This window comes from Rhodococcus sp. C1 (assembly GCF_020809065.1).
In the GTDB taxonomy this organism is placed as follows: Bacteria; Actinomycetota; Actinomycetes; order Mycobacteriales; family Mycobacteriaceae; genus Rhodococcus_F; species Rhodococcus_F qingshengii.
Genome location: NZ_CP078080.1, coordinates 5916274 through 5973423 on the forward strand (window position 1 = coordinate 5916274; position 57150 = coordinate 5973423).

Annotated in this window: 54 protein-coding genes (1 of these 54 only partly in view); 26 read left to right on the forward strand and 28 right to left on the reverse strand. The window is 62.7% G+C overall.

Features of this window, described 5'->3' with window-relative positions; all coding sequences use genetic code 11:
- Positions 1–29: 29 nt before the first annotated feature.
- The 4 genes from KTR60_RS27350 (at position 30) to KTR60_RS27365 (ending at position 6698) form a co-directional block, all read left to right on the forward strand.
- The gene (locus KTR60_RS27350) at positions 30–1775 is read left to right on the forward strand and encodes an Ig-like domain-containing protein (RefSeq protein ID WP_228401465.1); all 1746 of its coding nucleotides are present in this window, start codon (positions 30–32) and stop codon (positions 1773–1775) included.
- Positions 1776–1879: 104 nt separating this feature from the next.
- Complete coding sequence (locus tag KTR60_RS27355; RefSeq protein WP_158170346.1) at positions 1880–4003, forward strand: phosphocholine-specific phospholipase C; 2124 nt, start codon at positions 1880–1882, stop codon at positions 4001–4003.
- A gap of 80 nt (positions 4004–4083) precedes the next feature.
- On the forward strand, positions 4084–5553 hold the full coding sequence (locus KTR60_RS27360; RefSeq protein ID WP_228401466.1) for a cellulase family glycosylhydrolase: 1470 nt from the start codon (positions 4084–4086) through the stop codon (positions 5551–5553).
- A gap of 83 nt (positions 5554–5636) precedes the next feature.
- Positions 5637–6698 carry an alpha/beta hydrolase gene (locus KTR60_RS27365; protein WP_007730276.1) on the forward strand — a complete coding sequence of 354 codons (1062 nt, stop codon included), beginning with the start codon at positions 5637–5639 and terminating at the stop codon, positions 6696–6698.
- Positions 6699–6706: 8 nt separating this feature from the next.
- Here KTR60_RS27365 and KTR60_RS27370 read toward each other — a convergent pair whose 3' ends face one another.
- Positions 6707–7033 (reverse strand): winged helix-turn-helix transcriptional regulator, encoded by a 327-nt coding sequence (locus KTR60_RS27370; RefSeq protein ID WP_228401467.1) that lies wholly within the window; start codon positions 7031–7033, stop codon positions 6707–6709.
- A 56-nt stretch (positions 7034–7089) separates the two neighbouring features.
- Here KTR60_RS27370 and KTR60_RS27375 point away from each other — a divergent pair, with 56 nt between their 5' ends.
- Positions 7090–7974, forward strand: coding sequence for an SDR family oxidoreductase (locus KTR60_RS27375; protein ID WP_228401468.1), 885 nt, complete (start codon positions 7090–7092; stop codon positions 7972–7974).
- 61 nt (positions 7975–8035) lie between these two features.
- On the opposite strand, the gene KTR60_RS29240 is transcribed toward KTR60_RS27375, so the two are convergent.
- Together KTR60_RS29240 and KTR60_RS27380 are read right to left on the reverse strand one after the other, a co-directional pair.
- Positions 8036–8164, reverse strand: coding sequence for a hypothetical protein (locus KTR60_RS29240; RefSeq protein ID WP_003943237.1), 129 nt, complete (start codon positions 8162–8164; stop codon positions 8036–8038).
- 179 nt (positions 8165–8343) lie between these two features.
- Positions 8344–8916 (reverse strand): TetR/AcrR family transcriptional regulator, encoded by a 573-nt coding sequence (locus tag KTR60_RS27380; RefSeq protein WP_050654987.1) that lies wholly within the window; start codon positions 8914–8916, stop codon positions 8344–8346.
- Between the two features lie 53 nt (positions 8917–8969).
- Between KTR60_RS27380 and KTR60_RS27385 the strand changes: the two genes are divergently transcribed.
- Positions 8970–9407: a DUF2867 domain-containing protein gene (locus KTR60_RS27385; protein ID WP_050654986.1), complete on the forward strand. Its 438-nt coding sequence runs from the start codon at positions 8970–8972 to the stop codon at positions 9405–9407.
- Here the strand turns inward: KTR60_RS27385 and KTR60_RS27390 are convergent, their stop codons facing one another.
- Genes KTR60_RS27390 through KTR60_RS27400 form a run of 3 tightly spaced genes read right to left on the reverse strand, consistent with a single transcriptional unit; the run spans position 9408 to position 13306 of the window.
- Positions 9408–11033, reverse strand: coding sequence for a cation:proton antiporter (locus KTR60_RS27390; protein ID WP_050654985.1), 1626 nt, complete (start codon positions 11031–11033; stop codon positions 9408–9410).
- 39 nt (positions 11034–11072) lie between these two features.
- Positions 11073–11738, reverse strand: a complete 666-nt coding sequence (locus tag KTR60_RS27395) for a YoaK family protein (RefSeq protein ID WP_003943143.1) — start codon at positions 11736–11738, stop codon at positions 11073–11075.
- Between the two features lie 14 nt (positions 11739–11752).
- On the reverse strand, positions 11753–13306 hold the full coding sequence (locus KTR60_RS27400; protein WP_003942885.1) for an MBL fold metallo-hydrolase: 1554 nt from the start codon (positions 13304–13306) through the stop codon (positions 11753–11755).
- Positions 13307–13550: 244 nt separating this feature from the next.
- Here KTR60_RS27400 and KTR60_RS27405 point away from each other — a divergent pair, with 244 nt between their 5' ends.
- Positions 13551–14528: an ABC transporter substrate-binding protein gene (locus KTR60_RS27405; protein WP_003942949.1), complete on the forward strand. Its 978-nt coding sequence runs from the start codon at positions 13551–13553 to the stop codon at positions 14526–14528.
- Positions 14529–14561: 33 nt separating this feature from the next.
- On the opposite strand, the gene KTR60_RS27410 is transcribed toward KTR60_RS27405, so the two are convergent.
- Positions 14562–15047 carry a hypothetical protein gene (locus KTR60_RS27410; protein WP_042922885.1) on the reverse strand — a complete coding sequence of 162 codons (486 nt, stop codon included), beginning with the start codon at positions 15045–15047 and terminating at the stop codon, positions 14562–14564.
- Positions 15048–15118: 71 nt separating this feature from the next.
- Positions 15119–15997: an alpha/beta fold hydrolase gene (locus KTR60_RS27415; RefSeq protein ID WP_003942926.1), complete on the reverse strand. Its 879-nt coding sequence runs from the start codon at positions 15995–15997 to the stop codon at positions 15119–15121.
- 98 nt (positions 15998–16095) lie between these two features.
- Here KTR60_RS27415 and KTR60_RS27420 point away from each other — a divergent pair, with 98 nt between their 5' ends.
- Positions 16096–18054 carry an AfsR/SARP family transcriptional regulator gene (locus KTR60_RS27420; protein WP_228401469.1) on the forward strand — a complete coding sequence of 653 codons (1959 nt, stop codon included), beginning with the start codon at positions 16096–16098 and terminating at the stop codon, positions 18052–18054.
- Positions 18055–18058: 4 nt separating this feature from the next.
- Here KTR60_RS27420 and KTR60_RS27425 read toward each other — a convergent pair whose 3' ends face one another.
- From KTR60_RS27425 to KTR60_RS27440, 4 genes are all read right to left on the reverse strand, one after another.
- Positions 18059–19633: a carboxylesterase/lipase family protein gene (locus tag KTR60_RS27425; protein ID WP_047272324.1), complete on the reverse strand. Its 1575-nt coding sequence runs from the start codon at positions 19631–19633 to the stop codon at positions 18059–18061.
- 25 nt (positions 19634–19658) lie between these two features.
- The gene (locus KTR60_RS27430) at positions 19659–20336 is read right to left on the reverse strand and encodes a GAP family protein (RefSeq protein ID WP_047272459.1); all 678 of its coding nucleotides are present in this window, start codon (positions 20334–20336) and stop codon (positions 19659–19661) included.
- A gap of 74 nt (positions 20337–20410) precedes the next feature.
- Positions 20411–22105 carry a two-component system sensor protein gene (locus KTR60_RS27435; RefSeq protein ID WP_047272326.1) on the reverse strand — a complete coding sequence of 565 codons (1695 nt, stop codon included), beginning with the start codon at positions 22103–22105 and terminating at the stop codon, positions 20411–20413.
- Positions 22106–22115: 10 nt separating this feature from the next.
- Positions 22116–22760: a response regulator gene (locus tag KTR60_RS27440; RefSeq protein WP_228401470.1), complete on the reverse strand. Its 645-nt coding sequence runs from the start codon at positions 22758–22760 to the stop codon at positions 22116–22118.
- 174 nt (positions 22761–22934) lie between these two features.
- Between KTR60_RS27440 and KTR60_RS27445 the strand changes: the two genes are divergently transcribed.
- From KTR60_RS27445 to KTR60_RS27455, 3 genes are all read left to right on the forward strand, one after another.
- On the forward strand, positions 22935–24380 hold the full coding sequence (locus KTR60_RS27445; protein ID WP_047272327.1) for an MFS transporter: 1446 nt from the start codon (positions 22935–22937) through the stop codon (positions 24378–24380).
- A 76-nt stretch (positions 24381–24456) separates the two neighbouring features.
- Positions 24457–27852, forward strand: a complete 3396-nt coding sequence (locus KTR60_RS27450) for a BTAD domain-containing putative transcriptional regulator (RefSeq protein WP_080961261.1) — start codon at positions 24457–24459, stop codon at positions 27850–27852.
- 118 nt (positions 27853–27970) lie between these two features.
- Positions 27971–29356 (forward strand): FAD-binding oxidoreductase, encoded by a 1386-nt coding sequence (locus KTR60_RS27455; RefSeq protein ID WP_042451654.1) that lies wholly within the window; start codon positions 27971–27973, stop codon positions 29354–29356.
- On the opposite strand, the gene KTR60_RS27460 is transcribed toward KTR60_RS27455, so the two are convergent.
- A complete protein-coding gene (locus tag KTR60_RS27460; RefSeq protein ID WP_042451656.1) occupies positions 29337–30665 on the reverse strand; it encodes a diacylglycerol/lipid kinase family protein in 1329 nt (442 codons plus the stop codon). The genes KTR60_RS27455 and KTR60_RS27460 overlap by 20 nt on opposite strands.
- Positions 30666–30805: 140 nt before the next feature.
- Here KTR60_RS27460 and KTR60_RS27465 point away from each other — a divergent pair, with 140 nt between their 5' ends.
- From KTR60_RS27465 to KTR60_RS27480, 4 genes are read left to right on the forward strand one after another with little or no spacing between them, the layout of a single operon-like run.
- The gene (locus KTR60_RS27465) at positions 30806–31240 is read left to right on the forward strand and encodes a hypothetical protein (RefSeq protein WP_228401471.1); all 435 of its coding nucleotides are present in this window, start codon (positions 30806–30808) and stop codon (positions 31238–31240) included.
- On the forward strand, positions 31237–31500 hold the full coding sequence (locus KTR60_RS27470) for a hypothetical protein (RefSeq protein WP_007730221.1): 264 nt from the start codon (positions 31237–31239) through the stop codon (positions 31498–31500). The genes KTR60_RS27465 and KTR60_RS27470 overlap by 4 nt, the downstream gene beginning before the upstream one ends.
- On the forward strand, positions 31488–32132 hold the full coding sequence (locus KTR60_RS27475) for a TetR/AcrR family transcriptional regulator (protein ID WP_228401472.1): 645 nt from the start codon (positions 31488–31490) through the stop codon (positions 32130–32132). Before KTR60_RS27470 ends, KTR60_RS27475 begins: the two co-directional genes overlap by 13 nt.
- A gap of 10 nt (positions 32133–32142) precedes the next feature.
- Positions 32143–32778 (forward strand): DUF5701 family protein, encoded by a 636-nt coding sequence (locus KTR60_RS27480; RefSeq protein ID WP_047272329.1) that lies wholly within the window; start codon positions 32143–32145, stop codon positions 32776–32778.
- Here KTR60_RS27480 and KTR60_RS27485 read toward each other — a convergent pair.
- A complete protein-coding gene (locus KTR60_RS27485) occupies positions 32775–34208 on the reverse strand; it encodes an amidase (RefSeq protein WP_042451664.1) in 1434 nt (477 codons plus the stop codon). The two genes, KTR60_RS27480 and KTR60_RS27485, sit on opposite strands and share 4 nt — an antisense overlap.
- Before the next feature lie 68 nt (positions 34209–34276).
- On the opposite strand from KTR60_RS27485, the gene KTR60_RS27490 reads away from it, so the two are divergent.
- The 3 genes from KTR60_RS27490 to KTR60_RS27500 are packed head-to-tail and all read left to right on the forward strand — an operon-like array spanning position 34277 to position 37124.
- On the forward strand, positions 34277–34909 hold the full coding sequence (locus KTR60_RS27490; protein WP_228401473.1) for a TetR/AcrR family transcriptional regulator: 633 nt from the start codon (positions 34277–34279) through the stop codon (positions 34907–34909).
- On the forward strand, positions 34906–35760 hold the full coding sequence (locus KTR60_RS27495) for an alpha/beta fold hydrolase (protein ID WP_042451668.1): 855 nt from the start codon (positions 34906–34908) through the stop codon (positions 35758–35760). Before KTR60_RS27490 ends, KTR60_RS27495 begins: the two co-directional genes overlap by 4 nt.
- A 59-nt stretch (positions 35761–35819) precedes the next feature.
- Positions 35820–37124 (forward strand): HNH endonuclease signature motif containing protein, encoded by a 1305-nt coding sequence (locus KTR60_RS27500; RefSeq protein ID WP_050654971.1) that lies wholly within the window; start codon positions 35820–35822, stop codon positions 37122–37124.
- An 81-nt stretch (positions 37125–37205) separates the two neighbouring features.
- Here KTR60_RS27500 and KTR60_RS27505 read toward each other — a convergent pair whose 3' ends face one another.
- The 4 genes from KTR60_RS27505 to KTR60_RS27520 all read right to left on the reverse strand — a co-directional run bounded on the left by KTR60_RS27505 (position 37206) and on the right by KTR60_RS27520 (position 40543).
- On the reverse strand, positions 37206–37904 hold the full coding sequence (locus tag KTR60_RS27505; RefSeq protein WP_030537402.1) for a type 1 glutamine amidotransferase domain-containing protein: 699 nt from the start codon (positions 37902–37904) through the stop codon (positions 37206–37208).
- A gap of 138 nt (positions 37905–38042) precedes the next feature.
- Complete coding sequence (locus KTR60_RS27510) at positions 38043–39476, reverse strand: lipase family protein (RefSeq protein ID WP_102999526.1); 1434 nt, start codon at positions 39474–39476, stop codon at positions 38043–38045.
- Between the two features lie 145 nt (positions 39477–39621).
- A complete protein-coding gene (locus KTR60_RS27515; protein WP_228401474.1) occupies positions 39622–40314 on the reverse strand; it encodes a TetR/AcrR family transcriptional regulator in 693 nt (230 codons plus the stop codon).
- A gap of 58 nt (positions 40315–40372) precedes the next feature.
- Positions 40373–40543, reverse strand: coding sequence for a hypothetical protein (locus KTR60_RS27520; RefSeq protein ID WP_167398225.1), 171 nt, complete (start codon positions 40541–40543; stop codon positions 40373–40375).
- A 154-nt stretch (positions 40544–40697) separates the two neighbouring features.
- Between KTR60_RS27520 and KTR60_RS27525 the strand changes: the two genes are divergently transcribed.
- Positions 40698–41111 carry a hypothetical protein gene (locus KTR60_RS27525; protein WP_042448201.1) on the forward strand — a complete coding sequence of 138 codons (414 nt, stop codon included), beginning with the start codon at positions 40698–40700 and terminating at the stop codon, positions 41109–41111.
- A 15-nt stretch (positions 41112–41126) separates the two neighbouring features.
- Here the strand turns inward: KTR60_RS27525 and KTR60_RS27530 are convergent, their stop codons facing one another.
- The 3 genes from KTR60_RS27530 to KTR60_RS27540 all read right to left on the reverse strand — a co-directional run bounded on the left by KTR60_RS27530 (position 41127) and on the right by KTR60_RS27540 (position 43588).
- Positions 41127–42401, reverse strand: coding sequence for an RNA polymerase sigma factor (locus tag KTR60_RS27530; RefSeq protein WP_042448200.1), 1275 nt, complete (start codon positions 42399–42401; stop codon positions 41127–41129).
- 3 nt (positions 42402–42404) lie between these two features.
- Positions 42405–42833 (reverse strand): YciI family protein, encoded by a 429-nt coding sequence (locus KTR60_RS27535; RefSeq protein WP_007735729.1) that lies wholly within the window; start codon positions 42831–42833, stop codon positions 42405–42407.
- A 161-nt stretch (positions 42834–42994) separates the two neighbouring features.
- The gene (locus KTR60_RS27540) at positions 42995–43588 is read right to left on the reverse strand and encodes a hypothetical protein (protein WP_042448198.1); all 594 of its coding nucleotides are present in this window, start codon (positions 43586–43588) and stop codon (positions 42995–42997) included.
- Positions 43589–43681: 93 nt separating this feature from the next.
- On the opposite strand from KTR60_RS27540, the gene KTR60_RS27545 reads away from it, so the two are divergent.
- Positions 43682–44653, forward strand: coding sequence for an alpha/beta hydrolase (locus KTR60_RS27545; protein WP_042448196.1), 972 nt, complete (start codon positions 43682–43684; stop codon positions 44651–44653).
- A gap of 9 nt (positions 44654–44662) precedes the next feature.
- Positions 44663–45742 carry a helix-turn-helix domain-containing protein gene (locus tag KTR60_RS27550; RefSeq protein WP_228401475.1) on the forward strand — a complete coding sequence of 360 codons (1080 nt, stop codon included), beginning with the start codon at positions 44663–44665 and terminating at the stop codon, positions 45740–45742.
- A 22-nt stretch (positions 45743–45764) separates the two neighbouring features.
- Here the strand turns inward: KTR60_RS27550 and KTR60_RS27555 are convergent, their stop codons facing one another.
- Entirely contained in the window at positions 45765–46664 is a 900-nt protein-coding gene (locus KTR60_RS27555; protein ID WP_070162341.1) for a LysR family transcriptional regulator, read from the reverse strand.
- A gap of 140 nt (positions 46665–46804) precedes the next feature.
- Here KTR60_RS27555 and KTR60_RS27560 point away from each other — a divergent pair, with 140 nt between their 5' ends.
- The 3 genes from KTR60_RS27560 to KTR60_RS27570 are packed head-to-tail and all read left to right on the forward strand — an operon-like array spanning position 46805 to position 50060.
- A complete protein-coding gene (locus KTR60_RS27560) occupies positions 46805–48211 on the forward strand; it encodes an FAD-binding oxidoreductase (protein ID WP_042448192.1) in 1407 nt (468 codons plus the stop codon).
- Between the two features lie 14 nt (positions 48212–48225).
- Entirely contained in the window at positions 48226–48867 is a 642-nt protein-coding gene (locus KTR60_RS27565; protein ID WP_007735718.1) for a histidine phosphatase family protein, read from the forward strand.
- On the forward strand, positions 48867–50060 hold the full coding sequence (locus tag KTR60_RS27570; RefSeq protein WP_042448190.1) for a winged helix DNA-binding domain-containing protein: 1194 nt from the start codon (positions 48867–48869) through the stop codon (positions 50058–50060). Before KTR60_RS27565 ends, KTR60_RS27570 begins: the two co-directional genes overlap by 1 nt.
- A gap of 5 nt (positions 50061–50065) precedes the next feature.
- Here the strand turns inward: KTR60_RS27570 and KTR60_RS27575 are convergent, their stop codons facing one another.
- Genes KTR60_RS27575 through fepB form a run of 5 tightly spaced genes read right to left on the reverse strand, consistent with a single transcriptional unit; the run spans position 50066 to position 54895 of the window.
- Positions 50066–50908 carry a siderophore-interacting protein gene (locus tag KTR60_RS27575; RefSeq protein WP_042448187.1) on the reverse strand — a complete coding sequence of 281 codons (843 nt, stop codon included), beginning with the start codon at positions 50906–50908 and terminating at the stop codon, positions 50066–50068.
- Positions 50909–50929: 21 nt separating this feature from the next.
- Entirely contained in the window at positions 50930–51754 is an 825-nt protein-coding gene (locus KTR60_RS27580) for an ABC transporter ATP-binding protein (RefSeq protein ID WP_228401476.1), read from the reverse strand.
- 24 nt (positions 51755–51778) lie between these two features.
- Positions 51779–52834, reverse strand: coding sequence for a FecCD family ABC transporter permease (locus tag KTR60_RS27585; protein WP_080726583.1), 1056 nt, complete (start codon positions 52832–52834; stop codon positions 51779–51781).
- A complete protein-coding gene (locus KTR60_RS27590) occupies positions 52831–53889 on the reverse strand; it encodes a FecCD family ABC transporter permease (protein WP_007735708.1) in 1059 nt (352 codons plus the stop codon). The genes KTR60_RS27585 and KTR60_RS27590 overlap by 4 nt, the downstream gene beginning before the upstream one ends.
- Positions 53882–54895: a Fe2+-enterobactin ABC transporter substrate-binding protein gene (gene fepB / locus KTR60_RS27595; protein WP_030537421.1), complete on the reverse strand. Its 1014-nt coding sequence runs from the start codon at positions 54893–54895 to the stop codon at positions 53882–53884. The genes KTR60_RS27590 and fepB overlap by 8 nt, the downstream gene beginning before the upstream one ends.
- Positions 54896–55000: 105 nt before the next feature.
- On the opposite strand from fepB, the gene KTR60_RS27600 reads away from it, so the two are divergent.
- Positions 55001–56617, forward strand: coding sequence for an AraC family transcriptional regulator (locus KTR60_RS27600; protein ID WP_228401478.1), 1617 nt, complete (start codon positions 55001–55003; stop codon positions 56615–56617).
- Here the strand turns inward: KTR60_RS27600 and KTR60_RS27605 are convergent.
- Positions 56605–56982: a VOC family protein gene (locus KTR60_RS27605; RefSeq protein WP_030537422.1), complete on the reverse strand. Its 378-nt coding sequence runs from the start codon at positions 56980–56982 to the stop codon at positions 56605–56607. The genes KTR60_RS27600 and KTR60_RS27605 overlap by 13 nt on opposite strands.
- Before the next feature lie 100 nt (positions 56983–57082).
- Between KTR60_RS27605 and KTR60_RS27610 the strand changes: the two genes are divergently transcribed.
- On the forward strand, positions 57083–57150 hold the start of the coding sequence (locus tag KTR60_RS27610) for a TetR/AcrR family transcriptional regulator (protein ID WP_007735703.1). Its footprint extends 658 nt past the window's final position; 68 of the gene's 726 nt are visible here — the first part of the coding sequence; it begins with the start codon at positions 57083–57085; the stop codon falls past the right edge of the window.

A 57150-nucleotide genomic window follows, 5' to 3' on the forward strand; every position in this document is an offset into this window, starting at 1 on the left:
AAACTGTGAACAGAAACCAGGATTCGTCGATGAACTCGAAACTCCTACGCGGCTCTGCGATTGCAACCGTCTCGGTACTGGCCGGCGGCTTGTTCTCCATCGTCGGCGGCGGGATCGCCTCTGCTGCCCCCGAGACCAAGAGCGTGGCCTTCACAACTGCATGCCATGTGCGCGAGATGGACGGTGTGGCAAGCCCGATCACGTTCAACGAGACACTCGGCTCGGGAGTCACCATCACCGCGCCGACCACCGCGGCACCAGGTGAGACCGTCACCTACCGCGTGCAGCCGAACGAGATGAAGGCAAACAGCGGCGGCCATGCCAGCCGTGGAGTCGTGCATTGGGCCCGGATCAAGTACGACTTCGACATCCCGTCCGGCGTCGAATTCGTGAGTTCCCAGCTTGTGGCGGACAGTGCGTACGGCCTCGGATCCGACAGTGCCACTCCGACAGTCACACGGATCGACGACGGCGGTAATCCATCGGCATCCGGTACGCACCTGCGTATCTCCGGATCGAATCGGACCACCGGAAACGGTCCGTCCTCCGCAGTTCGATCGAGTGACGGCATCATCGTCGGTGCCAACACCAAGTTCCGACTCCCCGCAGTCGACGTCACGGTCAAAGCTGGTGCGGCCGGTACCGAGATCAAGCCTTCGCTGAGGGTTTCCGATCCCGGTTCCGCCAACTACGACGACGACCGAAATGCGCTCACATTCGTCCAGCGCGAAAAGGATGTCTTCACAGTCAACTACTGGGAGCGCTACAACTGCTCCCCGCGGGACAACAGGAACTCCGGCCTCAACGCCGGTGGGCAGGCCCTGACCACCATCTACGTCAGCCAACCGACAACCACCACGATCCAGATGCCCGGCTCGATCCAAGCCAGCACACCGACCGAGCTTGTCGCAAAGGTGGATCCGGCTCCGGTCAACGGAAACGTGCAGTTCAGGGTGGACGGCGCCGACGTCGGTACACCGGTCACGCCCGGTGCCGACGGCACTGCCCGGCTACCGCATACCTTCTTCACCGCCGGAACCGCGCGGGTCTCCGCAACGTTCCAGGGCGTCAACGGATTCCAGAGTTCCAACTCGACCGAGGCGATGGTGACGGTGACTGCCGCACCTGTCGTCAAGCAGACCGACACTGCCGTGAACGTTCCTACCGATGCTAAGACGGGCGTTTCGGTGTCACTGAGGGCGCAGGTCACGCCGACACCCACCGGTGGCACTCTCCAGTTCAAGGACGGCGCTGCAGATATCGGCGCTCCGGTCCCGGTGGGCACTGACGGCAAAGCCACTCTGGAACATGCCTTCACCTCGGCTGGATCTCATGCCGTCTCGGCCTACTACTCCGGTGCAACAGGATTCATGCCGTCGATGGCACCCGCTCAAACGGTCACCGTGTCTGATCCCGCACCGTCCGATGTCACCACCTCGACCTCACTGGCAGCTCCCGCGACGACCAAGCAGAATGTCGCGGCAGAACTGTCCGCGACGGTCACCCCCAACCCCGGCGGGGGCTCGGTTCAGTTCTACGACGGCGACCAACCCATCGGACAGCCCGTTGTCGTCGGAGTCGATGGAGTGGCGCGACTGACGCACACTTTCGCATCGACGGGCGATCATCGGATCAAGGCGTCATACGCCGGGCGAAGTGGATTCACACAGTCCGCGTCGGACGAATCCGTCGTCAAGGTTTCTGCTGCGCCTGACGACGGCGGGAACGGCGGTTCGGGCAGCCTCGGTTCACTGGGCGGTCTCTTCGGTTCCTGATCGAATTCTTCTCGACACTGTTGCCGCTGCACCGATTCGGAGCAGCGGCAGCAGCATGTCGCGGCCGTGGTCATAGAACTGATTGATTTATCGATGGAGCACAAGTGTCCAGTAATTCTCTTTCTCGACGGTCGTTTCTCGCCGCCGGGGTCGGTGCAACTGCAGTCGCCGCTACTTCCCTTCTGCCGCCGTCGCTTCAACGTGTACTGGCGACACCCGCAAACTCCGGCGGGCTCGATTCGATCGAGCATGTAGTCCTCGTCATGCAGGAGAACCGATCTTTCGACCACTACTACGGCGCGCTGAGGGGTGTTCGCGGCTTCGGTGATCCGAATGCGTTGCGTCTACGCAGCGGCCACAGCGTCTTCGAACAACCCGGTCCTACCGGTCCTGTGCTCCCCTTCCCCATCCGCGATTCCGCTGCGGCACAACGCATGGACACCCAGAACGTGACCGGACTCGACCACAGCTGGGCGGGCGGACATGCCGCACTCGCCGACGGCTGGCACGACGGTTGGATCGCGGCAAAAACCAGTACGACAATGGCGTACTACGACCGGCAAGACATCCCGTTCCATTACGAACTGGCGGACGCGTTCACGATCTGCGACGCCTACCACTGCTCCGTACCGACATCGACGAGCCCCAACCGGAACTATTGGGTCTCTGGATACACCGGATACGAGCCACTTTCGCCTAATCCGACCGAGTCGGTCCTGCCTTCGGATCCGCCCGGCCCCGAGGGAAGAGCTGTAACCAATGCGGCCTACAACCCCTGGCACGCCGGCTACGGATGGACGACGGTTCCCGAGCGGTTGCAGTCCGCCGGCATTTCCTGGAAGACCTACCAAGAGTGGGACAACTTCGGAGACAACAACCTCGAATACTTCACTGCCTTCAAGAAAGTGGCGGCAGGGCTGCTTGGTCGGCCAAGCCTGCTCCCCTACGAAATCCAGACCTTGGCCGGGTTCTATCTCGCCCTGCCGTCGATGCCGGCGCCGGTCCAGGACGCAGCGGCACTGGCCCTCGAGAATGCTGCAGACCAACTGTCGCCTGCTGATCGCCAACTCTACGATCGCGCACTGTACCGATCCCGGCCCGGCACACTGGCCGCCGAGTTCAGGAAGGACGTCGAGTCGGGCCGACTGCCGCAAGTCAGTTATCTCGTTCCGTCCGAGGTGGATTCGGAGCATCCATCGGGTTCGTCACCTGCGGCGAGCGCAACACTGCTCTATCAAGTACTCGACGCCATCGCGTCCGATCCGGATCTGTGGGCGAAGACGGCCGTGATCGTCAACTTCGACGAGAACGACGGGTACTTCGACCATGTACCGCCACCTCGACCGCCGCGCTCGGTCGAAGCCGAATGGGTCGGCAATCAGCCGCTTGGTCTCGGCCCGCGGGTGCCGATGACGATCATCTCGCCGTGGACTGTTGGCGGTTTCGTTTGTTCACAAGTGTTCGACCACACGTCCGTCACGCAGTTCCTGGAAAAGCGGTTCGGAATCACGCAGCCGGAAATCGACCCATGGCGACGCACGGTGAGTGGCGACCTGACGTCGGCGTTCGACTTCGCCAACCCGCGTAGCCGACCGACTTTGGCGCGCCCGCAGCCCACTCCGCCTCTGGAACCACGGTGGACACCGACCCCACCCACCGAACAGAGAATGCCCCTGCAGGAAAGCGGCACTCGACCAGCACGGGCCCTTCCCTATCAGCCCGACGCCTACACGACGGTGAACCCGGAAACCGACTCGTTGACGGTCCATCTGGTCAATGCCGGTGCCGCATCAACTCACCTGGCCTTGTACCCGTACGCAGGTGAGTTCGACGAGCCACGGCATTACGACCTCCTGGGCGAGGTCGATGACACCGTTGCGCTCAGTGATCGCGTCTACAGCCTGACCCTGTTGGGTCCCAATGGTTTCAGGCGCGAGTTCAGTGGAGCTACAGACAGTGCGGCAGCCTCGCTCGACGTCTCGACAACCATCGACGCAGGGACGCGCGCGCTTGTACTGACCGCGAACAATTCCGGAAGTCGTGCACTGACGGTCAATGTGGACGGAAACCGACGCAAACTCGCTTCCGGTGCACACTCTCGGTGGACGGTGCGTTCGGTGGACGGCTGGTATCAGGCCGCCGTGACGGTCGACGAAGATCCTGAATTCAAGCGCGTGCTCGTCGGACACATCGAAAACGGGCGGACCAGTGTAAGCCAACCGACGTGAATCGACACCGAGCGTTCAAGCCCAGGGCCGAATCCCCATTCGGACAAGTCAATCCATCCACACACCCAGAAGGAGTTTCCGTGCGTCGTATCCCGCTCTCAGCACTGATAGTCGCGGGCTCACTGATACTGGGCGGCGGAATTGCCGCGGCTCAGGGCAGCCTGCCCACGTCGGGGAGCGCCGATGGCACGTCGGTGCCACCGTCGTACCTGACCGACGACGCCGGGCGCTCCCTGATCCTGCGAGGGTTCAACACGGCGTCGAGCGCAAAGAGCGCACCCGACGGCATGCCGAAGTTCACCGAAGCCGATCTCGAGCGCGAACATGCCGACATGGGAACAAATTTCGTGCGTTTCTTGATCTCCTGGCGTTCGGTGGAGCCAGCGCCGGGACAGTACGACCAGGAATATCTGGACCGCGTCGAGGACCGGGTCAGCTGGTACGCCGAGCGCGGCTACAAGGTCATGCTCGACATGCATCAGGACGTCTACTCCGGCGCGATCACACCAGAGGGCAACAGCGGCAACGGCGCCGGCAACATCGGCAACGGCGCGCCGGCCTGGGCGACCTACATGGACGGCCTTCCGGTCACCCCTCAAGACCGCTGGGAGCTGTACTACGTCCAACCCGGTGTGATGCGTGCATTCGACAACTTCTGGAACACCACCGGCCAACATCCCGAACTGGTCGAGCACTACGCGAACGCCTGGCAGGCGGTGGCCGAACGTTTTGCAGGCAATGACACCGTCGTGGCATACGACCTGATGAACGAGCCGTGGGGCGGTTCCCTCCAAGGCCCCGCCTTCGAAGGTGGGCCCCTCGCTGCCCTGTATCAGCGAACCACCAACGCCATCAGGGAAGTTGATCAGGACAGCTGGGTGTGTGTGGCCCCGCAGGCCGTCGGCGTCAACCAAGGTGTCCCCAGCGGGCTCACGAAGATCAACGACCCACGAGCCGGCGAACAGCGAATCGCCTACTGCCCACACCTGTACCCGCTGCCCCTCGACCTCGGTGACGGATACTCCGGCCTCTCACGCACACTCACCGACGCGACCATCGACACCTGGCGCGACAGCGTCGAACACATCGCAGGCAACGTACTCGGCGGCGTTCCGATCATTCTCGGCGAATTCGGGCTCGACACAACACTGCCCGGCGCAACCGACTACATCGACCGCGTCTACACGACCGCCCGAGACCTCGGCGCGGGTGTCTCCTACTGGTCCAGTGATCCAGGTCCTTGGGGCCCGTACCTGCCGGACGGATCGCAGACACTCCTCGTCGACACCCTGAACAAGCCGTATCCGCGTGCCGTCGCGGGCACACCCACCGAATGGTCCTCGACCGTTGACCGCCTTCAGCTGACGTTCACCCCGAACCCCGCGGTAACGGCACCGACCGAGATCTATCTACCCGAGAGCGGCTTTCCCGGCGGCGTCGACGTCGCGGGCGCCGACATCGTGAACTGGAACCCCCAAAGCCGGCTTCTCACAGTGGAAACCGCGGACGACGCGGGCCCCGTCACAGTCACGGTGACGCCGGCAAGCTGACCGCGAGCGCCGAGATTCCTGGATATTTGTCCGGTTCTTTCGTAACGTACAAGCGACGGGTGATCGGCCGACGGAAGGCGAGTATGTCCACGGAGAAGATGTCTGTCCAAGATCGTGTTGCGCGGGTGGTGCTCGATGTCGTCGGCGCCTTACCGACCGGCGCGCAGCGCATTCTCGGTGGCAAGCCGAAGGAGATCGACGGGCAGACTCTGCACCCCGAGATCCAGCTTGCGCTGAGATTGCTCTCAGCGGTCGAAGGTACGAGCTTCGAGCATCTTCCGGTCGAAGAGGGACGGGCTCAGATCGACGCCGAATCGCGACTGTTCGGCGGTACGCCCATCGACATCGAGACGGTACGTGACCTCGAGATCCCGGCCGGGGATCACGCGATTCCGGCTCGGCTGTATCGCCCGGCCGGAGTCTCAACGCCCGCTCCACTTTTGGTGTACTTCCACGGCGGCGGGTTCGTCCTCGGCAGCCTCGAGAGCGGCGACAGTGTGTGCCGCTTCCTGGCCCGCCACGGCGAGGTCAGTGTGTTGTCGGTGGACTACCGGTTAGCACCGGAGTTCCCGTTCCCCGCCGGGGTCGATGACGCCGTCGCCGCATTCCGGTACTGCGTCGAGCATGCCACAGATCTGGGTGCAGATCCGAAATCCATTGCGGTAGGCGGAGACAGCGCGGGTGGGAACTTGGCTGCCGTCGTCGCGCAGTCCACGACCGAAGACGACGTCAAACCAGTATTCCAACTGCTCTTCTTCCCCTGGGTGGACCTTTCGTCGAAGCGCCCTTCGCACAAGATGTTCGGCACCGACTTCTTTCTCACCGACGCCCAACTCGACTGGTATGCAGCCCATTACCTGTCGGGCGGCGCTTCGGCTCTCGACCCGCGAGTCTCACCGCTGCTCACTCCGGACCTGGCCGGCCTACCGCCCGCGTACGTTGCCGTCGCCGGTTTCGACCCACTACGCGACGAGGGTGAGGAATACGCGGACCGGCTGCGAGAGGCCGGAGTCCCGGTTGCACTCAGGCGTCACAGTGGATTGATCCATGCCTTCGTCAACACCACCGGTGTCGGCCATACCGGTCAAGATGCGATGTTCGAGGCCTGCGGCGCTCTGCGGGTTGGACTTTCGGGCCCGCACTGAGGGCAGGGTCACGAAACGGGGAGTGCCAGATCCGCCCACTCGACCATCGCTTCGAGCACGGAGCGCAGTTCCATCCCCCTCGCGGTGAGTTCGTACTCCACTCGCGGCGGCACCTCGGCGTAGGCAGTCCGGGTCACCAGATCGAACTCCTCGAATCGCTTGAGTCTGGCGGAAAGTGTCCTGGGACTGATGCCGGGCAATGCGCGTCGTAGTTCCGTGAAGCGCATCGGGCCGTGCGTGAGCTCACGAACGATCAGCGTTGCCCACGGTCCGTCCAGAACCAGCAGAAAGCGCGCGACGCCGCACTCCGGAAGCACGTGACCTGATTCACTCATCGATTCCCCATTAGTTCACTTGAAGTAACTGGTTCCCAATCTGAACTATAGGCGTCATGACTTACACAGTGCATGGCGCCAACGGCGCACAGGGTTCTCCCGTTCTCGCGGGATTGGTCGCGGCTCTCGCCGGATCGACAGCTGCCGAAGTCCGAGCAATCACCCGCAACCCCGACCAGACGTTCGAGGGTGCGAACACCGTCGTCGCGGATAATGCGTCAGTCGACTCTCTCGCCGACGCTTATCGCGGGGTAGACGGGGTGTTCTTCCACCTGCCACTCGCCGGTGACACCGAGACGCTAGCCGGTTACGCCCACAACGTTCTGGCAGCAGCAAGAGTGACACGTCCTTCGCGGTTCGTGATCTCTACCAGCGGCACGGTGACCGGCGACGCTACTTCGCCGCTTGCCGGTCCCAACACACCCGTTCTCTCCGAGCTCGTCGACGGACTCCGCGCCGAAGGTATCGCGGTGACCGTCCTGACCCCGCGTTTGTTCCTCGAGAATCTTCTTCTGCCCACCGTGCTGTCGGGGGTGAAAGACGAAGGGGTCCTGCGTTACCCACTACGTGCCGATCTCGCGGTCGCATGGAGTTCACATCTCGACGTCGCTGATGCAGCCGTTGCGGCCCTGACTCTCGACGTAGCATCGGACGCGGTCGACATCGGACAGATTCCGGCGATCACCGGCATCGAACTGGCCGTAGCATTCGCCGAACACTTCTCGCGCGCGGTAACTTTCGAAGCCGTGACGCCCGATGCCTTCGGTGCGTCGATTGCGCCGATCATCGGAGGGGGCGCAGCAGCCGGGGTTTCCCAGCTCTACACGGGACTCGAATCTGCCGACAGCGTCGCGTTCGACTCCGCGACGGGTTCTGCCGTTGCCTTGGGCATCGTCGCCCGCAGCACCCGGGCCTGGCTGGTAGATCTCGGAGTGAACTGACCGGAGCAACGCAATCGGCCGGCTCCGCGAAGTATCGCGTGGAGCCGGCCGATTTCCGGGGTTACCGGTGCGTGCGGGTCTTCAACTGGCGGTTCAGCTGCCGACTCCCGAAGTCCAGACCGGCACCGTCACTGGTGGCCAGCACGGTGAGTCCAGCGGCGACCAGCAACGAAATAAGCACAACGCTCATGGTGAGTCACCTTTCTTCCTGTCGTGAAACGGTTTTGCGCCTCCGGGAAATGTCGACATATCCGGCACCCCACTTCAGCTGACCTCAAAGTATCTGTAACTATGGGTTACGCGCAATGTGTGGTCCCTCACCTGAAAGCGCAGGGTGATGCGCAGATCACGCTGCGTTCGACGGCGGACTTACCTGGCCAGAACCATATTCACGAACTCGTCGGCGAGCGCCTGAGCGTCCGCACCGCTGCCAGGAACCACATCGGGCGCACTGTGTACCAATTGCATCTGCCCCAGGTACATCGAATAGGCAAGTACGCCACGATGTTCCGCTTTCTGCCTGTCCATCCCCAGATCGACCAACAACGTCACGATGTAGGTAACTCGACGCTCGGTGACACGTCGAACCGCCGCCGAAACCAAAGGATGGCCGATCCCGGCAAGCAGTTCCAACTCCGCACGGCGACCGGCCAATCCGGTCGTGACCGAATCCACCAGACGACGCAACCTCACCTCCGCCGGTTCACCAGAGGACTCGACGGAGGAGATCAGTCTCTCGGTTGCCAAAACTTCCCACCGGCCGAGCGCAGCTTGCAGCAATTCGTCGCGGTTGGCGAAGTGCCAATAAAAGGAACCCTTGGTCGATCCGAGCGTGCGCGCCACCTTTTCCACTGCAACTGCATCAGGCCCATGGCTTGTCAGAGCCTGGAAAGCTGCATCGATCCACTGGTCACGAGAGAGTCGGGCGCGGGCATTCGTCACCTCCGTACGGTACCGTATGGGTAAGTTCCATACGGCACCGTACGGAGGACGAAATGACACTCGCTTTCAAGGCAATGCCTGCACCGGACTGGGCAGAAGCCACCACGATCACCATCCCGGCTGTTCCGACCCATACATCCGAGGAGTGGGCGCAGGCAGTCTTCGACGTCAGGAATGTCCCCGCACCCGTCCTCGCGATGTTCTGGCTCAGGGAGCGGATAGTCGGACTGCTCGGCATCGCCAAGGGACGCCCCGACACCTTTGCCGTCGACAAGATCGCCGACGGCGAGGCCCTCATCGAAGCGGACGAGAAACACCTACGATTCGTCGCCTCGGTTCAGGCCGACAACGACGCCGGCCTCCTGCACGTCGTCACCGCCGTGGAGCTGAAGAACCGCGCGGGCCGAATCTACTTCGCCCCCGTTCAGGTACTGCACGGCGTGATCACGCGGGCAATGATGACGTCTGCTCGAAAGCGCCTGTGCACGTGATCAACCGTCCGGGCCGCCCCTGAGTTCGAGACTGATCTGATCGGCATCCAGCGCGGCAAGTGCCGATCCGAGCATCCGTGCGTCGAACACGCCATCGTCACGTGCGTCGAGCAGTGCCTGACGCTGCGCTTCGATCACGTCGAGGCGGATCCTCTTCTTCGACCGACCCTCTGGCGGAACGACACTCGCAGCAGCATCTTCGAGGAGGTCGAGCAACCTGCGATGCTCGTCTAGTTCGGATTCGGTGAGGTCCTGCGCTGCCGGACCGGTCGCCACTACGACGCGCTTCAACGTCCCACCCTGAAGGATCAACGAGCCTGCTGCCACCAGGAACGCAACCAAGATCAGGAGCGATCGACTCGGGGTGTCTTCCGGCAGAGTCTGCGCTGCAGCCAGAGTGACCGCCCCGCGCATGCCGGCCCAGATGACGATCGTGCCTTCACGCCATCCCAACGGCGCAGCGAGGTAGTAGTCGATATCGGCAACCGTCCGCCGAACCCGAACCTTGAACCTTTCCATCTGATTCGCCGAAGGTGCCCGGCGCCTGCTGCGTCGTTCGTCTGGCGGGTAATCCTCGGGATTGTCGAGGCGATTCGCGATGTCGGAGAGTCTGGGTTTCATGCGTTCACGAAAATTCGCCCGCGCTTGGAGCGCTCGCAGGAGCGGGGCCACGTACAGAGCCCGCACCAAGATCGTGAGGAACAGTGCACCCGCCGCCACGAAGACCGCCGTGGATATGCCCTCGTGGTCGACCCGGACATCGTCGACTATCGACGAGAGTTCGAGGCCCATCACCAGGAAGATCGCACCTTCGAGGACCAATTCGACTGTGCGCCAGTTCTGGGAGTCGGACAACCGGTGTCGCGGTGACAGCTTCCGAGGAGCGTCGTAGCCGGTGACGAGCCCGGCCACGACTGCAGCAACCAACCCTGACGCACCCAACTCTTCGGCGGGGATCGCCGCCAGAAACGGCACCGTGAACGAGATGACCGTGTTGACCGTCGAATCGGTGACACGGGCGCGAACCATCAGGTTGACCTTGCCGACGACAACTCCGATGACCGCGGCCACGACGACGGCAAAAGCGAACTTGCCCAACACACTCCACAGCGACACCGATGCGGCGGCCCCGGCGATGGCAGTACGCAACAGAACCAGAGCGGTGGCGTCGTTGAGCAGGCTTTCGCCTTCGAGGATCGACACCACCCGCGGCGAGACCGGGAGTTTCTTGACGATGGACGTCGCGACGGCATCCGTCGGGCTCACGATCGCACCGAGTGCAATGCCCCACCAGATACCGAGTCCTGGTATCACCCAGGAGAAGAACACACCGAGAACAAGCGCACTCACGACCACGAGCAGAACGGAAAGCCCACCGATGGCACCGAACTCACGCCGAAACTCCATCGACGGCATCGAGACCGAGGCGGAGTACAGCAGTGGCGGAAGCACGCCTGCCAGAATCCATTCCGGGTCGATGTCCACTGCTGGGACAAATGGTAAGAGGCTGACAACGATCCCGGCCATCACCAGAATCAACGGTGCTGCGACTCCGATCCGCGCTCCGAGCGTCGAGGCCGCGACGATTCCGAGCAGTCCGAGCACCACGATGATCAGAGCATCCACTGCTTCCCCCTGTACCCCCGGATTTGTGTCTGGCTCTTTCTACACCTTTGCCGGAGACGGGGGCGAGACCTGCCAGGCAACGGCGATCAGAACAACCGTGAACGCCGATGCGGGCCACAGAGCGTGAAGACCGATCCACCGATGAACGAGCGCACCGACCACCGCGCCCGCGATCAACCCCGCGCACATCCCGAAGTGCTGCAGCCACGCCCACTTCGGGCCACCCAGAAAGGCTCCGGTCAGACGCTGGCCCATCTTGACCAGCGCACCGGTCATGTACGTGACACCGATCGTCACCTCGCCGTCGCGCTGGAACACCGAGTTGACGGCTCCCATCGCCAAGGCCATCGCCGAGATCGCGCCGGGGGTGACGTCGAGGCTGCTCATCACCGAACCGATGGACAGCAGCCCGGCTACAACCGCGAGCACCGTGACCTTGCGAGCCCGGACCGAATAGCGCTCCGTGAAGTGGGTGACGACGGTTCCCAGCGCGATTCCCAGGAGGAAGAGCACGATGATTCCGCCGGCAACTCTCGCGGTCGACCACACCCCGTCGGCAAATGCGACGCTCGCCTGCGTCATGTTGCCGCTCATGAACGAAACGAAAGGCCCACCGAGCGTGATGAATCCGAGCGCGTCGACGTAACCGGCCAACCCGGCGAGCGCTGTCGCCAGGCCGATCAGCGACCTGCTGTATCCCGTCACCCGACGAGCTCGGTTCAGCTCAGCTTGCTGGTGCGCAGCTCGTGGCCCTTGGACGTCTTGCAGCGGCCGGTCTCGAGATCCCACTGCCAGCCGTGCAGATCGCAGGTGAGGTTGGTGCCGTCGACGACACCGAACTTCGACAGGTCCGCCTTGAGGTGGGGGCAACGACGCTGAATCTCGTACCCGCCCAACTCGATAGACGCGCTGTCGTCGTGGGCCTCGGCGAACCAGCCGTCGGCGTACGCGATGCGCTCGTCGGTGAGGCACTTGAAGAACGTGTAGAGGAATTCGTTGTACCCACCGATGCGCCACGCCGTGAAGCGTGTCGACAGGAAGATGGTGTTGACCCAGTCGGGCTCGTCGTCACGCAGAACGGTGCGAACCAGTTCGGGAGCGATGCGGAAGCCGTAGCGGTACTTACCTTCTCCGTCGATGGGCTCACGAACGATCCGCTTCGGGAAGTCGAGGACGACCGTCTCCTCTCCCATCACGAGTCCGACGGGGTAGCCGATTCCGTCGCAGATCAGATCGGACTGAGCCATGATCGGCTCGAACTTGGCCTTGAGACCGTCGAGCAGCGGCTCGCCTTCGGCCGGAGCCCACGTGGCCTTCTGCGCGGCGATGACCGGTGCCATCTTCTGCGCCATCTTCTCGATGTACTCGGCCTTGTTGGAGAAGATCTTGTCGACGTCTGCGTCCGGGATGGGATGCGTCAGCGCGACCTTCTCGCTTCCGCGAAGTTCGACGGCCGAGCCGGGGATCATCAGCAGACCACGATCGTTGCCGTTGATGCGCATCTGCTCGAGGAACGTGATCTGGTCGGGGAAGATGTTTCCCTCGTCGCCGTGATCGTCGTTGAGGTAACGCAGGTCGTCGTCGAGGAAGACCGGCGGGCCGGCCGACGGGACAACCCAGGCAGCGTCGACCTGGGAGATGTAGTTGCGGCAGCGGTCCATGCCACGCTGACGCTTCTGCTTGCCGAAGTTGCGCTTGGTGCCCTTCGGGATGTCGTAGACCATCGGGTACCAGATCGCGCCCGAGTACTGCAGCAGATGGATGTCGACCTTCCCGAAGGCGTCGGTCAGCGGGTCCAGGTCGACGGGCCTGGCGTCGTTCATGTTGAAACAGGTGGTTTCCCCGTCCGAGACGACGAGGCCCGAGTCACCGATCGGACCGTCCGCGGGAGCGCGCAGAGCGATGATCATGATGTCGAGATCGCCCTTGGGACCGCTGACGGTGTGCTTGACGGAGTCTTCCGTCTCGAAGAACTTGTGGAAGCCGAGCTTCTCGAGTTCACGCTTGAGGTCCGGCACCGGGTAATCGGGGAGCAGGACTGTGGCGTCCTTGTTGACGTGCGCGATCAGATTCTTCGGATCGAAGTGGTCCTTGTGCAGGTGCGAGACGTAGAGGTAGTCGCAGTTGCCCAGCGCGTCCCAGTCCAACTCTGTGTTGTCGGGGAACGGCACCCAGGACGCAAAATACGTCGGGGTCACCCATGGATCACACAGGATGGATCCGGCCTCGGTCTGGATGTGAAATCCTGCGTGGCCGACGCTGGTGATCTGCATTGCAACCTCCGAAATCGTACTGCTGGTCAACTCAGCATAGTCGGCGCGATCAGGGCCAAATCGCGATCGAGGAGGCGGCCGGTTGTGACGTCATGCACGTCAGAGGTCGAAAGTGGGTTGTGAATCAGACCTGCCGGTGACGCGGACAACACTCTCTGTGCTGGCGTGTTCGCCGTATTTCTTGGCGTTCGCGGGAGCTGTTTCAGCATTCCCGAAGACAGCCCCTAAGGCTAACCTAACAAGCATGACTCGACTCCTTTCTCCCTCCACGACCGATCGCGACTACTGGGCGATCGTGGACAACCTGACGCGACGCGGTTTCTTCGGCGTCGGCGCGGGCGTCGCTGCGGCCGCGTTTCTCGCCGCCTGCGGCAGCACGGAAAGTTCGACGCCCGAGAACGCGGAGACCTTCGAGTTCACGCGCGGCGACGAGAAGCTGATCATTCCGACGGACCCGCAGAACGTCGTTGCCCTCGACCCGCGGGACGGCCTCGAATTGTCGATCCTCGCCGGATACCCGGTGACCGCCTACCCGACCGGCGCAGCCGAACACCTACGCCGTGAGGTCCCGGATGCCACGGGTGTCGAGATCTTCGCCGAAGGTGCTTCCGATCCCAACTTCGAATACATCTCGACTCTCGGCGCAGACCTTCTCGTCCTCAGCGCCGGCTGGTGGGACACCGGGTCGTACGGCAACGACCGGATGCAGCAGATCGCACCGGTCCTGCCCGTCGGCAAGGACTTCACCCCGGAGTGGCGGAAGGTCATGTCGGACTTCCTCACCGGCATCGGGCGCAGCGATCGCGCCGAAGAAGTACTCGCCGAGTACGACGCCCATGTAGCTCAGGTCCGCCCGACCGTCGAACCGCTGATGGCCGGCAAGAAGGTTGCCTTCGTCGCCGCCGCGGAGGATCAGATCGCGTGGTTCCAGAACGATTTCCGCACCGCCGTCGCCGAGGACCTGGGATTCGAGGTGCTCCGTGAAGGCCCCGACCTTCGCGTGATGCTCGGATCGGAGCAGTTCAACCGTCTCGAAGAAGCCGACGTCATCTTCGCCTTGGATCGCAGCGCCTCCGGCAGCGTGTACACCTCGCCGACGTGGCAGCGTCTGCCCGCCGCGCAGGCTGGTCGAGTGATTCCCTTCGACTACTACAAGGCCGCGGGATACGCCTTGACCGCCAAGGTTCTCGTCGACGACTTGGCGGCCGGGGTCAAGCGGTAGAACCCGACCTTCGTCGACCCGACGGGGCCCCGATCATTCGGCACCGGCGGCTCGTCCTGTCACGCGGTCCCGAAACTCGCGGAACGCTTGGAAACCACCGGTGAGCGCCCGCGCCAGTTCCTCGGCGCTGTCGACCCAGACGACGTCCTCCAACTCGGAAACGTCGTCGGGCTCGTGATTGCGCTGGGGAACGAGAAACGTCGGGTCACCCTGAGGGTTGACGATCAGGAACCCAGCCGCCGCGCAGAGGTCGTAGACGAACGCGCACTCGGCAGGCGACAGCGTCGCGTGGAAGATTCCACCACTGAGTGGATCGCTCTGCTCGAGCGAGTCGAGATGAAGGTCGGAGAAGGCCCCGTCGATCGTCAATGCCCTGTCGTCACGGTCGACGATCTCGCCTCCGTACGGGCTCTCGACCACGCGCAGCCCGTGCTGATCGAGGAAAGCGGCGACCGCCGCCCGATCAACATCGAGTTGCACGTCCTTCGTCACCCGCATGAAGTGCAGCGAGAAACCCATCGATCCCCCTCGTCCATTCGCGACGCACGTGATGCGCTCGCCAGTACCTCGACAGCCGAGAAGCGTCAAAACTACCTCTCGAGTAGGGTCCGGATCGCCTCGACCACTTCGGCAGGCGCCTCTTCTGCCATGAAGTGACCTGCGGACAGCGTGCGGTGCTCGAGATCGGGCGCCCACGCTTTCCACAGGGCCTCGGCGTCGTAGCCGAGCATCGAGCCCCAGTCCTGCTGAATGACCGTGACCGGCATGTGCAGTTGGTTGCCCGCCTCCCGATCGGACTGATCGTGTTCGATGTCGATGCCTGCCGACGCCCGGTAATCGGCAACGATCGACGGCACCGCCTCCCGTGAGGCGCGCAGGTATTCCGCCCGCACGTCTACCGGAATCGCTTCGCGGTTCTGCGTCCACACGTCGAGAAAGTACTCGAAGAACGCATCGGCGCTGGCGCTGATCATCTGCTCGGGAAGACCAGGTGGCTGAGCCATGAGATAGAGATGGAACGCCACAGCAGCATTCGATCCATGCAGGATGTCCCACATATCCAGGGTGGGGAGCACGTCCAGCGAGCCGAGTTGCGTGATCACATCCGGATGATCCAGCCCCGCTCTGACGGCAACCAGTGCGCCACGATCGTGGCCGACGAGGGCAAACTTCTCGTGTCCCAATTTCCTGGCCACCTCGACGATGTCGGCAGCCATTGTTCGTTTGGAGTAGGTGTCCGGGTTTTCCTCGACCGGTTTGTCGCTGGCTCCGTATCCGCGTAGATCCGGGCAGATGACGGTGTGATCCGACGCCAAGGCAGTGGCTACGTGACGCCACATGAGGTGAGTCTGAGGGAAGCCGTGCAGGAGGACGAGTGGTGTTCCGCTTCCGCCGACCGCGACGTTGAGCCGCACTCCGTCTGCTGTGGAAATCTGCTGGTAGTCGAAGCCTGGAATGGTGATAGTCATCGGTCGCTCTCGTTAGTCGGGGTGATGGCAGGTCGGGGTGATGGCAATCAGCTTCGCCGCAGTCGATGAGCGTTCGATGAGCGCGATAGCGTGGGGAAATGCGAGACCACACATTTGAAGCCCCGGCTTTCGGAGTGCTCGGACCCGTGGTCGCGTGGAACGAGTCTTCACACCAGATCGATCTGAAGGGTCCACGACACCGAGCGGTCCTCGCTCGTCTCGTCGTCGCCCGCGGACGTGTTGTTCCCGTGGACGTGATTGTCGACGACCTCTGGGTCGATCCTCCGTCCGGCGCTACCAGCGCAATACGTACGTTCGTTTCCGCTTTGAGGCGTGCGCTCGAACCGGATCGCGCGCCGCGAAAGAAGCCGAAAGTCATTGTCACCGAAGGGCCCGGTTACGCCTTTCATGCAGCACCCGACGCGGTCGACGCTTGGGAATTCGAAAGACTGGTGCGTGAAGCCGCGGATTCGACGCCGGCAAAATCACTCGAACTGCTCCGAACCGCGCTGCAGCTGTGGAGAGGGCCGGCCTACGCGGAGTTCGCCGACGAGCCTTGGGCCCGAACGGAGCGATCACGCTTGGAGGAACTGCGTCTGGCTGCCGTCGAACGCTTGGCATCCGCGCAGCTCGATCTCGGGCGAGCTGCCGAAGCGATTCCCGATCTGGATGCCCACGTGACGGAACACCCTTGGCGTGAGGAGGGTTGGCGACTACTCGCTCTGGCGCTGTACCGGTCCGATCGTCAAGGCGATGCTCTGGCAGTCCTACGTCGCGCACGGAAGTTACTCGCCGAAGAGTTGGGCATCGACCCTGGTCCACGACTGAACGACCTCGAGTCCGACATTCTCCGCCGGGAAACCCGCCTGGATCCTGTAGGGGCAGAACAGATCTTCAGTCAGGTTTCGGCAGCGTACGACCGGACCGTAGCGGCAGGATCGAAATCGAGATTGGAGTCAACCGTCGGCCTCCTCCGAAGTTTGGCAGTTGCGGGCGGAAGCGGACTCGAGACTGCCCGAAACCAACGACTGACAATCATCGGCGCCGCTGAACAATTGGACGACGTCGAACTCACCGCGCGGATCATCGGCAATTACGACGTGCCCGGGATCTGGACGCGATCCGACGATCCTCGGCAGGCTACGCAGATCGTCGAGGCCGCTCAGCGCACTCTCGATCCACTTCCGGCCGGCAACGAACCCGCTCGGGCGAGACTGTTGGCGACAATCGCACTCGAATCGCGCGGACTGCCCGGTCATCACGGTCTCGAATGTGCCCGTGCCGCAGTACAGATCGGTCGCGCTCTCGACGATCCAGGGCTCCTGGCCTTCGCTCTGAACGGATTGTTCATGCAGACGTTCTGGACTAACGGTCTGGCCTCCGAGCGCGACGACATCGGCCGTGAACTGGTCGACCTCGCCATTCGACACGGCCTGGCTACCTTCGAGATCCTCGGCCATCTGATCCGCATGCAAGCCCTCAGCGCCCTTGGGCAATTCGATGCAGCCGAGCTACATGCCGAGACGGTTGATCGATTGGCCGGACGTCACGAACGCCCGTTGGCAGCGGTGTTCACCACCTGGTTTCGCGCTATGCGTACTGCCGCTGCCGGCGCGGAGGCCGCGCACTGCGAGAAGCTGTACGAAGCTGCGGCGGTCAATCTTTCCGATGCCGGCATGCCGGGTCTCGCGGACGGCATACTCCCTCTCGCAATTCTCGCCCTCCGCGTATGGCGGGGACTGCCGGCGATTTTCGACCCGACCACGCAGTGGGGCCCCTACGAACCCTGGGCCCGGCCACACCTGCTCATCGCACAGGGGCAGACGAACGAAGCAGCGAAGGCGGTCGAGGCATTGCCGGACCCGCCCGAAGACCTACTCTCCGAGGCACTGTGGTGCTTGACTGCCGCAGCGGCGACTGCAGTCGGCGACCGTCGAGTCAAGGAGCGTGCGCGAGCGGCGCTCCTACCTGCCGCCGCCGAAATAGCCGGCGCCGGAAGCGGAATGCTCACCGTGGGACCCGTCTCGCACTACCTGGCCGAATTGGAGCAGGGCTGAACCGTCAGGTGAATGCAATCACCGTCTCACCCCACGCCTCCCGGATCTCGCGGTCGAGATCAGCGACGACGGCATCGCGTTTGTCGATCAACAGTGTCGAGCGTGTGTCGGTGTCGTAAGTGGGCCACCCCGGGTCCGCACCCAGTTCGCGATCGTCCCCGGCGTCGTAATCGCCTGCAGCTCTGGCAAAGTCCAACCACCTCGCCTGCATGCGCTCAGAGACATGACGCGCCGCGCTCAAGCCACCCAACTTGTAGGTGATGTCTCGTGCCCCGTGGTTGATGTTGCCGAAGACGTAGGCAAGTTCGGTGCCGTGGGTCGCACCGATCTTCAGCGCCTTGAGCATCGGCGGCGCGTAGTCGAAGCGATACAACCACGTCGGCGCAACCTTGCTGTGAGCCTCGGCGATCCACAACGTAGGCAGCCGGAATCCGAAATCACGGGTCAAACCGAGACCGGCGCCCAGCTTGGACAGTCCCGAATACGCGCCTTCGATTTGAGAATGATCCGGTAGCTCGAGTCCTGGATGCTCGTCGGCGATCTCCGCGAACATCGACGTGATCACGACGGGATCGATCGGCATCAACGGCGACTTCATCATCCGGAAGAGCGAAGATTCGTCCTTGTTGGTTCCGATGATCAGCGGAATCGGGTGTGCATTGCCGTGACGGAACGCGCGCACCGGGTAGTCAGGGAGCAGATCACCGTCGACGATCGGCGCGAACGCCAAAGTGCCAGGCGTCTCCTGGGGGACGCGAGCAAACAGTTCGTCTGACGGCCCGATCAAGTCTTCGGCAGACGTGGACCGCAACAGACCCAGATCGCCTCCGCCGCTGAAGATCTCGAGGAACAGCTTCGCGACGATCTCACCACGTTCACTACCGTACACCGAAGTGGCGGGCGAACTTTCGGCAATAGCGCGATGAAACAGGCCGCGAGCGGACGGGACGGTCATCAGCGTCGTCACCGCGCCGCCACCTGCCGACTCGCCGAACAACGTCACTTTGTCGGGATCGCCACCGAAAGCCGCGATGTTGCCTTGAACCCATTGCAGCGCTGCAATCATGTCGCGGAGAGCGACATTGGGCTCGAAGGTATGTTCACTCGAATTGAAGGACGAGAAATCGACGAAGCCGAACACACCGATGCGGTAGTTGATCGAGACGACGACAACGTCGCCGTTCTCAGCCAATGTGGTTGCGTCGAAAAGTGGTTGGCTGGACGCTCCGCGGAAATACGCTCCGCCGTGAATCCAGACCATCACCGGTTTACCCGGCGCATCAGAACCGACGGCGCCCGGTGCCCACACGTTGAGGAACAGGCAGTCTTCGTCCATCGGAACGTTCTCACCGAGCGGGATCATCGCGAGTCGACTTTGCGGCTCACACGGCCCGAATTCTGTTGCGTCCTGGACCTCGGTCCAGGGCTTCGGCGGAACCGGCGCGCGAAATCGCAGCGGACCGACCGGAGGTGCCGCGTAACGAATCCCCTTCCAACTCGACACCGAGCCTTCCGTCGATCCTCGAACCGGCCCGTACGTTGTCTCGACTACCGGCGCTTCGCTGGGTGTGATCGTCATTCGATTTCTCCTCGAAAACAAGTTGCTACTTCGACAGGGCTTCGACAACGTGCGAGAGTTCCAATGCTGCCAGCATCAGGAACAAAACGGTCATGATTGCTGCATTGTGGCGGATCAGAGTGCTTTTGGTGGCGCTCAGTGCATCGGTCACCTTCGCCGAGGGCACGGCAGCCAATGCTGACAGCACGATCAAAGCGATGGACGCCCCTACCGCGAACAGGACGGAATACGCGATCACTGATACCCAGCCGAGGTGCCCGCCACCGATGATCGAACCTGCCTTGAGTTCGAGCGGCAGGTTCTTCGCGTTGGATACGGTCAACAACAGTCCCAGGACCGCAGCTTTGCCCGGTTGCATCGAGTCGATCTGCGCCAGCCACGACGGCATCGCCGGCTCGGCATCGTCTTTCGGACGGCCACGCCAACTCGAGTACGCGAGCGCCAGAAAACCGACAGTGAACACGACGGCGAACACCGTCTGGACGGTATGCGCGCTGCCGCTGGACTTCGATTCCACTCCGGTGGTCGAGAGTGCCGTCGCTGCTGTGATCGCTGCCGCGGCCAGCACGATGCTCGCGGTGTACGCGAATGCATTTGCCTTCGCCCGAGTGGACAGCAGGATCGCGATGATCGCAACCAGAGGAATCGGGCTGATGACGACGCCGGTGGCGAGTGGGATGAGCTGCGCAGTAATCGATTCCATTTCTGCGACCGTACAAGCGGCCAATCCGGCCATTGGCGAAACGTTCGGCCTCCACGACATCGCCACTCACGGTGTCACAGAAGCACGGCTGTGAGGACCACCCGGTCTTCCTCTTCGACAAGTTCGAGGGACGTTACCGTACCGGCGAGCGATTCAAGCCCGATCCCTGAGTCCCGTGCCACCGGCATCCGACCCGGCGAACTGATCCGCACTACTACCGCCCGAGCATCGGCGAGTGTCACCTCGAGGAAGACGGGCCCTCCTGCACCGTGTTTCACGGCGTTGGTCAGTCCCTCCGACAGGATCTCCACCACGCTGTCGAGCCGAGCGGAGCCGGAACCGATCACCGCCCAGACTTCGTCGTCGACGTGACTGACGACCGGAATTGCGTAGCGCCACACCGTGACAAGATCATCGATACGCTTTCGGGCATCGGAGTCAGCCGGCTGATCGGATGACGCAGACAGGTCGCTTTCCAAGCCGTCGAGAATGTGGGCAATGGTTGCCGCAACATCGACTGGGCGACCGGCAACGGCGCCCGAAGACCATGCGGCCGCTACGAGTTCGCCCTGCACCGACGAGTGCAACAACCTGGCCAGTCCACGTCGGGTGTGCATGAGCTCGGCATGGATACGAGCTGCATCGAGCGCTTGCAGGCTCAGGGCACTGCGGAGTTGACGCTCCTCGTCCTGACGCTGCGTATCCGCAGCCCTGATCAGGCAGACGGACAGCGCAACCAACGGGTAGACGGCCATCGACGAGAGATAGAAAGTCGGGGTACGGCCGAACACCGTCAGGAGCAGCCACGTCGCGGTACTGCTGATCAACGCACTCGAGCAGTACACCGCAGAAAGAGTCGCGATCCGTCTCAGAGGGCCGTCTCCGCTGCTGACAACTCGGCGAGCGCACGCATTGCCACCGACGAAGAGCCAGAAACCGACGCCGAGCTGGACCGCCGTGAACGTCACGCCGTAAGTCGTAAGCAGGTAGACGGTCACCAGTGCCGTGTACGCGAACACCGGTACGTACAGTGGCGCCGGTTCAACACTGCGTACGACGCCGATCAGTCGATCTCTCGCCGTCAGCCGCACAGTCGGCGTCGGTGATTCGATCGGGGGAATCTCCCGGAACAGTCGATGACTCATCGGGCGAACCACGTCGTCGGAGATTCGCTTCAAGAGCGCTGCTCCTCGTACTCCCTCGAGTTCCGTTTCAGCAACCGCGTGCATGACTGTCTCGATACTGCGCTCGAGCTCTCGCCGACACTGCGCACGGGTTTGGTCGAGGCGGAATCGATCTCGGGTCTGTTGGAGTTGGACGGCGGCCCCGGCAACCTTCAAACTCCGTTGCAGCGCGAGGCGGTCACGGAGAGCGCTTACCAGTACGGCGGTCAACGACAAGAAGACAACGCTGCACACGACGTTGAGTCCCACCCGGACGAGCATCGGTCTGGGGTCGACGGGGAGTTCGAGCGAGCGGGTGATCGCGTCGAGGACGAACGGGCGGATCGCGCCGATCATTGCGAACAGGGCCAGGGCTGCGAGCTGCGATCGGTGTGCTGCAAGAACAGCCCTCGCCATCAGCAGCATCACCCCGACAACGCAGTGGGTCGCGAAGGCGCCGACTGCCATCACGCCTACTTCGCGCACCCCGGTACACAGGTAGTAGTTGGCCATCACGGTCACCGCGAACGGCAGCGTCAGAATCCAGGACCACTTGGTGACGATGTTCCGATCACCGAGACGAAGCCACCACTCGCGCGGGTTCACACCGAGTCGGTCACTTCGGGCACACCGAATGGCGGATGAAGATACTCGCAGCAAGCACTCGCGGATTGGTGGACGAATCGTGCGTCAATCCCAGGCTCTCGAGAGTGCGCGCGATGAGCTTCTCCACACCTCGGATCGAGGACCCACGATGCGCTGCGATTGCGCTGTTCGACCACCCGAGCGAGATGTAACGCAGAAGATCGAGCTGTGATCTGGTGAGGCTCGACAAGGCGGAGTCCGGATCACTCCCGAGCGTCGGTGGCTCGGTTTCCGTCAACGCGGCCTCCACTACGCCGATCAACTGATCCGCCGACTGGACAGCCGCCTTGTCCACGAACAACGATTTCGGCGGCACACCCGCAGAACCTGGCGCTGTCGATGCGTTGGGGTAGTTCGTCAGGAACACGATCGCGCAATGCGGAGCCTTCACGGTGACGATGTTCGCGAGATCGACGCCGTTCGGCCGCACGCCAAGGTCGATGTCCGTGACCAAGAGGTCAGGATCGAATCCGTCGAACTCCGTGAGCGCTTCGACCGCCGATCCGGCCGTATGGACCACGAACCCGGCGTGTGTGAGCGTGTCACCGACGAGCGCACGCATCAGTGGTTGGTCTTCCACCACCAACACCCGTCGCACCCACTGGCTGGTCTCCATGACCAGAGATTAACCGTTGGGAGAGTGCGTATTCGACCGAGCAGGTGGTGACGGATTCCGAGTAACACGGCAGTTATCAACCATGCGGGTTCCAAGCATTTCGCCCGATATGTCCCAAGCGTCGGAGCGCAGGGTGTTCCGAGTACACACCCCCTTCGACCATCAGGACGGGCCATGACCGCACCGATCACCCCGAAGAACACCGCAGTACGACGAGCCACTCTGCTGGCAGTATGCGTGAGCACCGCAATGCTCATGCTCGACATCGCCGTCGTCAACACCGCCCTGCCGTCGATCGCATTCGATCTCGATACCGGAGTCAGCGCCCTGCAATGGGTGATCGACGCGTACACGCTGGCATTGGCGACGGTGGTTCTCAGCGCCGGATCGTGGGCAGACCGACGGGGTCGACGCCATGTTTTCATCATCGGCATTCTGTGGTTCACCACGGCATCTCTGTTCTGCGTTCTGGCGCCGAACATCTGGGTGCTCGACCTCGCGCGGGCCGCTCAGGGTATCGGCGGTGCCGTACTCTTCGCCTGCTCACTTGCCTTGCTGGCGGACGTGTTCGAGAAGGGTCCCCAGCGCGCGACTGCTCTGGCTGCATACGGCGCCACGATCGGGGGCGCGTTTGCCGTCGGCCCACTGGTGGGCGGGTTGCTCACCGAGTTGTTGGATTGGCGCGCAATCTTTTTGATCAACGTTCCGATCGGGTTGATCACACTGGCGATGACGGTGCGGTGGGTTCCCGAGTCACGCGATCCTCGACCTCGCGGCGCGGACGTGCCCGGGCAGATTCTGGTGTCCACCGGCCTGGCAGCTCTGGTGTTCGGTTTGTTACGCGGTAACGAGGATGGGTGGTTCGAGCCGCAGCCGATGATCGCCGCGGTGATCGCCGCGGCCGCCATGATCGGTTTCTCCCTGCACGAGCTTCGTACCACCGAGCCCATGCTGCCCCCGTATCTGCTCGCCAATCGGGCCTTCGCCGGAGCGCAGATCGCAGCGTTCTCGATCTCCGCCTCCCTGTTCGCGGTGTTCGTCTACACGACCATCTACCTGCAGAACGTGCTGCATCTGTCTCCCGTGGACGCCGGCCTGGTGTATCTACCGGCGACGATAGCGATGTTCGTCGTCGCGGGCGCCACCGCGAAATTGGACGGGCGCATCCCCGTCTCGGTCTCGTTGACGTGCTCGCTTCTACTCGTCTCGGTGGGGCTGGTCATGATGACCGTCGTCGACGTGACCAGTTCGCCGTACGCGATACTTCCCGGATTTGTTGTCGCGTGCGTGGGGGCCGGGGTGTTCAACCCCGTCATGAGTGGGTTGGTTCTGGGCGAAAGCACTTCGAACCATTCCGGATTGGCCGCAGGGATCAACGACGCGTTCCGGCAGACCGGCATCGCAGTCGGGGTTGCCGTGCTCGGCGCCTTCCTTCCGGCGCAGTCGATGCTGCCCGGCGGATCACCGGACGACTTTGTCGGTGGACTTCGGTTGGCTCTGTTTGTCGCAGCCTTCATCGCAGCTCTCGGTGCGTTGGTCTGTGCGGCGACGCTGCGCACTACCAGCGTCAACCAGACTCTTTCCGAGGAATCCGAGCAGATGTTGACGAGAACTAGTTGACCGTTTTGTCCTGCATGTATGAATTTCGCTCCTTAGAATCGAACCGTCCTGCGTCCGCAGGTACGAGGGGAAACGGATGATCTATCGACTGCTCGGGCCGTTGGAGGTCGCACGGGGTCCGGCGACGAGCGACGTGATCGATCTGGGCCCTCGAAAACAACGAACGGTCCTTGCCGTTCTACTGCTCAACCGTGGTCGCGTCGTCTCCACCGACCGGCTGATCGATGCTCTCTGGCACGACGACGCACCGGCGAGTGCGATGGCAAGCATCCAGGCGTATATCTCCAACCTGCGCCGAGCGCTACGCGTCGAAACCGGTACGGCGTCACCGATAGTGCGTCAATCGCCGGGCTATGTCCTCGAGGTCGCTCCGGCAGACGTCGATCTGTCGGTGTTTCTCGACGACGCCGAAACGGCGCGACAACACGCTGAGAACGAACGGTGGCAGGAGGCTTTGACGACCGCTGACCGTGCCCTCGCCTCGGTCCGGGGGCAGCTTCTGGACGACCTGAACGACGCGCACTGGGTGGAGGTGGAAGCCGCAGCCTTCGAGGAAGTGCGGACCGAGTGCCGGGAGACCCGGATAACGGCGCTTCTGGCTCTCGGGCGCCTGGCACCCGCGCTGGTCGAAGCTGCTCAACTCTGTAGCGAGTACCCGTTCCGCGACCGGACCTGCTGGCTGCGAATGGTTGCCCTGCATCGGGCGGGCAGGTCACCGGAAGCGTTGGAACAGTTTCGATTACACGCGTCTCGGCTCGACGCCGAGCTGGGACTGGAGCCCGGCGGGGAGCTGACAGCATTGCAAGGCGCGATCCTGCGCCACGAACCCGGCCTGGCCGCCTGGCCGCGCACTCCGGGATGGACGGGGGCCGAACAAGTGTCGGTCCCGGCTTCTCCCCCAGCCGTAGCAGCGATGCCCGAGACGGATTCCTCACGCTTGTTCGTCGGGCGCGACGCTCAGACGACTGTCGCCGACAAGATGCTCGACGACGTTCGCCGTGGCTCGCCTCGCTGGTTGATCTTGACCGGCCCCGCCGGCATCGGCAAGACACGATTCGCCGAGGAGTGTTCGTCGAGAACAACGTCCATTCGAGGAGCCACCGTCTGGGCACGTTGCCCGGAGGACGACGGAACGCCGCCGTGGTGGCCGATCCGCCGACTGGTTCGGGAACTCGGAGCCGACGCCGATTTCGTACTGACGCCGCCGACGGACATCGATCCGGACGAAGCGAGATTTGCCGTCTACGAACGGGTTCGCACCACCATCGAAGCTGCGGCGAAAGATGCACTGTTGACCGTCGTCATCGACGACATTCAATGGGCCGATCCCACGTCCCTTCGTTGCCTGACCTACCTGGTCGGCGCAATGACCAGTACCAGAGTCTGGTTCGTGTCGACGCTCCGAGACTCGGAAGTCGGGCCGGCAGTGCGCAAGTTCGAAGAAGCCGTACTCCACGGCGAAGGAAACCGAACCATGATTGTGCCGGCGCTCGCGCAGGGCGAGGTTGCAACACTCGCAAGGTGCGTCTCCGGGGACACGCTCGACGACGCGGAGGCGCGAACCCTGGCGGAACGAACCGGCGGCAACCCGCTGTTCGTCTCGGAGTACGCCAGGCTTCCCCGGAACGAGCGACTGGGCGACGGCATCCCCGTCGCCGTTCGATCTGTCCTCGGTCGACGCCTTGCCGCAGTGGAACCGGCAGTGTTGCACGCTCTTCGGGTTGCCGCAGTTATCGGCGACGCCATCGAGGTGTACACACTGGCCGCAGCCACCCGTCTCGATGTCGACACTCTCGCCGACCATCTCGACGCGGCTGCTGATGAACGAATCATCGTCGCGGACTCGGCAAACGGCGGTTACGTCTTTGCTCACGGCCTTCTCCGAGACGAAGTCCTCGAAGCGATACCCACGCTTCGTCGCCAGCGGATACATGCCCGAGTTGCCGAAGTGCTCGAAAATTCCTCCGATCCGGACCGGCTGAGCCGCCGCGCGCAACATCTGATGTCAGCACTTCCCCTGGTCGATCCACTCGTCGTTCTGGAGGCATGCACGGCTGCAGCTCAGGATGCGACCGATCGGTGGAGTTCGGAGACCGCGGCCGAGTGGTGGGAGGCAGCTGTCCGCGCGTTCGACTTACTTCCCGTGTCCCAGCAATCCGCTGACGATCGGGACGACCTGCTGGTGGCCAGAGTCGAGGCCCTCGCCCGCGCAGGTCGAGGGCAGACAGTTCTCGACGTCGTCAATGCCGGTCTCCTCGAGGCTGTTCGGGAGGGGCGAACCTCCGCCGTCGGACGACTGGCAGGCGCATTACTTCGGGCCGCCGGTGCGTGGCCGTGGGTTTCCTACGGTACCGATCCGGGACCACTGCTCGAACGGCTCGCGGCGGTCGAGCCCTTGGTCGAGAACGACAGGTCAGCTCACGCACGGGTTCTTGCTGCGCTGGCGGTGGGAAGTTGCTACCACCCCGAAGCCGAGATCCCGAATCGATGGAGCGCCCGTGCTCTCGACATCGCCCGCGAACTCGACGATCCGGATGTGATCGCGGACGCGCTGCTCGGACGGATTCTGCTTTTCTCCGGAGTCGCGGTGCACAGCGCGGAGTCCATGCGCCTACTGCGCGAGCTTTTCGAACTGCCGCACCAACAATCGCGTGTCGACAGCGTCGTCGCACACGCCGTCGCGAGCATGACGGAGATGAATCTGGCCAATGTCGATGCTGCCGTCAAACACGTCAGGCAGGGGATCATCGGCTGCGAGCTACTGAGACTCCCGGTGGTTCGGGTCCAATTACGCTGGATGGAAGCAACTCTCGCCGAATGGTACGGAGACTTCGCGCAAGCCCGCCGGCAGTACGAGACGGCCAGGCAGATCCATCTGCAAACGGAGTTGTACACGGCTGGCAGCGCAGATCTGGCGTTCAACACTCTGGAATGGGAGCGAGGTGCGTTGGCCGAATCTGATCCCGGTGTCGTGGAACCTGATTCGTGGACCATCGCCATCGACGCCGCCCGAGGCGAGCGCGAGGCCACTTCCGACGGCATCAAGAAGTGGCTGATCAATCGCGGGCCACAGACGTGGACGACATTGGGACACCAGACACTACTTGCACGCGTCGTGGCAGATCTGGAACTGGTCGAATACGCCGACACCTTCATCGAACTTCTCTCGCCACACACCCGCTGCATCGCAACGGTGGGCCATGTCGGTGAACTGGGCTCGGTCGCCGAAGCCTCCGCTCGGCTGCACGCGCTTCTCGGTCACGTCGAGCAGGCATCGACTCTCCTGGATCAGGCCGAGAAGATCGCAACTGGCTCCGGTGGAGCACCAACACTGCTGCGCTGTCGACTGCTTCGGGCGCAGCTTCGAGAGCCGTCCGCCGAACGTGAACGGGAGCTGACGGAAGTGGCGGCCGAATCGGAGACACTCGGCATGCGGGGCGTAGCTGAACGAGCGCGATCGACATGGCCCTGAACTGCGAGAATGCGCTTGGATAAAACTTGGATCCGCTCGGGATACATACGTCAAGAACCACCCAAGCCTGTTCGGACATCCTTCCCTTGACCGAAAGACGGATGAGGAAAGGAAGACCATGAACCTTCAAACCCCCACGCTCGACGCCGCGGTCGAATCACTGCGCGCAGAGGTGACCGGCTCCGTTTCCCTGCCTGGCGAAACGGGATACGAGTTGGCGATTCCGTGGAATGCAGCGGTTCCCGTCGCGCCTGGCGCTGTGGTGGCAGTCGAGAGCGCGCAAGACATTGCCGCAACTGTGCGATTCGCGGCGAAGTTGGGTCTGCGCGTCGGTGTTCAGCGCACCGGCCACGGCGCGGTCCCTCTCGGCAGTGACGTTCTCCTCGTCCACACCGGCAGGCTCACGGAGTGCGTCGTCGACCCCGAAAACCGCACTGCCCGAATCGGCGCGGGCTTGATCTGGCAGGACGTCATCGACGCTGCCGCACCCCACGGCTTGGCGCCACTGGCAGGTTCTTCACCCACGGTCGGAGTCGCCGGCTTCCTCACCGGCGCCGGCATCGGCCCGATGGTGCGCACGTACGGGCTGTCGTCGGATCACGTTCGTTCGTTCGACATCGTCACCGGCAGTGGCGAACTCATTCATGTCACCCCCGCCGAACATGCCGAATTGTTCTGGGGACTCCGCGGCGGCAAGGCCACACTGGGCATTGTCACAGCCATCGAGATCGACCTACTACCGGTCACCCACTTCTACGGCGGTGCACTCTATTTCGACGGCGCAGATGCAAGTGCGGTCGCGCACGCCTGGCTGGACTGGGGCGCCGACCTGCCTGAGCACAGCTCGACCTCTCTTGCCTTTCTGCAACTTCCACCCCTTCCACAGGTTCCGCCGCCGCTGGCCGGCAGGCTCACCGTCGCGGTCAGATTCGCAAGTCTTGCCGAGGAATCCGATGCCAAGTCACTGATCGACCGAATCCGTTCAATCGCAACGCCCTTGATCGACGCAGTCGGTGTGCTGCCTTATGCCGCCCTCGGGGCAGTGCACGCCGATCCCGTCGACCCGATGCCGACGCACGAATCCACGGCATTGACCAACGAGCTGTCACACGAGGCCGTCGACGCATTGCTGGCCGCTGCCGGCCCCGGATCCGGTTCACCCCAAACCGTCGTCGAATTACGTCTCCTCGGGGGCGCCCTCGCACGGGAACCTGAGCACCGCAGCGCCTTCTGCCATCGGGACGCTGCCTTCTCGCTGTTCACCGTCGGAGTTCTTGCCCCACCGATGGTCGACGCGGTAGTCCCGCACGCCGAGACTCTCGGACGAACGATGGCGCCATGGACGAACGGGCATGCACTGCCCAACTTCGCGCCGAGCGTCGACCCGGAGAAGATCGCCCGCACCTACGACGAGGACACCGCTCACTGGCTGAGCGCTTTGGCGGACACGCATGATCCGCAGGGAGTCCTGGCCGTCGGTCAGGTCATGCGCCGGATCTCCTGAACTTCGCCAACTCTCGCAACCGGACCAGATCCCAGGCGTGCCGGGGGCGACGGATACCCGGTCGATCTCGGGGGACTCTGACCCTCAGCGCCTGCGGACTGACCGTGCACCTGACCGGAGTTGGCATCACCAGCGCCTCGCCGTCGACGCCGACCGGAATCTCGTCGGTGTCGGCGTCGACGATCACCTCGAATCCGGTGCCCTGAGCCAGACCGTGTTGATGCGCCCTATGGAGCAACCCGATGGCCTGACGGGCACTGCTGACGGAGATCGCGACGATTCCGAGAGTGCCCCTGTCCAATCGCGGCCGATGACCGAGCCCCGCCAGGTCGTTCATCTCGTACGGGCCGTTGCTGACCAGCACAGCCTGTGGACCCACCGCGGACACGCTCGGGGAGCGCGCGGTCAGCACCGCTCCGGCACGTCCGGCGAGGAGATCCGGGAGCATCTGCAAGAAGGTGCTGGTCTTGGCATCGCGGTACTCCGGACTCTGGACTACCTCGGCGTACGCCCCGAACGATGCGTTGTTGACGAAAGTTCGACCGCCGACATTTCCCAGATCCACCGTGACCTCGACGCCGTCGACGAGCGCGTCGAGGCACCGAGATGGATCCTCGAGATCGAGCCCCAGATCCGCGGCGAAGTGGTTGCGCGTTCCCGCGCTGACGACGAGGAAGGGCAGGTCGTTTTCGGCCGCGACAGCAGCAACCAGTGCCTGTGTTCCGTCGCCACCGGCCACACCGAGTAGGTCGGCGCCGTCCGCGACCGCCTGCCTGGCCAAGGCCGTCACGTCGATCTTCTCGGGCCCCTCGAGCAGTGCGACCGTGGCCCCCCGTTCCTCGGCCTTGCGTTTCAAGTCGAACTTCTCGACCTTGCCACCACCGGAGTTCGGGTTCATCACCAAGAACGGCTTGACGGGCGGCGGTGCCGGTCGCTCGACAACCGGCAATTCCTTCTCCTCCCCCGCCAAGGCGGTGCGAGCGCAGATACCGGCTACGACGAACAACCCGATCGCGAGCAGCACCACCCACAGGAGTCGTTCTCGGACCAGGAAGGTGAGCACCACGATCGGCGTCAGAACCGCCACGGCCAACGAGAGCCAGCGGAGGAATCCGCGGGTCGTCAGAAACCAGTACACGGCCACGACGCACACGACCACCCCACCGATTCCCAGGATCAGCATGGTCAAGGTTTTCAGTCCGGCGAAGATCAGGAGCACCGCGACTGCAAGAACCAGGGCCGCGAAGGCTGCGCGCGCCAACCAACTCTGTTTCGACGAGGGCCGATCCGTGTGGGCAGAGGTCGTCATCGAGCCACCTCCCCGCGATTGTCATTTCGACCGGTACTTCGACGCTATCCCTTCGAAGCAGGCCAGTCACCTACCGGCAAGAATCTCGCGATCGCGCACTGCTATTTTATGACGACACCTCGTCATAAAAAGGAGTAGCCGTGACAACACCGACGCCCGAAGCGTGGGAATCCGCCGAAGGAACCCTGACCGGCATTCGGAAAGCCGGACTCCACGGACTGCGTTGGACGGCCTGGTTGGCCGGCGCGACAGGTCTCGCGCAATTGGTGTCGATCGGACTGAACTTCACCGACACTGTCAGCGGAATCGTTCCGGCCACGTACCCACCTGTAGATGTGGCGGGCAGCGTCGTCGCGCTCGTTCTTCTGGTCGGCCTGCTTGTCGGCCGCCCCAACGGTCCCGCGAGGTTGTCGAGTCTCGCCCTCCTCATGGCCATGCTGATGGCGCCCACCCTTCACAAACATGCACCCGAGTCGCTCTGGCTGGCGGCGGCACACGCCGTCTCGGTCGTCGCCGTCATCACGCTGTCCGTGATGACTTCGCGGTTCTCCATTGCCGAGTTGGATCGGTCGTGACACCGGATTCACCCCTCTCGCTTGCAGCTGAGGAATGGATCACTGATCTCACTACCGCGGAGATGGAGCGATTGCGCAAACGCACGACGCTCACACTCGCCGAAGAACAAGAGGTCTGCCGATCCGTACGCTCGATCGCGCAGCAGATGATGCTCGCACCCGTCTCGATGTGGCAAGGTGATCCGCGCCTTGTTGCGGACCTGTTCGACCTCCCCGTGACCGTCAATCAGACCCAGGAGGATCGACCATGCCGAAGTTGACCGGTGGTGCGACGACCGCAGAGCACAAAATCGCCACCCGAGAAGCCATGTTGGACGCATTCATTCGCGAACTTCACGAGCAGGGTTGGCAAAACGTGAAGCTGCAGACCGTGGCCCAGGCGGCCGGCGTCTCGCGGACAGCGGTGTACAACTACTTCCCCGACAAATCCGCGTTGCTGCTCGCCTGGTCCACACGCGAGATGGACAGATTCCTACTCCTGGCCGAGCGTGAACTCGCGGACCGCGAGAATCCTGTGGACCGACTCGAAATCCTCGTCAAACTGACACTCGTCGAGTTCTCACTGCAACGATTCACAGGAATCGCGTTGGTCGAATTGTTGTCGGCGCAGGATCGCGAAAGTTTCCTCGAACATATTGTCCCGCTGTCGGTTCTGGTCGAACAGGTCGTCCAGGAAGGTGTCGACGCCGGTGTCTTTGTCGATTCCGATGCTGCCGCATCCGCGCAACTCATCCTCGCCTGCTTGGAAAGCCGACGCCCGATGCTCATAGCCGGCGACCGAGTGGACGCCGTCGTAGCGACCACCGTCCCGTTCATCATGCGCGCGTTGGGCGTTGCGTGGCCGACTTCCCTCGCGGCCGAACCCTCCGATCGCTCTGCTCACGATCGGTAGGATCGCAGATATGCATTTCGACCTCCCGCCCATCGATCAGCAGGCCGAGCGATTGATCGAACTCGGTGTTCACGAGATGGCCGGACTTTCTGCCGGCGATGTCAGGGAGGCCGCAACCGGGCACGGTGATGTCGGACTACTCACCGTGCACGAAAAACTGGCTCCGGCTTCAGTTCTGACTCCGCTGCTCGAGCTCGAGAACAAGCGCGGATTCATAGTCGTCGACATGGCGGACGTCGATTTGTTCGCCCCCACCGAGCAGGCAACGCTGCCCGAAAGCTCATTACATCTGCTCAGTGGAGTCGACCGCGGGGATCACCTGGCCAACTGGAGCCCGGACGAAGCATTGCCCGCAATCGTCGACGCACACCGTACGCCGCTGACGCTTACCGAAGGCATCCACTGGCTGTTGCAGCGCCCCGACATTCTCGAACGCGGAAAGTGTTTCATGACCATCGGCTCCCGACTGCGCAAACCTGACGGATCCTTCGACACCAGAACTCCCGCCGTGTGGATCAGCAACGGAACCGGTCGCGACGGCAAAGACAACCGCAACGCCCCGAAAGTCGGGTGGTGCTGGTGGGGTAACCGCCACACGTGGTTGGGGTTCGCATCGGCGAGCGACCGGGTACCGCTCCCGAACTAGAGCACGGTTGCGCGGTCGAATCGGTACCGATCCTTCCACGGCATCTCGGCCTCGAGCATTGCAGCGGCAGAGAGTAATTCCGCGTCGCAACCCCATTTCGCCGAGATCATCACGCCGAGTGGAACGCCGTCTTCCGTCCAACCGAGTGGCAGACTGATCGACGGGAAACCGGTTGCATTGGCGACGACGGTGTTTCCGGTGAAAGCGACCATGTCGATCAGTTCGGTCGCGGGGTCTTCGTCGTTGCGCAACTCCCCGATCGCAAGCGGCGGCTTCGTCACAGTCGGAGTGACGACAAGGTCGGCGTCGGCGTAGTCGAGACTCCATCGTCGCGCCCAGGCCTGAACAATTCCGATTGCCGCGGCCAGCTCACCCGAACGCACCTCGTTTGCTTGAACTCGCAAGTGTTGCACTATCGGACGCAGAAGGTGTTCGTACTCCTCCGGGATCGGCTTGGTTCCCGCCAAAGACGAGAACATCTTGACGAAAGCATCGATGAAAATGTCATCGCGAGCCTGCGGTCGCTCGAACACGTTGTGGCCCAGACCCTCCAGCACAGACCCAACCTTCGATACAGCAGCCGAGAGCTGCGCATCCACGGCTCCGCCGGAGACCGATCCGTGAGCAAGAGCGACGGTCAAGGGGCGAGCCCGAACTCCCCCGGCCTGTACGACGAACTCTTCGAACGACTTCGGCCGAGGCGGGTGGATAGTTCCGGCGCCGGGTCGCGTCGCCAGAACGTCCAGCAGCGCAGCGGTATCGCGAACTGTCCGGGCGATCGGCCCCTTGCTCGCAAATCCGAAGTTGTCATGCCCCGCCACGCCCATCGTGATCAAACCGCGGCTCGGCTTGAGGCCGACGACTCCGCACGTACTTGCCGGCGAACGCAACGAACCGGCGGTGTCACTTCCCTGTGCAAACGGCACCAGACCAGCGCCGACGGCGGCAGCAGCGCCGCCACTGCTGCCGGCGGCACTCCGCGTGCGATCGAACGGGCTGCGAGCAGGCGGAGCGACTTCCGGCTCGGTGTAACAGGCTGCCCCGAACTCGGGCACCGTCGTCTTACCGATGTCGATCAACCCACCTTCTCGGATCGCCTCGACGATCTCGTCGTCAGCGTCCGGCACGAAGTCGCGAAACAGCGCCGATCCGAAGGTCGTGCGAATGCCGCGCGTTGCGTCGAGGTCTTTGATTGCCGTCGGAACGCCGAACAGACGCGGAAGGGGCCCGGCGTCCCGCTCGTCCAACCTGCGCTGCGCTTGTTCGGCGAGGGCGACAGCGTGCTCCCCGGCGATCGTCGTGAAGGCGCCGACGTCATCGGCAGTGGTCGCACGGTCGACGAAGTACCTGGTGACTTCGGGAATCGAGACCTGCTTGGCGGCGATCACACCGGCAAGTTCGACGGCGGACAGTTGATGGAGATCGGTCATCGGGCAGCGCTCCTTGGAGGTCGATGGACACTTGTAATTTCGATACGCGTATCGCTATTGTTGTCAGCATGGTATCCGAATCCACCAACTCTGCAAGGGCTGGTCGACCAAAAGCATTGAGTCACAGACAGATTCTTGATGCCGCGGCAGAGATCGCCGATACGGACGGCCTGGATGCGGTGTCATTTCGAGTGCTCGCCGAACGACTCGGCATATCGCCGATGTCCGTCCACCGCACAACCGGCGGTATCGACGCCTTGAGGCGAGATCTGATCTCGACTCTCGTAGGCGAAGCCGTCTCGTCGATCGACTGGCCGACCGACTGGCGCGGGGTTGCCCGCACGTTCGCCTACGGCCTCCACGATCTCCTGATGCGCCATCCCCTGGTCCTGGAAGCCCATCGGCAGGCATCACTGGAAGCACCCGGGGCCGACGATACCGCCCACCGAGTCGTGAGCGCCCTTTCCTTGGCCGGCCTCGAGGACGAGCAGGCCACGTACGCATACGGCGCGCTGCATGATTTCGTCACCGGACACGTCGCAATTCAATTGGGACGCGGCGCTTTCGACAGCGCACCTGCCGATCGACGCGAGGCATCGGTGTTCGCACTTCATCACGATCCCACCCGAAGGTTCGAGTTCGGAGTCGCCCTCATCCTGGACGGTATGGCGTCGATCGCGCAGCAAGGAACCACATCATGACGAGCAGCGTGACCACAACCGAAATTCGCGACGCGTCGGGGCGTCGTATCGCATTCTGCGAGTACGGCGATCCGACTGGCCACCCGGTAGTCGTGGCCCACGGATCACCTGGCAGCCGATACGAAGGGCTCTCACTCCACAACGCGTCTTCGACGGCAGGCATACGGCTGATAGTCCCCGATCGACCTGGCTTCGGACGCACGGATCCGTACACGGACAAGGGATTTCATTCCTGGGACGACGACTTCGTCACCCTGGTCGATCACCTCGAGTTGGGCTCGGCCACACTGATGGGTTTCTCCGGAGGCGGCGGTTACGCGCTCGCAGTCGCTGCAGCCGTTCCCGAACGAGTCTCGAAACTGGTGCTGGCGTGCGCCATGATCCCCGGGGCACCGCGAAATACTTTGCGACGCAGAATAAAACTGGTATCTGCGTTGTACTTTGCCGCCAACTGGGCTCCCCGTGTGGCCGGCGCAATACTCGCAGGAACCGGAGTGTTCTCCAAGCTACGCAGCGACTCAGTCTCGATCTGGCCGGCCGCCGATCAGGCCGTCATGACCGACGAGGTACATCGCCCCGCTCTCCAGTTGGATTCATCCGAAGGGATCGCACAGGGCGGATCCGCAGGGGTTGTCGACTTGGCTCGGTATCGCCACGAGATGCCTGGACTCTTCCAATCGATCTCGGTACCAACGGTTTTCCTACACGGAACCGACGACGGAAACGTACCCATCGAAGTAGCCCGCTGGGCACACTCGTTGATTCCCGACTCTCGCTTCGAAGAGATCAACGGAGGCGGCCATCTGTTCGTCGTCGCGGACCCCACTCCACTCCTTCGCGCCCTCGCCTAATTCCCTATTGACTCGAACGCGTGTTCGAGTATGATTTGGGGAGGGGATCGGGGGATTCAATGAGTGTCTTGTTGTCGGACGTGGTTTCGGGTTCTGCGGTGGGGTTACGTGGACGTCTGTGGCAGTTGTCGGCTGCTGAGTTACGTGCGGCTGCGGTGTCGGCGAGCGCGGAGATTCTTCGTCTCGAGGCTGTGCGGGTGGCAGTGGTCGACGAACTCTCGATGCGCCCGGATGATCAGGTGATTGCCAGCCGCGGTGTGGGGTCCTGGTTGGCGGCTAACACGATGCTGCAGGTTCGGGACGGGAAGAAGATCGCCGCATTGGGTGCAGCTTTGCGGCCGTTTCCGGCGGTGGCGGCTCGGTTCGATGGCGGGGATTGCTCCTTCGAGCACGCCGTGTTGATCGTGGCGTTCTGTGAATCACCACCGAAAGGCATGCCGGAGGAGGCGCTACCGAAGTGCATCGATTTGTTGCTCGCTGCTGCGTCGGGTGTGGAGGCGACGACGACGAAAGTGCGGAACGTGATCGCGACCTTGGAGCGGTTGTTCGAATCGGATGAGATTCCGCCCGCCGAAGATGTCGATCTCAATGAGTTGCGGATCGCGTCGACGCTCAATGGTCGGGTGGTGATGCGCGGTGATTTCGATGCCCTCACCGGGGAAATGCTGTTGTCTGCGTTGTCGAATCTGACGATGCCGACCCCGGCACCGGACGGGACTCCCGATGCTCGGTCGGCGGCGAAACGGACCGCGGACGGGTTCACCGAACTGATCCGGCGTTATCTCGATTGCGCCAAGACTGGTACCGATGGTGGTCAGCGTCCGCATGTGAATGTGCACATCAATGCTCGGGATCTGGCGGAGCACCGGGACTGCGCCGCAACACCCTCCATGGCTGATGGTGAAGAGTCTCTGTCGGATCTTGATGTCGGGCACATGCCCTGGCTCGGGCCACTGTCCGTGTCGCAAACCAGACTCCTCGGGTGTGATTGTTTCCTCTCCACCGTGCTGCTCGACGATCACGGCACGCCCTTGGATGCGAAACCCGGAAAACGATTGGTCACCCCCGAACAGCGAGTGGCGTTGATCGCCCGAGACAGAGGCTGCGCGTTCCCGGGCTGCACATGTGTACCGGCCTGGACGGATGCGCACCATATCCGGCACTGGGCCAACGGCGGCCCGACGGTGATGAACAACCTGGTCCTGCTGTGCCGTTCGCACCACCGGTTGATGCACCGGAAATCAGGGTTCGTCGGGAAGTGGGCGATTCGGATCGGTGTCGACAACAAACCGTGGTTCATCCCGCCACCCTCGATCGACCCCGGACAGCAACCCAGGCCGGCGAACACCACCTTCAAAACCTGAGAGGTCAAACCTCTTTGGCGACAACAGAACACGGACCAGCGCCGCATCGAGGAGACCTCGATGCGGCGCCAAAAAACATGCTCAGCCCAAGTCGGCGACAATCCGCTCGGCGAGAGGCCGTGACGACGCCGGATTCTGACCGGTGTAGAGCTTGCGGTCCACCACGACATAAGGCGACCACGCCTCAGCCTTCGAGAATTTGCCGCCCAATTCGCGTAGGCGAGTTTCGAGCAGCCACGGAGCCTTGTCCGCCAGACCAGCCTGCGTCTCCTCTTCGTTGGTGAACGCGGTCAGCTGATAGCCGTCGAACAGCCAGCTTCCATCGGGTCTCTGGGCCGGCAGGAGTGCCGCCGGCGCGTGACAGACCGCCGAGACCACCTTGTCCGCGTCCAAGAAGTTCACGAGAAGCTCACCGAAGGATGCCGACACCGCAAGATCCTCCATCGGTCCATGTCCACCCGGTACAAAGACCACGTCGTAATCGGCAGCATCGGCGTTCTCCAAAATCTCCGGCGAATCGAGCACCGGCTGCAGATCGGCGATGTACTTGCGCATACGGTCGGCGCCTTCTTGCCCGCCGTTCACCTCGGGCGCCAGACTTCCCTCGTCCACAACGGGAGCTTTACCGCCAGGCGTCGCGATCACGATCTCGTAGCCGGCGTCGACGAAAACGCGATGCGCCTCGACCAGTTCTTCCGCCCAGTACCCGGTCGGGTGGGGTGTTCCGTCCTTCAGCGTCCAGTGATCTGCAGAAGTGACCGCAAACAACAGCTTTGTCATCGCGCAACCTTTCGTCGGTAAAGGAACCCATTGGTGACAAGACACCATCTTCAAGGCCCGATCAATGAAATAACGTCCAGTCAGTGCAACACGCTGCCCTTGTGAGAATTCCTCACCACCGCAGAATCACGTCACCCGTCAGGTCCCGATCGGCTTGCCGAACAGTCCTGCGACGAGTTCACCGACCGCATCCACCCAGACTGGCCAGGTCCTCTGATCAAGCGCCATGGATCCAGCGTCGAAGGTGCTGCATCCCTGCTGAGCAGGCACACCAGCGAACCGATCACGAAGCCACAGTAGAGCACTCGGCAATGCGACGACTTCCATGCTGACGTGCTCACTGAAGTGGTCTCTGGTGTAAACGACACTCGCAGAAGGATCTTGGCAATAGGTATCGACAAGTTTGTTCACCGGGCCAACAGGCACCAACCAGTCGGGATTCGACTGATAAATGTACATCGGCACGTCAGGAACCGACTTACCCATGGCAGCTCGGGAGAGCGCAGCTCTCACCGTGGGGTGTTGGACGGGATCTCCCGGGACATCGAGGAAGCCCTTGATGTTGAGGAAGGGCACTGCAGCTGACGTCCAGAGCATGCACAGGTTGTCCTTGGCAGCGAAAAGCGCTCGGCCGGCAGGGTTTATGTGCTGATCGATGAAGCCTGCAAGTTCAGGATCTTCTCGGCTCACTCCGATTACACCGGCAGCGACGATCCCGGCCCCTAGAGCGTTGTTGGCATTGTCGAGCAAAGCGCCGAGATCCGCGGCAACACCACCTTCGGCGACTCCGACGATATTCAGTTCCGGCGCGTACGCCTGCCGTATTTCAGCTGCGTGACCAGTAGGAATCGATCCACCCGAGTAGCCGAGCAGCCCTACGCGAGTTGACCGCCCTTGTAGCTCCATGGGTTCGAAGTTCTCAGCAGCACGGATACCGTCGAGCGTGATCCGGGCCGCGACGGGGCCGGAGGCGAAGGAAGAATTGGGTCCCTGATGATCGGGCACCGACAATGCCCAACCCTGCGCCAGTGCCGCCTGCACTTCGAGGAATTGAGCCCCACCGGTCGCAGCGCCCGTCACCAGCCACGGCAACGCGCCTTGCTGCATGACATACGAAGGTGCGCAGTAGTTTCCGAGTGAATCCTCTGCCATCTGAAAGGACAGCAGCGGGCGCGGGCCTCCATCGCGAGTGTCGCCACGCGGCTTGATCACTGTGGTGACAGCAGGAATCGCCTCGCCCGCAGCATTATTGGATCGATACGAGATCTGCCACGCATCCACGTTGGTCGGAATCAGGTTGAGAGTACCGAGATTCACCGCACGAGCGGCGATGATCTCACCCGGTTCCCTGGATTCGACGACCTCGACAGGCGGTTCATAGAAGGCCTGGTCCAGTTCAGGCAAAGGCGGTGCGACCGCAGGCGGCAGGGCAGGCTGGACCTGAATTTGGGCGGGAACACCTTCGTCCGGTGCCGCTGAGGCAGGTGCCGAAAGTCCGATCTGCCCGATTACTGCAATCACGGCAATTGCGAGGCCCCCGCGTTTTCGGTCAGTTGTCCAGCGTCGTCCCATACCAATTCCTCCCCGGAAAAGCACAGATTGCCTTGTGTTGCCGCAGTTCTCATCACGAGCACACAAGTTAGATGCGAGTGTCTAACACATTGAGGACGAGAGTAGAGCGTTGTGGGCCGGATTACAATCCCCTGGTGTTCGTGACCTATTCGTCGGCGCGAAGGGGCGCGTCGTCGATCAACGCATTCAAGAGCACCGTCATCAGATCGACCAGTACCGACACGGGAGGACGAGGCTCCGCAGTGCTCCACTGGTGCACCAGCGCGGTAAGCGCGCCGATGAAAGCGGTGGACGCCCACCGGTAACCACCCGGCGGTTCGTAATCTTCGCCCACGATCCCTTTGATGATCGACTCGAAAAATGTTGCCCAGACCGAACGTTGGTCCACACGATGCTTTTCCACCCGGGGACTGACACCTACGACGTCGATGAAGGCAACGTGTGCGCGTCGTGGGTCACTTCCGACCGACTCGACGAAGGCGGCCATGGCCGTCGCTGCCTTGTCACGGAGATTGACCGAAGGCTCTGCATCGAGTGCGTCGACCATTGCAATTCTGGCGTCGAGTTGAATCTGGTCATACAGCGCGAGGAGTAGATCCTCGCGACTACCGAACTCGTCGTAGAACTGCCTTCTGGCCAGACTCGCGGACGCGCAGATATCCGCCACCGAACTTCCGGCATACCCCTGGTCTGCAAACACACTGAGAGCAGCATTCAAAAAGAGGGAACGGCGTTCGGCCTTCCGAGCCGCGACCGACCTTCCGCCGTAGTTTCTGTCTGTTTCAGCGATTGCCACGTCTGCCAGAGTATGCGGCATCGCGCCGCACACAAAACGCATCTGACCTGCTGCGAAGTTCCTTCACCACCACTACCGGCGCATCGGCACTGCAGCACGATCAGGCCAATACGAAGGCCACGGCAAAAAGTGTCCAGGCGGCAGCGAGAACCGTTGACGCCGCAGTAACTGCCCCGGTCACGGCAGGTCGAGTGCTGCGTTTGCGCGCGGCGATGATCCCGACCGTCATCAAAGTCAACGCCACCAGGAACGACAAAACCACGATTTTCACCAGCAACCCCTTCGACGACGGTCAACAGAACCGGAGACCATTTAGATAGTACACAAATAGATCGTGCATTAATTAAACTCAAAGTCCGTCAGGGGACTCTTGACAGAATTCAACAGCGCCTGTCAGGCTAGTCCTGACGAAAGGAGAACTTCTCATGGAAGACCTGATCGAACGCGCCCTGACTGCGAAGATCGAGACCGCCGCGATCACCACGGTCAACGCCGCGATCACCGAGGCCGGCACTCAGGCAGACAAGATTGTCGGAACAGATCCTTTACCTGGCAGCCCTGGGTGGGAGGCAGAACAGGACACCGACATCCCGGCGCAGCGTCAGATGGCGTGGCAGTTGGCCTGTTTCCGGATTCAGCTCGCCGCAGGTATCGATTCGACGGCAAGCGTCATGAGCCTGCGTAGATTCGGCGCAACATGGTCAACCATCGGCCGCGCTGCCGGAATGACCCGTCAGTCCGCGCATGAACGGTGGGGTCGACGTGTATCGGACATGCTCGATCCCTACGGAGTCGGGATGCCGCCCATGGTGCCCAATGATGATCCGACTCAGCCCTGACTAACAATCGCGTGACTACCGATCCGGCAGCAGCGCATCGGCTTTCGCGACCAGCACAGCGCGCTCACGCTCGTTCCCGGCCAGCCGAGCCGCTTCGAGGAGTTCGGTTCTAGCCTCCTCGGATCGGCCGAGCTGACTGAGCAGCTCCCCCCGAACGCTGGGAAGCAGGTGGTAGTCGGCCAGTTCACCTGAAGCGACAAGCTTGTCGACGAATTCGAGCGCAGGGCCAGGACCGTATGCCATGGATACCGCCGCCGCATGATTGAGGTCGACCACGGGCGATGGCGCCAGTTGCGCCAGAGCCTCGTAGAGGATGACTATTTTCTTCCAATCGGTGTCTTCGAAAGTTGCTGCTCGCGCATGACATTCGGCAATCGCCGCCTGCAGGCCGTACGGGCCTCGTCCACGCCCGACGGCGTCAGCTCGTTCCAGCGCGGCAAGCCCACGCGAGATCTGTAGGCGATCCCACCTCGTCCGATCCTGGTCAGCCAGCAGGATGGGCTCACCGGTCGAGGTTGTCCGAGCGCCGAATCTCGAGGCTGTCAGCTCCATCAAAGCGACAAGGCCGTGTACCTCGGACTCCCTGGGGACCAATTCGGCGAGTATTCGCGCGAGCCGCAGAGCCTCAGCACTGAGCTCCGCCCGCATCCACTCTTCCCCGGAACTGGCTGCATAGCCTTCGTTGAACACCAGGTACAGCACTCCGAGGACGGCGCTCAATCTGCTCGAAAACTCTTCTCGCCCTGGAACTTCGAAAACCGCTTTCGAGGCGGTCAGCGCCTTCTTCGCGCGGACTATCCGCTGCTGCACCGTCGCCGTCGGCGTGAGGAACGCTTTCGCAATCTCTTCCGTGGTCAAACCACCCACCACTCGAAGCGTCAACGCCACCTGCGCTTTTCGATTCAACACGGGATGGCAGGCGATGAACATCAGGCGAAGGACATCGTCGTCGATGCGGTCCGGATCCCAGCTGACGTCGTCGAAATGTGAAGCGTCGTTCTCGAGTTCACGCGCAAAGTGGGCGTAGCGCTCGTCCAACCTCTCACGTCGTCGCCACCCGTCGATTGCTCGTCGTGTCGCCACAGATGTCAGCCAGGCAGCGGGGTTTCTCGGAACCCCCGTCGCGGGCCACTGCTCGACGGCTTCGAGCAGAGCCTGCGCGGCCAGATCCTCGGCGAGATCAAGATCTCCGACGGTGCGAGTCAACGTGGCGACAATCTTCGCGGATTCGATACGCCAGACCGCGTCGACAGCCTTTCTCGTTTCTTCTCGCACCGCCTCGTCGGTCATGGTTCAGCCTGCGACCGGACGATCGGTACCGAGCTCTTCACGCCAGCCTGCCTCTTTCTGGATGTACTCGTTGTCCTGATCGAAGTCCGACATCTCGCTCACGCGGCGTACCTCGAGCTTGCTTCCGGGCCCGAGCGGGCAGCGCTTCGCCCATTCCAAGGCTTCGTCTTTGGTCGACGTCTGAATGATCCAGAATCCCGAGAACAACTCCTTCGTCTCCCCGTACGGGCCGTCGGAGACCAGCGGAGGATCGGACTCGAAATCGACGATGAATCCCTCCTCCATCGCCAGTCCCTCACCGGCCAGCAAGACACCTGCCTTGATCAGGGACTCGTTGTACTGCCCCATCGCCGCGATGATCTCGTCGAAGTCCATGTCCTTGGATGCTTCGATAGCCTCATCGGTGGAACGCATGATCAGCATGTACTTCATGAGAATCTCCTTCGTTCGTGGACCGCTCTGTTCGGTCCCTCTGCTTACACGTCGAACGGCGCACTCACCGATCGACAAACTTCCGAAACAATTTTTCCGAGGACATAACCGCCGGTCGCGATACGCTGCCCACGGTATCGGCGGACGGGCCGTCGGGCCGGTCAGAAGTCGAGAAATCCCGGCACAACTTCGCGAACGAGCCCGGTCGCGTCAGTGCTCCCGTAGAAATACACCGACCCGTAACCGAATAGGTACTCCTCTACGAAATCGGGGTGGGACTCGGCAACCACCGGCCACCCCTCTTCGTTGATCTGGAACAGGAAGCTGTGTCCATCCGCCTCCACGGATTCGGCATACGACGGTTCGTTCTGAATGAGCACCGGTTGCGGAGCTATCAACACCAACGGCATCACCTCGTCGTCCGAGGGAATCCTGATCAACGCCGCGCTGCCAAGGCCCGCATGGCTGCCCGCCGATTCCGCACTTCGTGACGACGAGGGGTGCAGGACTGCCCTAACCCCGATGTCCGGGTATTCGAGGTCGTCGTCGCCGATGGAGAAACCTCGACGGATGAAGACCGAAAGCTCTCGCGCGCCGAGCCACGGCGCCGTGTGTGCCTCGAGCGTCAGAAGGTACTCGTGCGAATGCAGAATCGCCTGACCAGCGAAAACCTGCGGAGGTCGTCCACCAATCCGTGCCCCACTTTTCGAATCGCTCGAACCCACCCCGAGATGTACCCTGTCCACCGGCGTCATCCTAGGGAGATCCGACGGGTGTCGGAGGGAGACTCTCCGATTTCCTACAAGCCGCTGGTGACGTAGGCCACATTCAGGCTCGATGATGGGTGCATGACAACATTCCCGACTCTCGACCCCGAACTCGCCGCGGCACTCACCATGCTCCCGAAGGTGGACTTCGCTGACCTCCCCAACGCACGGGCCACCTACGACGCTCTGGTCGGCACCATGTTGGCCGACCTGTCATTCGACGGAGTCTCGCTTCGTGAACTGTCGGCACCCGGCCTGGACGGCGATCCGGAGGTCACGATTCGTTTCTTCACCCCGGACAACACTGCCGGCCCTGTCCCCGTTCTGCTCTGGATCCATGGCGGCGGATTCGCAATCGGCACCGCAGAATCCAGCGATCCATTTTGCGTCGAGGTGGCGCGGGAACTCGGATTCGCCGTTGCGAACGTGGAGTACCGCCTCGCCCCCGAAACCCCCTTCCCCGGCCCCGTCGACGACTGCTACGCCGCACTCCTCTACATCCACGCCCATGCCGAGGAGCTGGGGGTCGATGCACGCCGCATCGCAGTGGGAGGGCAGAGCGCAGGCGGTGGACTGGCCGCAGGCACTGTCCTCAAAGCCCGTGACGAGGGCGTTGTGCCCGTGGCCTTCCAATTCCTCGAAATCCCTGAACTCGACGACCGCCTGGCGACGGTCTCGATGACGAACTTCGTCGACACCCCCTTGTGGCACCGCCCTAACGCCATCCTGTCGTGGAAGTACTATCTCGGCGAGTCGTATTCCGGTCCCGAAGATCCTGACGTGTCCATTTACGCTGCGCCGTCCCGGGCTACCGACCTCACCGGTCTGCCGCCGACCTACCTGTCCACCATGGAACTCGACCCGCTCCGCGACGAAGGAATCGAATACGCCCTTCGGCTGCTGCAAGCGGGAGTCAGCGTCGAATTGCATTCCTTCCCCGGAACCTTTCACGGGTCGGCACTGGTCGCGACCGCCGCGGTCAGCGAAAGAGGTGCCGCCGAAGCCCTCACTGCGCTCAGGAGAGGGTTGCGTTCGCTCTCGCCGGTCTCGTAGCGTTGCGAGATGCAAGGACTGATGTACCGGCTTGCCGAGCTCGATGCAGACTCGGCAGGCCTGGTACGTGTCATCGATTACTTCGACGCCCTCGTGCGGCACGGCTCCGACACCGCGTCTTTGCTTCGTGCGAGCGCGCAGTTGGCGGACTGCGTCGTGGGTATCGAGATCGTCGAGCGCGGCAGAAGCAAGAAGAATTTGCGCCGTTGCGATCCGCGCGGCCGATGGTCACCCGATCCTCAGCTCCCACCGAGCATGACCAGAAACATTGCCGTAGACGACGAGGTTCTCGGAACGGTATGGATCGAACGACCCGGGGCCAGCTTGCCACTCGACGAAATGCTCGTCGACCGGATGGCCCTGACCGCAGCGATAATTCTGCAACCGCGACGCCTGCCTACCGAAGCCGAGCACACTCGAAATCTGTTGTTCCCGATGGATGAACTCGCGGTGCTCACCTCCTGCGCCGGTCTCGGTGTCGAACCCCATACCCCAGTCCGTGTAATGGCAACCAAGGCAGTCTCAGGCACGGCCGAAGGTGCTGCACACCTTGTCATTTCGCCAGATTACAAACCTGGCAAAGCCACTGGGATAGACGCTGACGGCGAGTATCTGAATCTCGTGACGGGTTCGTTCGCGGCGACACCCGAGCTGTCCGAGGCCGCGCTGTCGTCATTCATTCGCGCCGGAATATCTTTGACTGCTCCCGCTTCCGAAGTGAGCACAATACTGAGCACTGCACGATTCGCTCGTACACAGGCGTCGGCAACAACACCGATCGTGAACGCCGACAATCTCGGCGCCCTCAACCTCTTGGCGCCGGGACCACACATCGATCACTCGCGAATACCGGATCTGGTTCGTGCCGAAGAGATCGGCGATACCAAACAGGGGTTAGAACTACTCGAAACCTTGAGGTCATACCTGCAGTCCGGAACCTTGAGGGCCGCAGCAGATTCCATGCATCTTCACCACAGCAGCGTCGCGCACCGATTGGCGAAACTGTCCCAGCACGTCGGATTCCACGTCGATTCCATCGAGAACCGAGCACGCGCAACGGCCATGATGCTGGTCCTCGATGGCGGATAGGACCCACCGCGCATCACAGGTACTACACAGTGGTTGACGATCTTTCGCGTTCAGCGAGCGCAACAAACGGCGCAAGCGCCGGATTCGGATTATCCGGCCGGTAGGTCACTGCCACGTCGAGAGTTGGTTGCTCACCGGCGATCTCACATAGATGGACACCCGGGATGCGGAGCATCCGCGCTCTGCCCTGGGGGATCGGCGCAATACCCACCCCGTCCGAGACGGCATGCAGCACCTGCTCGTCGTCGGCCTCGAATCGAACGATGCTGGGCGCCCCGTTTGGCCAAAGTTGGTCGAGCGTACGCAAATACATCCCCGGGGCGTTGGCCTCCGGCCAGAACACAACGGGGACGTCCACCAGATCTCCGAGTTCGAGCGTCGCTCGACCACCGAACGGATGATCCACGGGAACAGCGACCAGGATAGGTTCGGTATCGAGGACGATCAGGGGAAGTTCTCGATCGTCTTCATCGAGCGGCGGGCGAACAACCGCGATGTCGACGGCTCCGGTTCGGACGAGGTCGACAGTCTGCGCCGAAGTGCCACGATGAACGACAACTTCGACGCCCGGGTAGAGCCTTCGATAGGTGCTGACCAGATCCGCGACTGCGCCGCCCGCCCACGAACGGGTGTACGCGATGCGCAGTTCTCCGTCCACACCGCGCGCGGCCAACCGAATTCGTTCGACCGCCCGGTCCGCACACCCGATCAAAAAGCGCGCCTCTCGTACCGCCACCTTGCCGGCTTCCGTGAAGGTGAACTGCGGACCCCGACGATCCACCAGCGGAACTCCGAGTTCGCGCTCGAGAACCTTGATCTGCTGACTGAGGGCCGATTGCGCGACGTGGACGTTCGCAGCGGCTCGAGTGAAGCTCCCATGATCCGACAGAGCGATCAGATAACGGGCACGCTGCAGGTTCATACGGCGATTATAAGAAAAACAGATGGTGGTGTCACTACTTGGTCTTGGACACGGCATCACCTGAGGTCGGAGGATCGAGTTCACGTTGATCCACCGTCTGTCTCCCAAAAATTGTCACCCGAACGATCACAAGGTTGCACATGAACCCCCGAACACTCACTGAACCTGCAACAGACGCGAGGCTTCTCGACGCCCTAGCTGAGATCGTCGGCCACACGCATGTCCTTACCGATCCCGAACTGATCGAGGGCTACACACGTGACTGGACGGGACGTTGGATCGGCGACGCGATCGCGGTCATCCGCCCCGGCAACACTTCCGAAGTGTCTGCGGTTCTTCGAGCATGCTTCGACGCGGGGGTTCCCGTCACACCGCAAGGCGGCAACACCGGACTGGTCGGTGGTGGAATCGCCTCGACTGGGTCCGTGGTGCTGAGTACCAGACGTCTGGAGACGATCGAAGCCGTCGACCCCATCGGTCGGACAATCGCAGCCGGCGCCGGCGTGACCGTTGCTCGCGCAGACCTGGCCGCATCGGCACACGGTCTCCGCTTCGGAATCGATTTGGCATCAAAGGAATCCGCAACACTCGGCGGCATCGTCGCAACCAACGCCGGTGGGACGCGCATGGTCCGATACGGAAATACACGCGCACAGATACTCGGTATCGAAGCCGTGCTCGCGGACGGTTCGGTGCTGAGTAGATGGACTCCACTCGTCAAAGACAATGTCGGATACGATATTCCAGGACTTCTCGCCGGCAGCGAGGGAACGCTCGCAGTCATCACCAAGGTCCTGATGAAGCTGGTCACCCCGGCGACCGACACCCAGGTCGTGCTCGCGGGTGTACGCGAAGTCGATCAAGCGCTTCATTTGTGTAATCGCGTGCGTCAGAGCGGATTGACCGTCGAAGCCGCCGAGATCATGACCGACGACGGCATCTCCCTCGTCTGCGCACACACCGATGCCCGTCGCCCGTTCGGCACCCCTTCACCGATGTACACACTCATCGAGGTGTCATCACCGCGCGAAACGGAAGAGTCGCTCCTCGAAGTACTCTCCGACTCTGCCGACCTCATCGAGGACGCGACGGTCGAGCCTGGGCCGGCTCGAAAACTGTGGACTCTGCGGGAAAGCCATACCGAAAGCATCAGCGCGTCGTCGACGACGCCGGTAGTCAAGCTCGACATCTCCGTCCCCTTGTCCGTGATGGGAATGTTCATCGACAACCTCCGAGAAAGCCTGGCACAACGATTCCCCCTCGTGCGGCCAATCCTGTTCGGGCACTTCGCCGACGGAAACATTCATGTGAACCTTCTGGATGCCGAGCCGAGGGTCGCACACGAACTGACCGATACGGTGTTCCGACTCGTCGCCGTCCACCATGGAAGCATCAGCGCCGAGCACGGGATAGGCCGCGCGAAGTCGCCGTGGATATCGCTGGGGCGCACTGAAACCGACATCGCCGCAATGCAGTTGATCAAATCGTCCTGGGATCCCCGTGGAATCCTCAATCCTGGAATACTGTTGCCGGAAAAAGTCGGGTAAGCAAAAGGGGTCTCATGCAGGATCTTTACGTCGTCACTCATCCTCATGCCGAACACACAGCGCAGGACGTAGTCGGCGGTTGGCACAATTCGGTTCTCACCCCCGCTGGTCGGCGCGATGCAGGTTTGATCGCCGAAGCGCTGAAACGACGACGCACAGGAACTTCGCGCCCGGTCCGCATCACCTCGTCCGACCTCAATCGTTGCACCGAGACATCCACGATCATCGCCCGGACACTCGATGCTCCGGCGACAACGGATTCACGATTGCGCGAAATCAGCTTCGGCGAAGCCGAAGGACGCCCGAACTCGTGGCTGGCCCAGCGGCAGGTCCCGGCCCCTGACAACAACCGCCTCGATCACCGTGGCCCCGTTGCCGGTGCCGAGACCCGCCGCGACATCGCATCAAGGGTTCACGAATGCGTTCACGAACTGATGGACGATCTCGATCACGATCACATCGTCGTAACCCACGGCTTTGCACACACATTCGTCGTCTCCGCCTGGCTACAGATTCCCGTCGAAGCCGCAGGATTTGCGACCTTCGCGACCACCCCGGGTGCAATCACACATCTCCGACACGACGACTACTGGCGCAACCGAACCCTCGTGCAACTAGCTGATACGACGCACCTGGACTGTGGCACGATGGCCTGATGCGCCATGTCTCCGACGACGAACGCCGTGCTCGCATAGGAGTACGTCATGCGCTGGAGCCAATGTTTCACGTCGATTCGCCGGAAGCTGCCACGCGGGCGATGACGGTACTGCACGCCACCGAGTCAGCGACGGTCTATCTGTCTTGCTGGGCGAGGGTTCGGTCCGTGGACGCCGCCGACGTCGACCGCGCCCTGTACGACCAACGCAGTCTCGTGAAGCAATTGGCAATGCGCCGCACACTCTTCACCTTTCCCCGCGACTTGCTGCCGGCCGCGTGGTCGAGTGCGTCCGCCCGCGTCGCGAACACCGAGCGGGCACGAATGGCCAAGGATGTCGTCAAGGCCGGACTCGCCGTCGACGGCAACGACTGGCTCGATCGCGCACGGACGGAAGTGCTGAAGTTGCTCACCGATAGGCCTGAAGGGCTTTCAGCGGTAGAGATTCGTCAGGCCGTGCCGATGATCGACGTCAAGGTCGAGGGTTCGGCAGGTGAAATCTGGTCGGCACCCAGGGTTCTCACGCATCTCGGGGCGACCGCAGACATCATGCGCGGCACCAACACCGCCCGCTTCCCCGTCTCACGCCCACTGTGGACTCTCACTCGACACTGGCTCGACGACGCCCCCTTCGATCTCGAATCTGCAGACGGCTATCGAGAAATGGTCCGCCGTTGGCTCTACACCTTCGGACCGGGCACGGAAGACGACATCGTCTGGTGGCTGGGCTCGACGAAGACGGTCGTCCGGGCCGCCCTCGCCGAACTCGACGCCGTTGCAGTCTCACTCGACGGAGGCGACACCGGCTGGTTGCTACCCGATGACGTCGCCACGGTGCCTGATCCAGGTCCTTGGGTGGCACTCCTACCGGTGCTCGACCCGACGGTCATGGGGTGGAAGAACCGTGACTTCTACCTCGGCCCGCACCGCAACCAACTCTTCGACACCCGCGGTAATGCCGGCGCCACCGCTTGGGTCGACGGTCGCGTCGTGGGGTGCTGGATCCAAGACGAAACCGGTGTGGTGCACGTCCGATTGCTCGAGACCGTGTCAGCGTCTGCGCGACGTTCTCTCGATGCCGAGGCGGCGCGCCTCACCGAGTGGCTGGGCGGCGTCAGAATCGGCACGGGGTACGTCTCACAGGCGATGAGGCACGACGTTCCCGAACCTCCCGCCGGCACTAGTTCCCGGTGATAGCGTCAGATACCGATTGCCAGATCGTCGATGTCTGCGAGCGTGCCGCCGTTTTCGAGGATGCTCGTGTAGTTCCGAAGTCGGTTCTGATCTATCTCGGTAGTGCTGACCCCTCGCTTCCAGTACCCGAAGACAACTACATCGTCCTTCGCCAGGCCGACTGTCTTGCGGAAATGCGCTCGAATGGCTCGCATCTCGTCCCGTTCCCCGGCACCCCACACCGCGTAGTCTCCTGGGTTTTCGAGTTCGACGGCGTACTCGGCGAGGCCATCTTCGACATGGTGCAGCTCGAGGCCGGGGATCACGGGTAGTTCCGCGAAAGCCTCGGCGTCACCGGTGGCGACCCAGCCGACGCCGGTCAGTCCCTCGGGCCACTGAAGCAGAATCGAATAGAGGGCAGGTATCGCGGTGTCGTCGGCGAACAGTGCGACGCGGCGCCCGGCGATCTCGGGAACGAGGAAGTGCGGGCGAGGACCGGTGAGTGAGAACGTGTCACCCACACGCAGGTCGGCGGCCCACCTCATCATCGGGCTGGTGTGGCCGTGCAGCACTACGTCGAAGGTCATCGAACTGCTCGGCGCGTTGCAGGTGCGCACCGTGTAGACGCGAGAGACGTCGCCGTACTGTGGACCGAGCTGGATGCGAAATGCGACGTTGGGCCGCAACCAATTCGGGTCGTCCGCCGACGAAGTCAACTGGACGGCGATGCGCAAGATGCTCTCGGTCGGCCGTTCGACGCGTTCGACGACGGCAACCACGTCGTTGAGACCGCGGTCGTGGTCTTCTCCGCGTGGCGCCTTTGCCGACGCAGACGTTTCAGTTTCTTCAGGTCGAGATGCGGTAGTCATTGATATCTCCTGATCGGTGGTTCAGTTGTGGACGGGTAGCTGACTGACAGGTCTTCGATCACGCGGAACAACAAGTGGCCGTCCGGTTTCCGGGTCTTCGAGAACCAGCGCCTCGAGGTCGAAGACTTCGCGCAGTAACTCAGGGGTGAAGACGTCCGAGGCACTGCCCTGCATGACAATTTTTCCGGACCGCATGGCAACTACGTGCGTGGCATATCTGGCCGCGAGGTTCAGGTCGTGCAGGACCGCGACCAATGTTCGACCGGACTGGTGGAGTTGGGAACAGAGGTCGAGAACCTCGATCTGGTGTGCGATGTCGAGAAAGGTGGTCGGTTCGTCGAGCAACAACACCGGGGTGCACTGCGCAAGCGTCATGGCGATCCATACCCGCTGACGTTGTCCCCCACTCAGCTCGTCCACCAATTGGTCTGCTGCATATCGCATTCCGACTTCATTCAGGGCCTCGGAGACAACATGCTCGTCTTCGGGTGACCACTGGCGCAGCATGCTCTGATACGGATATCGGCCGCGGGATACGAGGTCTGCGACACTGATCGCTCCAGGAGAGAGCGGGGACTGTGGCAACAGGGCGATTCGCCGGGCGACTTCTTTGGTTCGATAGGACCGAATATCGTTACCGTCGAGCACAACACGACCCGATCGAGGTGCGAGCATTCTGCCGAGCGCACGCAACAATGTCGACTTGCCACACCCGTTCGGTCCGACGACGACGGTGAACCCTCCATCGGGGATCTCGAGACTCAACTCGTCCACGATGGTTCGATCGGCGTACCGTAGTTCGATCTTCTCGGCACGCAGCCGCGATGTTGGGGTGGCAGTAGTCATGAATCTCTTTCGTAGCGAGTTTTTTCAGGCCTGACGAGCGAGCAGCCAGATCAGATAGGCACCACCGAGCAGACTGGTGACGAGACCGACCGGAGTGCGGAGACCGACCTCGACCGCTTGCGCGATCAAGTCGGCGCCCGCCAGCAGAACTGCGCCGAGCAGGAAGGAAGTCGCGACAAGAACACCGCTGCGCCGTGCCAACCGTCGTGCGATCTGGGGAGCGGCGAGCGCCACAAATGCGATGGGGCCGGTGGCCGCGGTCGCCGCGCCGGTGAGCGCGACCGCAAGCAGAATGCCGGCAAATCGGTATCGCTCCACGGAGATCCCGAGCGAGGACGCAGCGTCGTCGCCCATCTCCATCATGGTGACGCGCCGGGACACCACGACGAGAGCAGGAACGAGAACACCGACGGCGATCGCAACACTGACCGCGTGTGGCCAACCGCGCCCGGTCAGCGAGCCGGCCGTCCACTGCTGCACAACGGTGGCGTCGTCGATATCCGCACGCACCACCAGGAACGACATCACGGCGCTCAGCATCGCGCCCACGCCGATACCGACCAAGACAAGTCGAAGACCGCCGCTGACGCCGTCTTTGCGTGCCAGCGCGTACACCAGAAGCGCCGTCAGCATGCCGCCGAGAACAGCGGCGCCCGCGGTCTGCAGTACCCCGCCTCCGAAGAAGACGATCTGAACCACGGCTGCAGTCGCAGCGCCGGTGGTGAAACCGATGATGTCCGGCGAGCCGAGAACATTGCGCGAAAGCGTCTGGAAAACCGCGCCGGCCACACCGAGGCTTCCGCCCACGCCGATCGCCGTGATCAGCCGCGGCAGCCTGCGATTCTGGACGGACCGAACCGCCGCTGGGGCGCCTTCGCCGTGCAGGGCACGCCATACTTCACCCAAGGACAGATCCAGGGTTCCATACATCAGCGTGGCAAACGAGAGCGCCGCCAATGCCGCACTGATTGCCACGGCTACGAACAGCACTCGCGGAACTATCCGCCACGAGTACGACCCGATTCGAACCACCCAACCGCGGAACAGCGGTGGAACCGGCTGCGCTGCAATCGCATTCACAGCGACGCCACCCGCCGCGAGCGAACAAGCGCAACAAACAAGGGGCCACCGAGCACCGCCACGGCGATCCCCGTCTGCAGATCTCCCGGCGCTGTGGCAACGCGACCGAGAACGTCGGCCAAGAGCAGAAATGCCGGGGCGACAACGAGCACGCACGGCAGAAGAAATCGCAGATCCGGCCCGACGACGCCGCGCACGATGTGCGGCGCAGCCAGGCCCACGAATCCGAGCGGTCCAGCCGCCGCAGTTGCGGCCCCTGCCAGCAGGATGACTGCGACAGCGGATCCGACCCGTGCGGGTCCGGTGCTGGCACCGAGCCCTTTGGCGACATCCTCGCCGAGCGCGATTGCGTTGAGTGGACGAATCAGCAACAACGACAACACGATACCGACGATGACGAAGGGCAGAACAGTGACGATCACGTCTCCGCCGCGGCCTTGCAACGAACCCACTGCCCAAAATCGGAACTGATTGAATGCGGCCTCGTTGCTTATGAGAACCATGCTGGTGAGAGCCGTGATCGCCGTCGCAACAGCGGCACCGGCAAGCGCCATGCGCGCTGGGGTCGCGGCGCTGCGATGCGCCGACCCCAACATGTACACACCTACCGAGGCAACGGCCGCGCCGGCAAGCGCGAACCACAGATAGCCGCCGGCCGAAGTCACCCCCAGATAGGCAATCGCAATCACGACTGCTGCTGATGCTCCGGCGTTCACACCGAGTAGTCCCGGATCGGCCAGAGGGTTGCGGGTGATCGACTGCATCAGCGCGCCGGCCAGTCCGAGCGCGGCCCCGACCACAAGCCCGAGAATTGTTCGAGGCAAACGTGATTCGATCACAATCAGGTGCTCGTTGTTACCGGCGTCGTAGGAAAGAACTGCATCGAGGACAGTGGAGACGGGGATGTTGCGTGAGCCGATGACGAGTCCGCCGACGGATGCCAGCACGATTACAACGATGGAGACGAGGACCAACAACCCCGCACGCGCGGCCGTCCCGGACCGCGGTGGCGCTTCGGTCCGGGACTGCGCAGAAACGCCCACGCGGTCATCCACCGAACGTGGACACCAGCGACTCGACCGTCTGCTTTGCACTGAAGTAGTCGAGACGGAAGGCTGCCGTTCCCATCGCGTATACCCGATCACCCTTGACCGCAGGTTGATTCGCAAGGAGCGGGTCGGCCGCGAGTTGCTTCTCCACGTCCTTGGGCCCCATCGAGACGGCAAACAGCGTCTGCGCCCCGTCTAGTGCGGCAGACATGTTTTCGGAGCTGACGATCGCGACGCCGGAGGCACCCCGCTTGTCCGGAGCGACAAACTGCTCAGCGGGCTCGGCATAGGTGAAGCCGAGCGAGGCCAGCAGATTGCCCTGCGGGCTGTCGGCTCGGAACGTCCAGACACCGTCGGCACCCATGTAGACCAGTGCCGTCACCGGCTGCTCGGGAAGTTTGATCTTCGCGGCTTGGGTGGTGACCCAGCTGTCGTATTCGTCGACGGTTTTGGCGGCCTCGCTCTCGAGTCCGGTGACAGTCCCGAGCTGATCAGCGAGCTCCTCCCAGGAGCTGGCGCCGTAGTCGAGAAGAACAGTGGGTGCGATGTCGCTCAGCTGTGAGTAGGCATCGAGTGTCGAGTCGCCGCCGTTAGCGGAGCCGATGATCAGATCGGGCTCGAAGGTCTCGATCGCGTCGAGGTCCAGCTCGAGATTTCGGTAGAGCACCGCGACGCCACGATCAGCCGCCACGCCCGACCACTGGGAGAAAAACCCCTGGTCATCGGTCATTCCCGACGGCGTTGTCGCCGCACTCGCGACCACCGGCGCTCCGATCGCAAGCAGCGTGCCGGTCAACGACGGCGAGGTGGACACGATCCGAGTCGGCTTTGCAGTGATCTCGGTACTACGGCCGCCGTGATCGACGGTGCGCGGCCAGCCCTCGGTGGCCCCGGAGGTTTCCTGGGTGCCCTCGGTTCCGGTGTCACTACCTGACGAATTCGAGCAGCCGGCAAGAGCGAGGGCGACGACCGCGGCGAGTACTGCCGCCGCCGGGCGTAGAGATCTGCGCATGAGTATGTGGCTTTCTGAAGATACGAGAGTGCGCCGCTGCGAACACAGTCGGCAGAGGTAAAGTTAGCCATACTTAAGTCGCAAGGGTTGTCCAGGAGCGCCAACGTGTTACCACTATCGGGAAGGTCGGACGCAATCGACTTGGGGCCGATCCGCGCCTGCCGCACCGAGCCAAGCATCGGCCGCTCACCGCTGTTGTTCTGGGTTCTCGCAGGTAGTGGACGCGTCAGGACCGGATCGACCGTCTACGAGGTGCCGGCGGGCGAGTTGTTGTGGATCCCGGCGGGCGTGCGATATTCGATGGAGACGGACTCGGATTCCGTCGCGTTTCCCATCCTGCTTCCGCCCTCGAACGGCGTCAGCACCGGGCCGGCTACCGTGACGCGTCTGCGCGTTCCGCCCGGATGGGAAGACAGACTGATCCACGAGTTCGTTCACAACCTGGGCTATCTGCGCGGCGACGCTGCACACCCGTCGTCCTTGTTCGAAATGATTACCCGGGCCGACGACGGGGCCACCTCGCTGCCGCAATTGCCGCAATCACGGGAAGCGTTCGAGATCGCGCACGCCCTGTTGCGAACACCTGGCACCGACGACACCGAGGCACAATTCGCGAAGCGTGCCGGGATCAGCATTCGAACGCTCCAGCGGTACTTCGTGGAAGAAACCGGCCTCACCTTCACGCGCTGGCGGCTACGAGCTCGGATCGCCGCGTCATTGGAGTACCTGAAGCAGGACCGCGAGATCGGTTGGATTGCAAACGAAGTCGGCTTCGAAACGGGCAGCGGATTCACGCGTGCGTTCCGGGCCCAGATGGGAGAGAGCCCGAGTGACTATCGCCGCCGGGCCCTTTCCGGTCCAACCGATCGCAGCGTGGACACCGACAACGATCAAGCATTGGTCCGCATGCTCGCAGAGCCCAGGCAGCCCGGGGAAACAGCGCCGCCGATACCGGCCAATGCGACGTGGCCGCGCGTCAACGGCGCCCACGTCGCCGTGTGGGTCTACCGAGGCCAAGCCCGGGTGGACGTCGCGGACCGCAGCTGGGAACTGCGCACCGGAGAGGCCATGATTCTTCCTGCAGGCGTCCTCAATACCGTCACGGTTCCGACTGGTTCACTGCTTCTGCCGCTCGGCTTCCGTTCCTCGAACGGGTCGACCGTATCTGCCGACGCCCTCGAGACCGTGCAGTTCTCCCCCGCTGACGAGTTGGCATTGCTGCACACTTTCGTCGCCGCCTACACGCCCTTGCGCCCGCGCGGCCACGACAGCGCCATGGCATTCGACATCATCGCCACCGGCCCTCTTGCACAACCGGTTTCGAACACCTCGCCCGCCGCTTCGATTGCCACACGACTGGCAGCGACGACCGCCGCCCGCCCGGCCGACCCTCGCACTCTGGACGAGTGGGCGCAAGAGTTCGGTACTGACGCAGCCAGGCTGCGCCGGGAGTTCCGTATCGAAACCGGCACCACGTATCCGCAGTGGCGATCGCTTTCACGGATGACCCAGGCACGCACCCAACTCCAACTCGGGGTTGCACCCGGCACGGTGTCGAGGAACCTGGGTTACGCGCACCTGCCCGCATTCAGCCGAGCGTTTCGCACTGCGCACGGGATCTCACCGCAGCGCTTCCAAGCCCAGTCCGTCGAACGCGCCCTCTGGTTACGTTCTGTGCCGCGCGCCGCGGAGCCGAGCGCTCGGGTTCTTCACACCCACTGAACGAGTTGCCACACGATTCCGTTGGCGTCGACGAACTGGCAGTAACGCTCACCCCACGGTTCCGTCTCCGGTTCGGTGACGACGGAGGCACCTTCAGCAGCGATGCGGGCGAACTCGGCGTCGACATCGTCGACCACGAATGCAATGAGCAAGCCTTGACCGGCCGGACCTGCGACGAAGTCGGGCTTGAACGTCCCGAGCCCGGTGCGCAGGAAGACCACGTTGACCCCGGCATCCGGATGATTCAGGGAAACGAAGCCGTCATCGGCCATGGCCTCGGTGAAACCGAAATGGGTTTTCGCGAAGTCTGCCGATGCGTCGGTGTCGGCGACGTTCAAGGACAGAGCAGTGCTGGTGATTTTCATCGTGGGCCTCCCATGATCGATAAACCTTATGCAGTGCATACAGTATGCACCGTATAAGGTATACCACCGTTGAGGTATTCCCGATTTCTGGAGACGACTGATGGCACGCGAACTGATCGACCTGCTCTGGCGCGATCACCCCCTCGCGCCGAAGGGTGGCACCCGCGG

What these genes read in the sequence shown, in the direction of transcription:
- KTR60_RS27430 (WP_047272459.1), bottom strand. Translation starts at nt 20,336, where the DNA reads ATGGAATCGATTACTGCGCAGCTCATCCCACTCGCCACCGGCGTCGTC.
- KTR60_RS27385 (WP_050654986.1), top strand. Translation starts at nt 8,970, where the DNA reads ATGACACTCGCTTTCAAGGCAATGCCTGCACCGGACTGGGCAGAAGCC.
- KTR60_RS27555 (WP_070162341.1), bottom strand. Translation starts at nt 46,664, where the DNA reads ATGAACCTGCAGCGTGCCCGTTATCTGATCGCTCTGTCGGATCATGGG.
- KTR60_RS27400 (WP_003942885.1), bottom strand. Translation starts at nt 13,306, where the DNA reads ATGCAGATCACCAGCGTCGGCCACGCAGGATTTCACATCCAGACCGAG.
- KTR60_RS27580 (WP_228401476.1), bottom strand. Translation starts at nt 51,754, where the DNA reads ATGACTACTGCCACCCCAACATCGCGGCTGCGTGCCGAGAAGATCGAA.
- KTR60_RS27440 (WP_228401470.1), bottom strand. Translation starts at nt 22,760, where the DNA reads ATGGAGACCAGCCAGTGGGTGCGACGGGTGTTGGTGGTGGAAGACCAA.
- KTR60_RS27530 (WP_042448200.1), bottom strand. Translation starts at nt 42,401, where the DNA reads ATGACCGACGAGGCGGTGCGAGAAGAAACGAGAAAGGCTGTCGACGCG.
- KTR60_RS27560 (WP_042448192.1), top strand. Translation starts at nt 46,805, where the DNA reads ATGAACCCCCGAACACTCACTGAACCTGCAACAGACGCGAGGCTTCTC.
- fepB (WP_030537421.1), bottom strand. Translation starts at nt 54,895, where the DNA reads ATGCGCAGATCTCTACGCCCGGCGGCGGCAGTACTCGCCGCGGTCGTC.
- KTR60_RS27450 (WP_080961261.1), top strand. Translation starts at nt 24,457, where the DNA reads ATGATCTATCGACTGCTCGGGCCGTTGGAGGTCGCACGGGGTCCGGCG.
- KTR60_RS27515 (WP_228401474.1), bottom strand. Translation starts at nt 40,314, where the DNA reads ATGCGTTTTGTGTGCGGCGCGATGCCGCATACTCTGGCAGACGTGGCA.
- KTR60_RS27485 (WP_042451664.1), bottom strand. Translation starts at nt 34,208, where the DNA reads ATGACCGATCTCCATCAACTGTCCGCCGTCGAACTTGCCGGTGTGATC.
- KTR60_RS27525 (WP_042448201.1), top strand. Translation starts at nt 40,698, where the DNA reads ATGGAAGACCTGATCGAACGCGCCCTGACTGCGAAGATCGAGACCGCC.
- KTR60_RS27565 (WP_007735718.1), top strand. Translation starts at nt 48,226, where the DNA reads ATGCAGGATCTTTACGTCGTCACTCATCCTCATGCCGAACACACAGCG.
- KTR60_RS27495 (WP_042451668.1), top strand. Translation starts at nt 34,906, where the DNA reads ATGACGAGCAGCGTGACCACAACCGAAATTCGCGACGCGTCGGGGCGT.
- KTR60_RS27425 (WP_047272324.1), bottom strand. Translation starts at nt 19,633, where the DNA reads ATGACGATCACACCCAGCGAAGCGCCGGTAGTCGAGACAACGTACGGG.
- KTR60_RS27505 (WP_030537402.1), bottom strand. Translation starts at nt 37,904, where the DNA reads ATGACAAAGCTGTTGTTTGCGGTCACTTCTGCAGATCACTGGACGCTG.
- KTR60_RS27370 (WP_228401467.1), bottom strand. Translation starts at nt 7,033, where the DNA reads ATGAGTGAATCAGGTCACGTGCTTCCGGAGTGCGGCGTCGCGCGCTTT.
- KTR60_RS27605 (WP_030537422.1), bottom strand. Translation starts at nt 56,982, where the DNA reads ATGAAAATCACCAGCACTGCTCTGTCCTTGAACGTCGCCGACACCGAC.
- KTR60_RS27500 (WP_050654971.1), top strand. Translation starts at nt 35,820, where the DNA reads ATGAGTGTCTTGTTGTCGGACGTGGTTTCGGGTTCTGCGGTGGGGTTA.
- KTR60_RS27540 (WP_042448198.1), bottom strand. Translation starts at nt 43,588, where the DNA reads ATGACGCCGGTGGACAGGGTACATCTCGGGGTGGGTTCGAGCGATTCG.
- KTR60_RS27480 (WP_047272329.1), top strand. Translation starts at nt 32,143, where the DNA reads ATGCATTTCGACCTCCCGCCCATCGATCAGCAGGCCGAGCGATTGATC.
- KTR60_RS29240 (WP_003943237.1), bottom strand. Translation starts at nt 8,164, where the DNA reads ATGAGCGTTGTGCTTATTTCGTTGCTGGTCGCCGCTGGACTCACCGTG.
- KTR60_RS27365 (WP_007730276.1), top strand. Translation starts at nt 5,637, where the DNA reads ATGTCCACGGAGAAGATGTCTGTCCAAGATCGTGTTGCGCGGGTGGTG.
- KTR60_RS27415 (WP_003942926.1), bottom strand. Translation starts at nt 15,997, where the DNA reads ATGACTATCACCATTCCAGGCTTCGACTACCAGCAGATTTCCACAGCA.
- KTR60_RS27410 (WP_042922885.1), bottom strand. Translation starts at nt 15,047, where the DNA reads ATGGGTTTCTCGCTGCACTTCATGCGGGTGACGAAGGACGTGCAACTC.
- KTR60_RS27405 (WP_003942949.1), top strand. Translation starts at nt 13,551, where the DNA reads ATGACTCGACTCCTTTCTCCCTCCACGACCGATCGCGACTACTGGGCG.
- KTR60_RS27445 (WP_047272327.1), top strand. Translation starts at nt 22,935, where the DNA reads ATGACCGCACCGATCACCCCGAAGAACACCGCAGTACGACGAGCCACT.
- KTR60_RS27550 (WP_228401475.1), top strand. Translation starts at nt 44,663, where the DNA reads ATGCAAGGACTGATGTACCGGCTTGCCGAGCTCGATGCAGACTCGGCA.
- KTR60_RS27575 (WP_042448187.1), bottom strand. Translation starts at nt 50,908, where the DNA reads ATGACTACCGCATCTCGACCTGAAGAAACTGAAACGTCTGCGTCGGCA.
- KTR60_RS27420 (WP_228401469.1), top strand. Translation starts at nt 16,096, where the DNA reads ATGCGAGACCACACATTTGAAGCCCCGGCTTTCGGAGTGCTCGGACCC.
- KTR60_RS27535 (WP_007735729.1), bottom strand. Translation starts at nt 42,833, where the DNA reads ATGAAGTACATGCTGATCATGCGTTCCACCGATGAGGCTATCGAAGCA.
- KTR60_RS27475 (WP_228401472.1), top strand. Translation starts at nt 31,488, where the DNA reads ATGCCGAAGTTGACCGGTGGTGCGACGACCGCAGAGCACAAAATCGCC.
- KTR60_RS27350 (WP_228401465.1), top strand. Translation starts at nt 30, where the DNA reads ATGAACTCGAAACTCCTACGCGGCTCTGCGATTGCAACCGTCTCGGTA.
- KTR60_RS27510 (WP_102999526.1), bottom strand. Translation starts at nt 39,476, where the DNA reads ATGGGACGACGCTGGACAACTGACCGAAAACGCGGGGGCCTCGCAATT.
- KTR60_RS27455 (WP_042451654.1), top strand. Translation starts at nt 27,971, where the DNA reads ATGAACCTTCAAACCCCCACGCTCGACGCCGCGGTCGAATCACTGCGC.
- KTR60_RS27460 (WP_042451656.1), bottom strand. Translation starts at nt 30,665, where the DNA reads ATGACGACCTCTGCCCACACGGATCGGCCCTCGTCGAAACAGAGTTGG.
- KTR60_RS27570 (WP_042448190.1), top strand. Translation starts at nt 48,867, where the DNA reads ATGCGCCATGTCTCCGACGACGAACGCCGTGCTCGCATAGGAGTACGT.
- KTR60_RS27375 (WP_228401468.1), top strand. Translation starts at nt 7,090, where the DNA reads ATGACTTACACAGTGCATGGCGCCAACGGCGCACAGGGTTCTCCCGTT.
- KTR60_RS27490 (WP_228401473.1), top strand. Translation starts at nt 34,277, where the DNA reads ATGGTATCCGAATCCACCAACTCTGCAAGGGCTGGTCGACCAAAAGCA.
- KTR60_RS27545 (WP_042448196.1), top strand. Translation starts at nt 43,682, where the DNA reads ATGACAACATTCCCGACTCTCGACCCCGAACTCGCCGCGGCACTCACC.